Here is a 57,671-nt window from a genome sequence, read left to right as displayed (position 1 = left end):
TGCTTTTCGCCCATAAACAGCCCGCCATCAAAATTGTAGGTTTTATTTTTCTGAATGATTGTCACTTGTTTGTACCTGGGCTTTTCTTTGATTTTTTTAGCGTTGATAAATACCTGATCATTACTTGCATTAATTGCGGTAATTGGATTCGGGTTTAGCTTTATTAAGATGTACCTGCTCCCTTTATTTGTAAAGTAGGTTCTTCCTGTTGGCGAATCAAAAATTAATCTTTCTACGGGATTGACACCATTTAGATAAAAGTACCCCGCACTGTCTGTCTTAACAGATTGATCATTTCCATAGACAACTGTTACATCTGCTAGAGGTTTGCCCACTAGGTTGATAACTTGACCATGAACATTGATGGTGTCGATAAATGTGACAAGGGTATCATCAACTTTTTGCCCTTTTGCACTAAAGAACATAAATAAGAGAAGATAGGAAAGAATTTTCTTTATCATGTAATGATGATGAAATACATCACTCTTTCCACAAACCTAACTTAATAATTCTTTTGCATTTTCCATTGCGGAGGTTCCGGGATTTTTGCCACTCAACATCTCAGCAATTACACCAACTCGTTCTTCTTGCTGCAATCTTCTTATTCCAGTTGTGGTTTTTCCTTTTTCATCATTTTTATAAACAAAATAGTGCGCCTCTCCTTTAGCCGCTATTTGCGGTAAATGCGTAATGGAAATCACTTGCATATCCAATCCCAGATTGGAGATTACTTCACCAACCTTCAAAGCTGTTTCGCCTGATATCCCTGTGTCAATTTCGTCAAAAATAATGGTTGGAAGTGAGGTGTGTTTGGCTAATAAAGCTTTAATGGCTAACATTAATCTCGATAATTCACCTCCTGATGCTACTTTGCTTACAGGCGCAGGGGCCTGACCAGCGTTTGCGGTAAATAATAAGTCGATTTGATCTAAGCCATCTTTACTCAAATCAGTCAGCGTTTGCTGGTTAAGTACCAGTTGAGCATTAGGCATACCCACTTGTTTTAAAGTACTGCTGGTTTGCGCTGTTACCACTTTAATTGCTTTTCTCCGATTACTACTTATGGTGCCCGCCAATTTAGATAACGACGATTCCAGTTCTGCAATATTTTTTTGCAAAGACTCGATATTTTCATCCGATGATAGAAGCGCATTGAGGTTTTGCTCCAGTTGCATTTGAATAGACAAGAGTTCTTCATTATTGCTTACGCGATGCTTTTGCTGCAATGCGTAAAACAAATCAAGCCTTTGATTAATTAACACCAAGCGATCTGCACTATGGATAGTGTTTTCGTCCATAGCAACTACCTCATCAGCAATATCTTTAATTTCTATAATAGACGACTTTAATCGTTCGTATAAGGTATTGATTGCAGGATCAAATTTTTCTATTCCCTGCAGTTGCAATTGTGCTTCTTTCAAAATTTGGAGCGCCGAGGGTTCACCTTCAGAGAGCATTCCTGCTGCGGTAATTAAACCTCTTTTGATGGTTTCGGCGTGGGTGAGCCTTTCCAATTCCTGTTCAAGCGTTTCTTGTTCCTCGGGCTTAATGTTTGCCTGTTCCAATTCATTAAACAGAAATTGCTCGTAATCCTGTTTGCTTTTGGCTTCATTGGCATCGTTTACAAGTTTTTTAAGCCTGACATGTTCTTGTTTTAGCCTTTTATAGTCCTTTCTATAAGTCGATAACAGGCTCTTGTGATCGGCAAGCGAGTCTACGATAAGTAGTTGAAAGTCGGCATCATTAATTTCCCGAGTGGCCTGTTGTGCGTGAATATCAATCAGCTTTTCTCCGATTTGCTTTAAGATAGAAAGATTTACAGGTGTATCATTGATGAAAGATCTGGTTTTGCCATCTATGGAAATCTCTCTACGCAGGATGCTCTCGTTTGAGAAATCCAGATCGTTCTCCTCAAATATTTCTTTCAAATTCTCATCGGCTAACAAGAAATTTCCTTCAATTACACATTTTTTATCTTGGTTAAAAAAGTACTTGCTTTCTGCCCGTTGGCCCAGTATAAGGGAAAGGGCACCCAAAATAATGGATTTTCCTGCACCTGTTTCACCCGTGATAATGTTTAAGCCTTTGTCAAATTCGATATCGAGGCTATCGATTAATGCGTAATTACGAATAGAAAGTTTTTGTAGCATAACTAGAGCGAAAATACTAAAAAGTTATCTTACCTAGGCTTCAAAACAACAACAGCGGAGAAAAATCCCCGCTGTTGCTTGTAGTTAGTTTGGTAAATTATTGATTCTTTTTCTTCGCTTTTTCCATTTTTTGTTTCAGTGCGCTCACTTCCTTGTCGAACTTATTCTTTAACTTTTTATATTCTGCGCTTTGTTTTAAATTGCTGTTCGAATTATCATTCAGGTATAACACGCGGCCATCAGAGCTGCTCAAAAGTTCGCCATTTATACTTAGTAGAGAATCAGCTTTGCGCCTGGATAGGTTTTCAATTGCTATTCCTCGTTTTGCAATTGCTACCTCTTTTAACGCTTTAGCCCTGACGATGTCGATTTGTGCCTGGAATTCTGGCGAAGTAAACTTTTTTTCCATGTCTTCACCAATTTTTCTCCATTTTTCTTGTGCTTCTTCGGAACCAAATTCTTTTGCCATATCTTCACCAAACTTTTTCCACTTCGCTTGCTCCTCTGGTGAATTAAATTTTTTCTCCATGTCTTCACCCATCTTTTTCCATTTAGCTTGTGCTTCGGGGGAGTTAAATTTCTTGGCCATTTCTTCGCCGAATTTCTTCCATTTGGCCTGCTCCTCTGGCGAGTTGAATTTTTTTGCCATTTCTTCACCCATTTTTTTCCATTTTGCCTGCGCCTCAGGCGAATTAAATTGCTGGTCTATTTTAATCCGAAAAAGCGAATCTTTGAATTTGAGGTTAGAATCAAGATTGATGCGCAAAACATTTTTGTTGCCGAACAATTCTTCTTTATAAAAATCCTTGCGCACGCTATCTGGCATGTCCTTTACAGAGTTATACTCTGTACGTTTACCATTAGCATCAATAGTAACAATCTTTATTTTGCGCTTTTTATTGGTGTCTAAATAGATAACGGGTTCAGGGTTGGTTATTTTCAACTCGATTTTGGTGTGCTTTTCTTTAGGGGTATGCTTAATTTGTTTTTTTGTTGCCGGATTGATCCATGCAATAGAAAACAAGCAGGCCACACCAAGGGTTAGGGCAGCCATTTGCTGCTTTGCATTTAGGTAGTTCGTTTTCATATTTGTTATTCTTTTAATTCGCTGATAAAGATTTTGGGTTTTGCCTGTTGCTGCCAGGGCGTATGCAGGGCTATTTTTGTCTTTTAACAATTCTAATTTAAGTAGGGCATGGGCATAATTTAGTGGCTTACCTGTAACCTTTAGTACCAAATCATCGCAGGCATGTTCGCGTTCAATGTGAATGAACCGACCAGCTAACCAAACAAACGGATTGTAAAATAATAGTGTTTCTATGGCTGTTTTGATCAGGTTAAGTAAAAAATCGTTTCTCCGTACATGTGATAGTTCGTGGATTAAGATAGCTTCTACCTGGTCGGTATCTAGTTGGTTAACCAATGCGATTGGGAATAACACAACGGGCTTAAAATAACCAATCACCACCGGCACATTTACAATTGCTGATATATGAAATTGAATGTACTTTTTAATGTTTAGCCTGGCAGATACCCGCTCGAAAATGTGTTGCCATTCTTCGGGTATTACAGTCAGGCTTTCTTTTTTAAAGCGGGATAGCTGTTGGTAACCTCTCAAAATAACAAGCGATTGAAGCAATATCCCAATAACATAAAATACTGCCACAATAGGAAAATATCGCTCTGCTCTGCTACTGAAACTTTCAGGTAGGTTATTAAAGTACTGTTGAAATTGTGCCTGAGTTAATTGCTCATTTACCACCTGTTTGGGTATAGCCAGGTTAATTTTTGTTATTAGATTATAAGCGAAAGCGGCAAACATAAGCAAGATAGCACCGAAAGCGAGATTGTGTTTGTGCTTAGCGGCGAGCTTTGGCAGACTAAACAGGGTAAGGAATAGTATACCATAAACGACAGCACTTTGCCATAGGGAGTTTAAAATACTCCAGCCAAATGCATTAATAAAATGTTGTAATAAAGTTTCCATAATGGTGGTTCAATTGTTATCGAATGCTTTAATTTTATTATTTTTCAGAGATTTTAACCCTGTACTTTCCAGTTTAGAACTAAGGACTACTTTAGGCTGTCTAAGTATTTCTTAATTTCGTCTATTTCGTCTGCACTGGCTCGATGATTACCTAGTGCCTGCATCACCAATCTCGCCGCCGAACCGTTAAATACGTTATCTATCATTTTGGTAACCAATTGTTTTTCTGTCTTATCCTGATTAACAATTGCCCTGTAGATATGCGTTTTCTGATTAGTGTCTCGCTCAACCATACCTTTTTCATGCATAATCTGCATTAATTTTAGGGTGGTAGTGTAGCCTGCATCTTTTTTATTTAGCGTTTCGTGTACTTCTCTTACTGTTGCATGTCCATTTTGCCATAGCACCTGCAAAATTTCCATTTCTCCCTCTGTTGGTTTGATATTATTATTATTCATATGTTACAAGTTGTACGAAATATTTCGTAATCAAATGTACGAAGATATTCGTATTAATGAAATATCTTAACGAAAATTTAACTAATCTACTGGTTAACAGACACTTTAATTTTAAGGCTGCCTATGCAGCGGTTGCAAGATGGGGGTGTTTCTGCTGAGAAATCTTCTGAATTGATAAACCTAATTGCAGCGGATACCGGCCCCGAGGCTAAGGCCTGCAGGCGTATGAGCGTAAAGTAGGGCTTACGCTGATTGGAAAACAAGCATTGCTTTACTATAAATTGGAAATGTTAATTGTGGGATCAGCTTATTACTTTAATCCTTCGTACTTGCCGATGTTGGCAGGATCTATCTCTGCAAGCATATTGTATGCTTTTAATCGCTCTTGCTGGTTCAGTTTGGTAAGTACATTAGTAACTTCCTCGGCCTTAGATGCGAAGTAAACATTAGGGAAAATAGAGCCTAGTTTTTGCTTGTCCATTTGTGCCAAAGCCGGTAGGGCAGCTACAATTTGTGTTAAACCTTTATTGGCATCAGTTAACTGATCCAAACCATTGAGGTGATAGCTGTAGATGAAATTTCTAAGCTCACTGAATATTGGATTAAGTACGTTCTCGTTGAACCAGAAGCGATTACGCAACCCATCGGCGGCTTTCCAACCGGTATTGCCAGATGCCTGCGCCAAATTAATGATGTTTTGTGCCTTCTTATAGTAAGGTGTTCCGCCCATTTTGCCAAAACTGTCTTTATCCATCCCAATAATGGTATAGGCATAGTAAGTTAGTAAGGCACTGATGTTGGAAATAAAATTTTGATCGGAAAAATCTATCGTAGCGCCATCATTGTAGTTGAAATCAAAATTTTTGTCGCTCAAATTTAGCATGGTGCTATTGTAAGAGCTATTGAAAACAGGTCTGCTACTTTGAATCTGTGCTTCTGCCGCGTAATTGGATCCCCCATCCCAGGAGTTGATGGTGATAATGAAGCTACATTCAATGCGTTCTTGTGGCTTGTAGCTTTCGTTGGTAAACTTGTTATTACTTAAGAAATCTCTAATGGTTTTTTGAAGTGCATCTAAAGCAGGTTTATTAATGTTGGAAACCTGCGGAGCCAGTAGGGTTACTCGGGGATTTAGTTCTTGCGCATGCAACTTTCCTAAGCCCAACAAAATTAACAAACAAAAGATTTTCTTCATCATTTCATTTCTTTTAAAATAGCATTGCAGATGTCTTTAGCCACAGCTTTCTTCGATTTGGTTTCGAACACTGTGCGTTCAAATGCTTTGTTAAAAATAGTAATTTTATTGGTATCTGATTTAAATCCAGCACCTTTATCGTTCAATGAATTAAGTATTACTAAGTCGAGGTTCTTTCGTTGTAGCTTTCCTTTGGCATAATTTTCTTCATCATTTGTTTCGAGGGCGAAACCTACCAGCAGCTGGTTTTGTGCTTTTTGTGCGCCTAGTGTAGCCAGGATATCAGTTGTTTTCTCCAGTTCTAGTAGAAAGCTGCTCTGTTGTTTTTTTATTTTCTGGTTGGCCACTACTTTTGGTCGGTAGTCGGCAACTGCAGCACACATTACACAAATATCTGCTTTAGAAAATAAACCTATGCAGGCTTCGTACATATCTTGGGCACTTACCACATCAATCCTGTTAAGGTTTTGTGTTGCTTGCTGCGCAGTTGGACCAGCAATTAGGGTAACATCGGCACCCAATTGCACCAGTTCATCTGCGAGGGCGAAGCCCATTTTGCCAGATGAATGATTGCCTATGAAACGCACAGGATCGATAGCCTCGTAAGTTGGACCCGCAGTTACGATTACCTTTTTACCAAATAAAGGCATCGATTTTTGAAGTACATTTTCGAGAAACGATACAATTTCTTCAGGCTCTGCCATTCTGCCTTCGCCGTGCAGTCCACTCGCCAATTCTCCGTTTCCTGGTGGAATAATTGTATTGCCGTATGCGATAATTTTATTGATGTTTGTTTGCGTAGTTTCGTGTTTCCACATGTCTAAATCCATTGCCGGAGCAGCGTAGACAGGGCACTTCGCAGATAGATATACTGCGGTTAGCAGGTTGTCGCAAATACCAGTGGCCAGCTTGGCGAGGGTATTGGCGCTAATTGGTGCAATGATAATTAAATCTGCCCAAAGGCCTAACTCTACATGGTTACTCCATACCCCTGTTTCTTCTTCGAAATATTGAGTGTAAACGGGGTTTTTAGAAAGCGTAGCTAGGGTGAGTGGCGTAATAAAGTTTGCGCCATCAGGAGTGAGGATAACCTTAACGTTTGCACCAGCTTTGACCAGCAATCGTACTAAAAAAGCCGATTTATAAGCTGCAATGCTACCGCAAACGCCAAGGATTATATTTTTGTTTTTAAGCATTTAAGCAAAGGCAGTTATAGATGCAGCGTAGCGTGTATGCATAAAAAACGCTCTGCACTAACGCCACGCGTTAGGCTAATTATTTTTGTTCTTTAGATGGATTTCTATGGTAAACTTTACCATTCAAAAACTCATCCATGGCAACTAAAACAGGCTTAGGCATGCGCTCATAGTGCTTGCTAATTTCAATCTGCTCACGATTTTCGAAAATCTCCTCTAAATTGTCGTTGCTCGATGCAAATTCTGCTAATTTACCGTGAAGCTCTTCTTTAACGTTGTTCGAAATTTGATTTGCTCTCTTTGCGATCACAACTAAAGATTCGTACAAATTATCAGTTGTTCTGTCTAAATCGTGTACGTTTCTGGTAACTGTAGTATTTGGTACAGCAGGTTTGTTCGTATTCATGTATTAATTATTTTTAATATTTGTGTTATCAGCATCTATTGGTTTCACAGAAACGGTATCTTTAATCTTACCTGTTCTAATCAACATTTGCCTGTATTTTTCCTGATCAGCAGCGTACAATGCAAGTTCTTGTTTCGTAGCTACAATTCCAGCCTCAGCATCTTGCTTTAGTTGTTTAGCTTCTCTCGTAAATGCGCTTTCCGGATGATTCTCAGTGAACTCGGTATATAGTGCAATAGCTTCATTGTAACGATCTTCCTGGCGAATTACATAACTATTTTTTGCATATAGATACTGTGCTTTAATCATTAAAAAATCCATCTCTTCAGCATATTTAATATCCGGATAGTCCCTTTGTGCATTTTTTAATGCAATAACAGCAGCACGGTAGTTGTCTACATTACTCGGACCGGTTGTTAAATACATTTTGGCATTTTCAAAAGCTTTATCTTCTAATTTACCCCTTAAATCAGTAATGTATTTTCCTGCAGCTGCAGCCCGATCGCTAGTGGGATATAAATTTATAAAAAGCTGGAGTGCATCAATTGCCTTGTAAGTGTTTTCCTGATCCAAAGAAAATGCTGGGGATTCCTGGTAGTAGCAGTAGGCGCTCATATACCTTGCTTCCTCTGCATTTTTACTCGCTGGGTAAGTATCTGCAAAACTCTTAAATTGATATCTTGCCGTAGTGTAATCGCCTAACCTGTAAAGTGTATAAGCGTAGTAATAGTTTAGATCTTCAGCTTCGGCACGTCCACGGTACTTTTGAGAAAGATCTTCAAAAAGAACCAATGCTTTACTATAATCCCTCTTATTATATAAACGAAGCGCCTCCTGGTATTTTTTGGCAACGTCGTTACTCGCTCTCAATTTCTCGAAACGACTCTTACAACCCGCAATACCTAAAGCGGCGATAAATATAAAGACAATTAGGTGTTTAACTTTAAACATTCTGCAAAGATAATTAATAATACGATAACATCAATAAAAACAATTAGGCGCTAAACTATGTAAAGCATTCCAGTAGCCATATATAGTTAACAAAATTTAACATTCGCCTTAACCTCTCAAATTACGATGTGAATAAATGGGTTTTTAAAGGTGGCCATATCGAATTAGCTTTGCTGCATAAATGGACATTGAGTCGCTTTCTCAATTTTAGAATTTAAAACCTTTTAGATTTGGCATTTCTAATTCGGTTTCCCAATATGACAGATCAGAGATCGATATCACAATGGTTTATGGATCATCTTCCCACCAGTTTTATATCGGATCTAATAGCTTTATAATCAATGCTTAATCCGTGTAGGGGGCATTAATTTGGCTTATGATGGTTGCAATAACCTGAAGAAAATTACACGAAAAAGATGTGGAAAACTTTTTTGTGGTAAAAAGTGGTAAAAAGTGGTAGAACTCTTTACTTTTACACTAGATAAAAAGTGTAAGCACTACTATGACTCAACTTTTAGGAGAATTTGATTGTAAACTTGACGCAAAGGGCCGCCTTATGGTGCCTGCTGCGCTTAAGAAACAATTGCCTAATGCGGAGGTTGAGGGGCTTATCATCAATCGTGGTTTCGAAAAAAATCTGATTATTTACCCTAGAAGTGTTTGGGATGCTGTAGTTGCTGATTTAGCCAAGCTAAATATCTACGATCAGGAAAATCGGGCATTTGTAAGAGCGTTTACACGGGGCGCTACAGAGCTTTCGCTAGATGCTGCCGGCAGGGTATTATTGCCAAAGTCTTTGTCAGAGTACGCTGGAATAGGTGCTGATGTCGTTTTGGCTTGTCAATTAGATAGAATTGAAGTTTGGGATAAAAAATCGTACGAAGATATTTTTGACGACGTACCAGCGAATTTTGCAAATTTGGCTCAAAAGGTAATGGGTGGCAAGAAGGGAGGTGCTGATGGAGAATAATTACCATGTTCCGGTAATGCTGCAACCTTGTATTGATGGTCTTGCCATTAAGCCTGATGGCGTGTATGTTGACGTTACCTTTGGTGGCGGTGGTCATTCTAAAGAAATCTTAAAACATTTAGGGCCAAAAGGCATTTTGGTTGCTTTCGACCAGGATCCAGATGCGCAGGCGAACATTCCTGATGATAAACGTTTGGTATTTATTGATCAAAACTTCGGGTTTCTGAAGAATAATTTACGCCTGAAAGGTTTTCGTCAGGTAGATGGTATTTTAGCTGATTTGGGAGTCTCTTCCCATCAGTTTGATGTGCCTCAACGCGGATTCTCTATCCGTAAAAATGGCGATCTGGATATGCGAATGGATCAGCACAGGGATTTGACTGCGGCCGAAGTACTGAATACCTACACAGAAGATAAGTTGCATAAAATCTTCGGGATTTATGGTGAGGTTAAAAATGCTAAATCTTTAGCTCGGGCCATTGTTACGGCCCGTTTAGAGCAGCCCTTTACTGATATTGACAGCCTTAAGTTTGCTATCGCTGCTTATATCCCGAAAGGAAAAGAAAATAAATATTTGGCGCAGGTATTTCAGGCCCTACGAATTGAAGTGAATGCTGAAATCCAAGTTTTAGAAGATTTTTTACAGCAAGCTGCTGATGTACTAAAAATTGGTGGCCGTTTAGTAGTAATGTCTTACCACTCGCTGGAGGATCGTCCGGTGAAAAACTTCATGGCGAAAGGTAAATTCCAGGGTGAGGTTGAAAAGGATTTTTTTGGTAACCAGCAAAAGCCATTCGAGTTGGTTACAAGGAAAGCGATAATGGCAAGCGATGAGGAAATTGCGCAGAATAATAGGGCACGGAGTGCAAAGTTAAGAATTGCAGAAAAGATATGAACAGGTTTAGACCGGATATAGAAGAAGAGGAAATTGGACCTGAGCCAGAGTTAAAGGCTACGCCTAAAAAGCCACGTACTGCTGAAGAAAAAATGGATAGCAATTCATTCATTAGCAAGCTGTTTAATGATGGATTGGTATCGAAAGAGGCGGCAACGGATGCCTTGCCTTTTTTGTGTTTCTTGGCTTTTTTGGGAATGGTTTACATTGCTAATAGCCACTTCGCAGTAAATAATGTGCGCCGTATTGATAAGCTAAATAAAGAAGTAAAAGAACTACGTTGGGAATATAAATCGCTTAAAGCTGATCTGATGTTTAAAAGTAAACTAACGGAAGTTGCTAAGAAAGTTGATACCCTAGGGATAAAAGAACTCATTGAACCACCGAAAAAAATAATTGTTAAAAGCGATGAATATTAGAGCAAACATCTTGCTTCGGGTATATCTGGCATTTGGCTTAATTGTGCTTTTTGCTTTCGCTGTACTTATGCGCCTTGGTCAGGTGCAGTTTGTACAAGGGAAAAAGTGGAAAGCAATGGCAGATAGTCTTTCTACACGCTATGTGAGCGTGGAGGCCACTCGTGGTAACATATATTCTAATGATGGGAGCTTATTGGCTACCTCCGTGCCCGAGTATGAGTTACGTATGGATATGTTTGCCGGAGGTATTGCGGAAGATAAGGTTTTCAACGAAAAGGTAGATTCATTAGGCTTTAAATTATCGCAGATATTTCAGGATAAATCTGCTAAAGACTATGCCAGGTACTTAAGAAAAGGTCGGAGAGATAGCGCACGTTATTTATTAATCCACCGGAAAGTTGGTTACGCCGATTTGAAAACCATCCGTACGTTCCCGCTTTATAACGTGGGTAAGTTTAGTGGTGGTTTAATTGCGGTGCAACAGAATAAACGAATTTTGCCATTTCAGGCTTTGGCTGCCCGTACCATTGGTTATAAAAACGAGAATGTAGAAAACGGGGTAGGACTAGAAGGCGCCTATAAAGAATACATCAACGGCGAAACGGGCAAGAGATTAATGCAGCGCATAGCTGGAGGAGTTTACATTCCGGTTAACGAGGAAGCAGAGGTAGCACCGAAAGATGGTGCTGATATTATATCTACTATCGATGTGAATATGCAAGATCTGGCTCAAAGTGCTTTAGAGAAGCAGTTGATTGCCAGTAAAGCAGACCACGGAGCGGTGATAGTAATGGAGGTAGCCACTGGAGAAATCAGAGCTGTAGCTAACTTCTCGAAAGTAGAAGAAGGCGTGTATAAAGAAAAATTCAACTATGCCATTGCAGGTAATCAGGATCCTGGCTCTACATTTAAATTGGCATCTTACATGGCCCTTTTAGAAGATGAGCTTGTAGATACCAATACCCTTGTAGCAACAGGAAACTATAAAATTCCTGGCCACATGATCAAAGATTCACATGGGAGTATTGGCGTGGTAACAGTTAAGAAAGCTTTTGAACAGTCGTCTAATGCAGCTATTGCTTACCTAATTAATAGTAAGTATGGCGCCAACCCTAAAAAGTTTACAGATCACCTATATGATTGGCACCTGAATGAAAAATTGGGTCTTCAAATTCCAGGAGAAGCCAAACCTGTAGTTAAAAATCCATCGAATACCAGTTGGGGAAAAATGACTTTGCCACAAATGGCATATGGCTACGAAATGCAGCTTACTCCATTGAAAATGCTCTCATTTTATAATGCCGTTGCCAACGATGGAAAATATGTTTCTCCCATTTTTGTGAAAGAAATAAGACGACTAGGTAATCCCATAGAACAATTTAGCGCAAGGGTAATCAACAACAAAATCTGTAGTGATGTAACCTTAAGTAAAATCAAGAAGATGTTGGAAGGCGTAGTAACAGAAGGTAGTGGTAAACAGATTGTGTACAATCCGTTATATAAAATTGCCGGAAAGACAGGTACGGCACAAGTTGCTGATGCCAATAAAGGATACCGTGCGAATAAGCAGTATCAGGCATCTTTTGTTGGGTACTTCCCGGCCGACAAGCCCAAATATTCTATGATTGTTGTAATTAACGATCCTAAAGGGGCTTATTACGGAGCGCTTGTTTCCGGACCCGTATTTAGAGAAGTTGCCGATCGGATTTATGCCAGTGATATGCAGATGTATGATGATGTTCCTACCCGTCTAGTTGGCAATACTGGAAATCCGCCTACAAAAGCAGGACAAAGTAAGGCTACACAAAAGGTGTATCGGGCATTTGGCTTTAAGCCACTTTTCGCATCAAAATCTGAGTATTATAATATTGTAGATACCAGTGCGGGGGAAGTGTTCCAGGAAAATAGTGAAAGAAGAGGAGTAATGCCGAATGTAACTGGAATGGGCCTTAAAGATGCACTTTATTTACTTGGAAATGCTGGCTTAAAGACGAAGGTTTTTGGTGCCGGAAAGGTGATTAGCCAATCTATAGCGGCAGGTACCAAGGTGGGTAAAGGCTTAGGCGTTAAGATAGAGTTGAATTAAATATAAGTGACTGATTATAAGTTTGGAATCTATTAGCCGCGATGTAAGCTAGCCAATCTAAAATCTAATCATTTGAACAAAAAAAAGCATGCAATTAGAAAAATTACTTCATGGTGTAACGATTAAAGAATTAGTTGGCAAAACTGATAGGGAGATCAATGCATTACATTTCGATTCGCGTGGAGTAAGTAAAGACGATGTATTTTTCGCTGTAGTTGGTACACAAACAGATGGCCATCAGTATATCCAACAAACTATTGTTCAAGGAGCTTCTGTTATTATTTGCGAAAACTTACCAGAAGTAGATGATTTCACTGTTACCTACATCAAAGTAGACAATACCTCATTGGCTCTGGGGATAATGGCAGGTAACTTTTTTGGGAATCCTTCAGCAGACTTGAAATTGATTGGCATCACGGGAACGAATGGCAAAACAACCATTGCAACCATCTTATTTAAGCTTTTTAAAGATTTAGGATATAAAACAGGGCTTATTTCAACTGTAGAAAATTATATACATGAAACAGCTGTACCGGCAACACATACTACCCCCAACCCAATAGCCCTTAATAAATTGTTGCAGGATATGGTTATCGCTGGTTGCGATTTCTGCTTCATGGAAGTAAGTTCTCATGCTGTATCGCAACATCGAATAGCAGGACTAACTTTCTCTGGTGGCGTTTTTTCAAACATCACACATGATCATCTTGATTTTCATAAAACCTTCGATGGGTATTTAAAAGCTAAGAAGGGCTTCTTTGATATGCTTCCTAAAGCCGCATTTGCACTAACTAATCTTGATGATAAAAATGGGATGGTGATGCTTCAAAACACGAAGGCCTATAAGAAAACTTATGCGCTGAAGCAATTAGCAGATTTTAAAGCCAAGATTGTTGAAAACAGTTTTAGCGGCCTGCACCTTGATATCGATAACGAAGATGTCTATTTTAAGTTGATCGGGTCTTTCAATGCCTACAATCTTTTGGCGGTTTATGGAACGGCTATTCTTTTGGAGCAAGATAAACTGAAAGTACTTACGTTGCTTAGCCGCCTTACAGGAGCTGAAGGCAGATTCGATTATATTTTGTCTGCAGACCAAATTATCGGAATTGTAGATTACGCACATACGCCAGATGCCGTACAGAATGTGCTTGGAACTATAGCTGATATCCGTAAGGGAACCGAACAGGTAATTACGGTGATAGGTTGTGGTGGCGACCGCGATAAAACCAAACGGCCAATTATGGCTCAAGTGGCTTGCGATTGGAGCGATAAAGTAATTTTAACTTCAGATAACCCAAGAACTGAAAATCCTCAAAGTATTATTACCGATATGGAGGCTGGAGTATCGCCAACTAACAAACGTAAAACATTATCCATTTTAGATAGGAAAGAGGCCATCAGAACAGCTTGTCACTTAGCAAAAAGTGGCGATATCATTCTTATAGCCGGAAAGGGACACGAAAAATATCAGGAAGTGAATGGGCAACGAAGTCATTTCGATGATAAGGAAATTTTGATTGAACAATTAAAACCGAACAGCTAATGTTATATCTTTTATTCGAATACCTGCATAAGCATTACGATATTCCGGGATTAAGATTGTTCCAGTACATTACTTTCCGTGCTTCAATTTCGGTTATTCTTTCCTTGATTATCACTACGGTTTACGGTCGTAGATTAATTGATTATCTCCACAAAAAACAAGTTGGTGAAACAGTAAGGAATTTAGGGCTGGAAGGTCAAATGCAAAAGCAGGGAACGCCTACCATGGGAGGTATAATTATCCTTTTAGGCATTTTAATCCCTACATTATTGTTTGCGAACATTTCTAACATCTACGTAATCTTAATGTTGATCACAACGGTATGGATGGGTGCTGTTGGGTTTCTCGACGATTACATCAAGGTATTTAAAAAGAACAAAGAAGGATTGGCCGGTCGGTTCAAGGTAGTCGGACAGGTTGGTTTGGGCTTAATTGTGGGTACCACAATGTATTTTCATCCAAATATTGTGGTTAGGGAAACTGTAAAAGATGATGTCAAAAACCCCTCAAGTGTTCCAATGGTTTTACGCCAGAAGGGCGAGACCTTTTACTATACCCAGGATGTAAAATCGACCAAAACCAACATTCCATTTTATAAAAATAATGAGTTCGACTATGCAAAGGTGCTGAAGTTTTTGGGTGGCGATTATCAAAAATTTGCTTTCATTATTTTTTTAATCTTCACGGTATTTATTATCACGGCCGTTTCTAATGGTGCTAACATTACAGATGGTATCGATGGGTTGGCGACAGGAACATCTGCCGTTATTGGTATTACACTTGGCATCCTAGCTTATGTTTCTGGTAACACTGTTATGGCAGATTACCTCAATATTATGTACATCCCAAATTCAGCAGAGCTGATGATATTTGCCGGGGCTTTCGTGGGTTCGTGTGTAGGTTTTCTCTGGTATAATTCCTATCCGGCTCAAATATTTATGGGCGATACGGGAAGTTTAGCTATCGGCGGAATAATAGCTTCATTCGCATTAATGATTCGTAAAGAATTACTCATTCCAATTTTATGTGGCGTGTTCCTCGTAGAGCTGGTATCGGTAATTATGCAGGTTTCATATTTTAAATACACCAAGCGAAAATTTGGTGAAGGTAGAAGAATCTTTTTGATGTCACCCTTGCATCACCATTACCAAAAAAAGGGCTATCATGAGGCGAAGATCGTTACCCGCTTTTGGGTAATTGGCATTATGCTCGCCATATTAACTATTGTAACCTTAAAATTAAGATAATACCATTCGCAAAGACATTAACATGGACCGTAATCAAAACAATACATCAAGCATTAGTCAGTCAGCAATGGCAGGGCAAAGCCGTGTTGTTATTTTGGGTGCTGGGGAAAGTGGTGTTGGTGCAGCGAAATTGGCTAAGCAGAAAGGTTTTGACGTATTTGTTTCTGATTTTGGAACTATAGCCGACAAATACAAATCTGCTTTGGAAATTTTAGAAATACCTTACGAGTCTGAACAGCATACTAAGGCATTAATATTGAATGCTTCAGAAGTAATTAAAAGTCCTGGCATTCCATCAACAGCGCCGATTGTGAAAAAGTTGGTGGCTCAGGGAACTTCCGTTATATCAGAAATTGAATTTGCAGGCAGGTACACGAATGCGAAAACAATTTGTATTACGGGATCGAATGGCAAATCTACTACAAGCTTACTTACCTACCATTTATTAAAAAATGCTGGTTTAAATGTAGGCTTAGCAGGTAACATAGGTCATAGCTTCGCTGCGCAAGTGGCTGAGGAATCATTTGATTACTATGTGCTTGAGATATCAAGCTTTATGCTGGATGATATGTTTAAATTCAAGGCAGACATTGCTGTATTGTTAAATATTACGCCAGACCATTTAGATCGGTACGATTATAAAATGGAAAATTATGCCGCCTCTAAGATGCGGATTATACAGAATCAAAATGCAAATGATATTTTCATTTACTGTATTGACGATGAAGAAAGCACAAGCGCTATAAAAGCGTTTCCGCCAGTAGCACGAACATATCCTTTTTCCATCATCAAAAAGCTCGAATTAGGCGCTTATCTACAAGAAAATACAATACACATTCTCACTGAACCCAATAAAGAAATAACCATGTCGATTTCAGATTTAGCCTTGCAGGGCAAGCATAACATTTACAATTCTATGGCCTCTGGTATTGTGGCCAAGGTTTTGGAATTGCGGAATGAAACCATCCGCGAGAGTATGGGGAATTTCAAGAATATCGAGCACAGGTTGGAGCATGTTGCAAAGATATCGGGTATCGATTTTATCAATGATAGCAAGGCTACCAATGTAAATTCCACTTGGTATGCATTAGAAAGCATGACTGCAGATGTGGTATTGATTATGGGTGGTGTTGATAAAGGCAATGATTATAACATGCTTAAAGATTTAGTGAAAAGCAAGGTAAAGGCTATCGTTTGTTTGGGTAAAGATAATAAACGGATCCACGATGCATTTGAAGATGATGTAGAAGTAATTGTGAATACGTTTTCTGCAGAAGAGGCTGCACAAATAGCTTTCCATTTAGCCAAACGTGGCGATGCGGTATTACTCTCTCCGGCTTGCGCCAGTTTCGACTTATTTAAAAACTATGAGGACAGGGGAAATCAATTTAAAGCAGCAGTAAGAGAACTATAATACAGGAGGCTTAAGGATGTTAGAAGCACTACTTAATAAAACAAAAGGCGATAGATGGATCTGGTTAATCATCATCCTGCTTTCGCTTATCTCGGTAATGGCGGTTTATAGTGCTACGGGAACGTTGGCTTACAAAAAAGGGGAAGCTGTAGAGAAACTACTGCTGACCAAACACCTCATTTTTGTTTTAATGGGAATCGGGATGATCTACATCGCTCATTTGCTCGATTACCGTTATTATGCGGGTATATCGAAAATTTTGATGATTGTTACCGTACCATTATTAATTTATACTTTAATATTTGGTACCAATCTTAATGATGCATCAAGATGGGTAAAAATTCCAGTAATCGGCTTAACGTTTCAAACCTCCGATTTAGCAAAACTGGCGTTAATTACTTTCCTCGCACGTATGCTTACCAAAAAGCAAGAAAACATTAAAAATGTTAAAGAGTCTTTCTTGCCGATTATGGGTTCAGTTTGTGTGGTATTTGTACTCATTGCACTTGCCAACTTATCTACGGCATTAATGTTATTCGGTGTAAGTATCTTGCTCTTGATCATTGGTCGGATTAGCATTAAACAAATTGCTATCGTTTGCGCAGGTGGTTTTGTGCTTTTACTATTTGTTTTCTTTTTGGGTCCACGGCGCAAAACGTACATGTCGCGGATCAATACTTTTATGCATCCCGAGATGCAACATTCAGATAAAACCTTTCAGGCCGATCAGGCAAAAATTGCGTTAGCGACTGGAGGGGTTTTTGGTAAAGGACCAGGTAATAGTACGCAAAGAAATTTCCTGCCACACCCGTATTCCGATTTTATTTTCGCCATTATTATCGAGGAATGGGGCACACTGGGAGGAATTATCATCATGGTACTTTACCTGGTGCTTTTATATCGATGTATAAAAATAGTGACCCGGGCCCCGAAAGCATTTGGGGCGTTACTTGCTGCAGGATTGAGCTTTAGTTTAACCATTCAGGCATTTGCAAATATGGCGGTAGCAGTAGGTTTGGGTCCGGTAACGGGAGTTCCACTTCCACTGGTAAGTATGGGCGGAACATCAATGATCTTTACCAGTGTGGCCTTCGGAATTATATTAAGTGTAAGCAGAGATGTAGAAGAGAATGCAGGCGCTCTTGCAAAAGAGGATAAAGAAAAAGTAAAAAATAAAGTGATTATTGGAGAGATACCAGCATTTGGATAGCGGAAATAAGAGAATGATGGATTGAGTGTATGATAAATGACAAAGTAATAACCCGATAAATGATGGAATAGTACTTCCCGAAGTTTTAATAACTAAACTTTATAACTGATATGGGAGTAACGAATTCTTCAAAAACTATCTTCTATTAAAGGAAGCAAATGAAATTTTAACAATTGTTGCAAAAGCTAGAAAGCGGTAAGTATTAATAAATAATGATTAAATGAAAGAGTGATTGAATTTGAGAATGTAAAGTTTGCACTAAATATTTACTCAGTCGAAATTCACTCATTCAATAATTAGAAACAAATGAATAATTCCCCAAAAATTATCATATCAGGTGGTGGCACCGGCGGGCATATTTTTCCCGCCGTAGCCATAGCCAATGCGCTTAAGCGCTTGGTGCCAAACTGTGAAATCTTGTTTGTGGGCGCCAATGGTCGTATGGAAATGGAAAAGGTTCCTACTGCCGGATATAAAATAATAGGCCTTAATATCAGTGGCATGCAGAGAGGTTCATTGATGAAGAATCTTGCATTACCCTTTAAGGTTTTTGGTAGTGTGCGAAGAGCATTGCAAATTATTGGAGATTTTAAGCCTGATGTTGTTGTTGGCGTGGGTGGTTATGCTTCAGGACCCATATTATATGCAGCATCGTTAAAAGGCATTCCTTACTTAATACAGGAGCAGAATTCTTATGCAGGTGTAACGAACAAATGGCTGGGTAGAAAAGCATCGAAAATTTGCGTAGCTTTTGATGAGATGAGTCAGTTTTTTCCTGCTGATAAAATTCTGAAAACCGGAAACCCGGTAAGGAAAGAAGTAGTAGATATCAAAGGGAAGCACCATGCTGGTGCAGAACTACTCAAACTAGATCCACTAAAGAAAACCATTATGGTTACCGGTGGAAGTCTTGGTGCGGGAACGCTGAATAAAGCAATAGAAAAACACCTGCCAGAGATTTTAGCGCAGGATGTTCAGGTTGTTTGGCAAACAGGTAAGTTTTATTACAAAGGAGTTATCGAAAGGTTGGGGACAGACTATCATCCAAATGTGCGTATCCTAGAGTTTTTAAATAAAATGGATTTGGCTTATGCAGCCGCAGATGTAATTATTAGTCGGGCCGGCGCAGGAACTATTGCCGAGCTTTGCCTGGTTAAAAAGCCAGTAATTTTGGTGCCTTCGCCTAATGTTGCCGAAGACCACCAAACAAAAAACGCAATGGCTTTGGTTAAAAATGGAGCTGCTTTACTGGTTAAGGATGCTGTTGCGGACGATAATTTAGTAAGAGAGGCATTGGCTTTATTAAACAACCAGGAACAATGTACGATGCTTGCAGACCAAATCGGTAAAATGGCATTGCCAGAGGCTGATGGAGTCATTGCATCTGAAGTGCTAAAATTAATTGAGAATCAATAGAATAATAGATGTTGGCTTCATTGGTATGGAGCTTTCATATTAAAGAATGTAAGATGGAATTAGGCAAGATAAATAGCGTGTTTTTTATCGGTATCGGTGGTATCGGCATGAGTGCGCTTGCTCGATATTTTGCCAAAAGAGGTCAGTTGGTGTGTGGCTACGATAAAACCGAAACTAAACTTACTAAAGCTTTAGAAAATGAAGGCATCTCTATAATATATACAGATGACGAACACGCCATTCCTCAGGCTTTTTTAGCACCTGCCGAAGATATGCTGGTGGTATACACGCCAGCAATTCCAATAAATTCTAATGTATTAAATCATTTTCAAAAAAAAGGTTTTGTACTTAAGAAGCGATCAGAGGTGTTGGGTATTATTAGCAAAGGGATGTATTGCATTGGTATTGCAGGCACACACGGTAAAACGACTACATCGTCAATAGTTGCCCACATTTTAAAGGACACTGGGTTCGATTGCACTGCTTTCCTAGGCGGTATCACCACTAATTACAACAGCAATGTGCTCTTTGGTGCTAATGATGTACTTGTGGTTGAGGCTGATGAGTACGATCGTTCTTTTTTAACTTTGCACCCTGATGTTGCCGTTATTACATCGATGGATGCAGACCACCTTGATATTTACGGCGATAAAGCTCACTTGGAAGAATCATTTCGGTTGTATGCCGCACAACTCAAAGATCAGGGTAAGCTATATGTACATGAAGGTTTGCCATTAAGCGAAGGCATCACTTATGCTGCGAGCAGTACAGCCACAGCAAAAGCAGAAAATTTAAGGGTAGATGGTGCGAAATTTATTTTCGACTTCCACTTGGGGAACCAAACCATAAGCAATATAAGTTTAATGTTGCCAGGTAAACACAATGTAGAAAATGCGACTGTAGCTATCGCTATAGCATTGCAGTTGGGTATCGACGCTCATAAAATTAAAACGGCAGTGGGAAACTTTAAAGGTGTAAAACGTCGTTTTGAATATATAGTAAATAGTCCGGGACAGATATATATAGATGATTATGCACATCATCCCGAAGAGTTAAAAGCTTGCTTTGATGCAGTAAGACAATTATATCCTGAGAAAAAATTAACTGTTATTTTTCAACCTCATCTCTTCTCACGCACGCGTGATTTTGCCGATGAGTTCGCAAAAGTTTTAAGCACAGCTGATGAATTGTTACTTCTGGAAATTTATCCGGCAAGGGAATTGCCTATAGAAGGCATAAATTCGCAGTTTTTGTTGGATAAAATTACGATTGATCAGAAAAGGATATGTGGAAAAGATTTTGTGATTCAATTTGTTGAGGATACAAAACCTGAATTACTTTTAACAGTTGGCGCTGGTGATATAGATACACTCATCGATCCAATTAAAAATATAATGAATAATGCTTAAGAGAATAAATTGGGGTGCAATATTTACGGGTCTTGCCTGGCTAATTAGTCTGGCAGGTGTAGTTGTGCTCTTAAGTTTTATCAACGTAAAAAAGCAGTCTGTTAAATGTTCTGACGTTAAAATCCTGATTCCCGGGGCAGATAACTTTATTGAAAGAGAAGAGATTGATGCAATTCTAAGAGAAGATCAGGGTGTATTGCTTGGGCGTAATTTAGAGAATATAAATATCCACCAGATAGAAAAAAAATTGCAGGCTAATCCTTACATCGCATTTGCGAAAGTATATGTAGATATGGATGGTGTTTTGCATATCGAGGTGAAACAAAGGCAGCCTATTGTACGCATTCTAAATGAAGCCGGGCAAGATTTTTATATCGATAATGAAGGGTTAAAAATGCCGATCTCTGCAAACTTCACTGCTAATGTGTTGGTGGCAACTGGTCATATTAATGAAGTATTTGGAAGTCGTGTAGATACGCTCCGTACCAAACTGGCACACGATCTGTATAAAACGGCTCAATTCATCAAAAAAGATACCTTATGGGATGCACAAATAGAACAAATCGTGGTTGACCAGCAAAATGAAATTGAGCTTGTGCCGAGGGTTGGTAGCCAAAGGATTTTGTTGGGCACAGCAGATTCGCTCGAAAAGAAAATGAATAATTTGCTCATTTTCTATAAAAAAGCCATGCCACAAGTAGGTTGGGAAACTTACAGAACAATTAGCATTAAATATACCAATCAAATTGTTTGTCAAAAACGAGATTCTTCCGAAATCGTGAGAAATCTACGTAAACTTTCTGGGGCGGATAGTGTTAGGATTAGGCAAAAGGTGTCGGATTCTTTAATAAAGGATGTGATTGCAGAAGCGATAGAAAAAGAACCAACTATGGCTGCGCTTAAAGCCGAAACCAAAACAACTGATGCAACAAAAACTACCGCTAAGAAATTAACCAATGCGCAGCCCGAAGCAAAGCGTGAGCAACCTTCAAAGGTGGTAACCACTAAGACAACTGCTCCGACCGCAACGAAGACGGTTGCCACAAACAAATACGATAAAAAGGATAAGCCAAAAGTACCGGCTACAACAGCGAAACTAGCTCCATCTGCAGAACTGCTAAAAAAACAGCGGGAAGCAAGGGAGAAAGAAATTAGAGCCCTAGAAAAACAATATAAAACTCAGCAAAATTAACGAATATGGACAAGGCAAAATTTACCAGTCAGTCTCCCATTGTAGTAGGATTAGATATCGGTACTACAAAAATATGTGTTATCGTTGGTCGTAGAACCCAGCACGGTAAGATCGAAATATTAGGAATAGGAAAGGCAGAATCGGCGGGTGTAACACGTGGTGTAGTTTCTAACATTCAAAAAACAGTGCAAGGGATAGCGCAAGCTGTAGAGATAGCCAGCGGACAATCTAATGTAGAAATACAGGTGGTAAATGTAGGTATTGCCGGGCAGCACATTAAAAGTTTGCAGCACCGCGGAATCTTAACACGGAGAGAACTCAATAATGAAATTGGTAAAAAAGATATCGATAAATTAATAGATGATATGTTTAAATTGGTGATGCCTCCAGGTGAGGAGATCATCCATGTATTGCCGCAGGAATTTACTATCGATAACGAACCTGGTATCAAAGATCCGATCGGTATGGCTGGAGTTCGTTTGGAAGCTAATTTCCATATCATCTCAGGTCAGGTTACGGCTGTAAAAAATATCATCAAATGTGTTAATAATGCAGGCTTGCAAACCCAAGACCTTATACTCGAGCCATTGGCTTCTTCTGAATCGGTGTTGAGCGATGAAGAAAAAGAGGCTGGTATCGCATTGGTTGATATTGGTGGTGGTACAACAGATATTGCCATCTTTCATGAGGGAATTATTCGCCACACAGCAGTTATCCCATTTGGTGGAAACAGTGTAACCGAAGATATAAGGGAAGGCTGTTCGGTGATGCGCAACCAGGCAGAATTGTTAAAAACACGCTTTGGATCTGCACTGGCAGAAGAGAATAAAGAAAATGAGATTATTTGCGTTCCCGGTTTGCGTGGTCGCGAACCCAAAGAAATTTCTGTAAAAAACCTTGCTTATGTTATCCAGGCAAGGATGGAAGAAATTATTGAGCACGTATATTACGAAATTAAGTCTTCCGGCTACGAGAAAAAACTTATTGGCGGTATCGTAATTACTGGAGGTGGCGCTTTATTGAAGCATTTATCTCAAGCGGTTGAATACGTAACTGGATTAGATTGCCGCATAGGCTATCCAAACGAGCATTTATCTAAGTACGAAGACATGCCCAAAGCAATTTACGATGATTTAAAAAGCCCGATGTATGCTACCAGTGTTGGTCTGCTAATTAAAGGAATACAGAAAGCTGAAGAGCTGATAGAGGAAATGAAGCAGCCCGGCGTTTATGTAGATAAGCCTAAGACAGCTAAGGAAAAAGAGAAACGTGGCCCTGGGTTATTTGACAAATTGCTCGCAAAAACCAGGACATTCATCCAGGATGATATGAATGTGAGTGATGAAGATTATCTTAAAAGCTAATCTATTTTTCAACAAAACATGAGTTTTCCACATTCTTAACACTTGTGGAAAACGTCTGTTGAAAAAGTGTTAATATTACGTTGAGTAATGAACAGAATTTAAAAATATTTAAACAACTGATTCATAAATATATGCAGTTCGAAATGTTAAAAGATAAGTCATCAATCATCAAAGTAATTGGTGTTGGAGGCGGTGGCGGCAACGCAGTGAACCATATGTACCTGTCGGGTATTACTGGTGTAGATTTTATTATTTGTAATACAGATGCCCAGGCTTTGGAATCTAGCCCTATACCTAACAAGGTACAATTAGGAGCCAGTTTAACCGAGGGAATGGGTGCTGGTTCTATTCCCGAGGTTGGTAAAAACTCGGCTATAGAAAATATAGATGATATTAAGGCGATGTTGGGCAGTACCACAAAAATGCTTTTCATTACGGCTGGTATGGGTGGTGGTACGGGTACTGGCGCTTCACCTATTATTGCCAAAGCTGCAAAAGAACTAGATATTTTAACAGTTGCCATCATCACTACACCTTTCTCTTTTGAAGGAAAAAGACGTAGGCTTCAGGCAGATGAGGGTATGGAAGAGTTGAAAAAATATGTAGACTCTTACCTCGTAATTTCAAATGATAGGTTAAGAGAGATTTTTGGAAACTTAACCTTAGGGTCGGCTTTTGGACAGGCAGATGATATTTTAACAACTGCTGCCAAAGGAATTGCAGAAATTATTACTGTGCCAGGATATATCAACGTTGATTTTAAAGATGTGCGTACCGTTATGAAAGATAGTGGTGTCGCTATTATGGGGAGTCATTCCGCTGATGGTGAAGACAGAGCGCTTCAGGCAGTAGAAGGTGCTTTAGCATCGCCACTATTAAAAGATAATGAAATTGAAGGTGCCAGATACATCTTGTTGAATATTAGTTCTGGCATTCGCGAAGTAACTATGGATGAAGTATCCATCATTACGGATTATATTCAGGAGAAAGCTGGTTTGTCTGCAGACCTTATCTGGGGAAATTGCACAGATGAATCATTGGAAGATAAATTGTCGGTAACTATTATAGCTACGGGCTTCCAGACTTCAGAAGAACGCGTTCACGAAGAAAGAAACAAGAAAAAAATATCTCTACTTACACCAGAAGAGGCACCTCTTGTACGTCCTGTTGAGCCAGTAAATTCATTTATTCAACCCAAGGTTGAGCCAAACTATGAGCCGGTTCTTAAAGCTAAGGAAGAAGTTTCACAGGCAGATTTGTTTGGTGGTATGTTTAACAAACCCGAGCCACAAAAAGTTCAGGAGCCCCAGAATAATGTAGTTCGCCATACCCTAATAGATGAAGAACCACAAGCAGAAGAGCAAAAGGAAACAGGTTTTGAGTTTGAAGTGAAGTTGGCAGAAACAAATTTTGTTTTCGAAACACCGGCAGCTGTTGAACAGTCAATGCCAGAACCAGAACCAGAAATCGAACTGCCAGTTGCTGGTTTGGATGATGATAAGAGTGACGAATCCATGGAAGAACAACTGAAAAAATCTAAAGAGCGTATTCTTCGCTTAAAGGATTTAAGTATGAAGTTGCGTACAACCAATGGATTGCAGGAGTTAGAAAATGAGCCTGCTTACAAACGTAAGCAAATGCAGTTACAGCAGGTTCAACACTCATCAGAATCGCAAGTTAGTCGCTTCACTTTAAGTAATGATCAGGATGGGGGCACGGAGATTAGACCTAACAATTCTTTCTTGCACGATAACGTTGATTAAACCAAACTAGATATAATTTGAAGCCCCGATAAACCCGGGGCTTTTTTGGCATAAATTTGGTATATCGAAAATGCTTAATTGACACCTAAAAGATTAACACGGTTGATTTTAAGACGAATAAAGCTTAAATTCGCAAAAATTTAATTTTACAAAAACACAATACATTGGACATATTTGAAAAGATAGCGAAACACATGGGGCCACTTGGTCAACACCAGAAATGGTCTCATGGGTATTTCTCATTTCCAAAATTAGAAGGGGAAATTGCACCACACATGCAGTTTAAAGGAAAAGAGCATTTGGTTTGGAGCTTAAACAATTATTTGGGCTTAGCCAATCATCCCGAGGTAAGACAGGCTGATGCCGACGCGGCAGCAGAATTTGGTATGGCATACCCAATGGGCGCCAGAATGATGAGTGGCAACTCTAAGTATCATGAACAATTAGAACAAGAGCTTGCCGAATTCGTTGGTAAACCTGATGCGTTTTTGCTAAACTATGGCTATCAGGGAATGGTGTCAATTATCGATACGCTTGTAGATAGGAATGATGTAATCGTTTATGATGCAGAGTCTCATGCCTGTATTATTGATGGTTTACGGTTGCATATGGGAAAAAGATTTGTCTATCAACACAACGATATCGACAGTGCTCGTAAGCAATTAGAACGTGCCACAAAACTTACAAAAGAGTCTGGTGGTGGTATTTTGTTAATTACCGAGGGCGTGTTCGGAATGAGTGGTGCTCAAGGTAAGCTTAAAGAAATTGTCGACTTAAAAAATGAGTTCGATTTCCGTATTTTAGTTGATGATGCACATGGTTTTGGCACAATGGGCAAAACGGGTGCTGGCACACACGAAGCGCAGGATTGCGTAGAAGGTATTGATGTTTATTTCGGTACGTTCGCAAAATCTATGGCCGGCATCGGAGCCTTTGTAGCTTCTACTGAGGAAATTGCTAATTTTTTAAGATACAACATGCGTTCCCAAACCTTTGCAAAGGCATTACCAATGCCAATGGTAAAAGGGTTGTTAAAACGCCTTGAATTGCTGAAAAGCAAGCCTGAGTTAAAAGATAAGCTATGGGAAATTGCCACGAGTTTGCAGCAAGGTTTGCGTGAACGAGGCTTTGATTTGGGCGTAACTAATTCTGTTGTTACACCTGTTTTCTTAAAAGGAGAACTCACAGATGCTACAGCAATCACATTCGATTTACGCGAAAATTACAGCATTTTTTGTTCGATAGTTGTTTACCCGGTAATACCTAAAGGAATGATCGAGTTGCGCCTAATTCCTACAGCAGTACATACGCCAGCAGATGTGCAACGCACTTTGGATGCTTTTAGTGAGGTTTCGGAAAAGCTTGAGAGTGGTTATTACAAAGAAAATCAATTCGCAACTACCTAATGCGACATTTATAAAAGAAGGCCGGCTACTGCAGAGTGACCGGCCTTTTCGTTTGATACCAATTTTTATTTCGCAAAAGATACGAGGGGCAGCAAGTTATCCTAAGTCTATAGTGCCAAGCAGTAATAGTTTGCCTCAGTGCTTGTATCTGGTATCTCTACGACGATGTATAGGCAAAGTTACAAAGGGCATCTAATAGCATTTTCGATGTTTCGAATGCCAATATGATGACTTAACTATTTGGTATTTAGCGAATTGCAATATTGATTGCGGTGATCAAATGTTCATAATTCATCACTTTGTGAAAAAAAACCAATTTAAAGCTATTTTTTTATCTCCTTAAAAAATTTTTTTATTGCAACAAAGCGTTTAAATTAGAGTTAGATAATTAAAACTCAAACCTTTAAAATTACAGGAGTAATAGAAAATGAAAAAATTCGAAGAAGTGAAAAGTTTGGTGGCAGCTTTAGAAGCTGATGCAGACAAGTTTTATAACAAAGGAAACAGCGCTGCTGGAACGCGTGTACGTAAAGGTATGCAAGACTTAAAAAATTTAGCTCAAGCCATTCGTTTAGAGGTTCAAGAAACCAAAAACAAAGACTAAGCGACCGAAAATATTTGCAAAAAGCCTCGATTATTTATCGGGGCTTTTTGCTTTGAATTTGTTGAAATTTAAACTGGCTCGCTCAGTTTCTCCAACTCGGCAACAATTGCCTGTTCTAAAGAAGATGATGCTTTTATCAGCGGCAAACGCACCTGATCTTCACATATACCGAGGTGTTTTAAAGCGGCTTTAATTCCTGCCGGATTCCCCTCCGCGAAAGCTAAACTTGTAAATTCAATCAGGCTTAAATGGGCCGGTGTCGCTGCTTTAAAATCTCCAGCTAAGCACTGCCGTACCATATCTGAAAAAATCTTCGGTAAAGCATTTGCCACAACCGAAATAATTCCCGAAGCACCCAAGGCAATCATAGGCAAGGTAATGGGATCATCTCCAGAGATTAATAAAAAATCTTCAGGCTTATCTCTCATAATTTGATTGAACTGATCGAAACTTCCGGAGGCCTCTTTGGTAGCAATGATGTTCTTAAAACCGTGCGCTAACCTGCAAGTTGTTTCCGGACTCATGTTGCTCATGGTTCTGCCAGGAACGTTATAAAGAATCAAATCTAATGGTGAAACTTCTGCTAAGTATTTATAGTGTTGATAGATTCCTTCCTGCGTTGGCTTGTTATAATATGGACTTACCGATAATATAGCGCTATAACCCGTAGTATTAAAGTTTTTTATCTCCTCCGCCACGGCCATGGTATTGTTGCCGCCAATACCAGCAACAAGAGGTAATCTATTGTCGTTAATTTCAGCAGTATAGGCCCATACCTTCTTCTTCTCTTCCTTGGTCATTGTAGCGGTTTCGCCGGTTGTACCTAAGGAGACGAGGTAATCAATCCCGCCCTCGATCAGGTGATTAATCAGGTTTTTTAAACCATTGTAATCAACAGATCCATCTTTGTTGAACGGTGTAACCAACGCTACACCAGTACCCTGAAATTTGTTCATTTTTAACTATTATAATTGATATTTTGAATGCCAATGCAACCTGTGCCAGATACGGCTCTCCGCTTTAGCTATCCTTTTCTTTATTTATCATCTCTAAAAGCGAATCATCGCTGATGATGGGAATATTTAATTTGGTAGCTTTTTCCAGCTTGGATGGCCCCATGTTATCACCAGCTACCAAATAATTTAATTTCCCCGAAATCCCGCTTAAAATTTTTCCGCCATTTGCCTCTATCATTTCCTTCAGCTCATCACGGCTATAGGTTTCAAAAACGCCCGAAATTACGAATGTTTTTCCAATAAGCCTATCACTTGCCAGCTCAATTACTTTTTCTTCAATTTCGAAGCTCAAACCTGCAATTTTTAGCAACTCAATCTGCTTTATATGCTCTTTATTTGCGAAGTATTCAACAATACTCTCAGCAATGCGTTGCCCAATTTCATCTATAGCGATAAGCTCCTCTATGGTAGCGCTTGCCAGAGCATCAATATTCTTCATACCTATGGCTAATTTCTTAGCCACTGTTTCGCCCACGTAACGAATCCCTAAACCAAAAAGCACCTTCTCAAAAGGCATCTCTTTCGATTTTTCAATGCCTGCAAGCATATTATCTATGGATCGTTGTCCGAAACGTTCCATACCTTTCAAGGCGGTTTCATTTCGGTAAAGTGTATAGATATCGCTGATATGGTTAAGCAAGCCATTCCTGTGAAACGTTTCAATGGTTTCATCACCTAAACCATCAATATTCATTGCTCTGCGAGATATAAAATGCTGCATTTTTCCAACAATCTGCGGCGGACAGCCTTCATCATTAGGACAATAATGAACTGCCTCGCCTTCTTTCCTAACCAAAGGAGTTCCGCACTCGGGGCAATTACGTAGGTAATCTACTTTTCTGGCATTTTCTTGCCGCTTAGCCGGATTAACTTTAATGATTTTGGGAATAATCTCACCGCCTTTTTCTACGAATACAGTATCGCCAATATGAAGATCTAGTCGATCAATCTCATTTGCATTGTGTAAGGTTGCCCTTTTAACGGTAGTACCTGCCAACAAAACGGGTTTCAAATTTGCAACGGGTGTTACAGCACCGGTTCTGCCAACCTGGTAGGTAACTTTTTCGAGCACGGTTTCAACCTCCGCTGCTTTATATTTGTAAGATATTGCCCAACGCGGTGATTTTGCGGTAAAACCAAGCTCTTGTTGCTGCGCATAGCTATTTACTTTAATTACGATTCCATCGATGTCGTAACTCAGGTTGTGGCGTTCGTTTTCCCAGTAATGAATAAAATCTAAAACCTCATCTATATTATTTACCAGGCGGTTATGCTCACATACATGGAAACCCCAAGAATTTACAGCTTGTAAACTATCCCAATGATTTCTAAAATCATTTTTATCAGTGTAAAGGAAATAGATGAAGCCATCTAGCGGGCGCTTGGCTACCTCTTTGCTGTCTTGCATTTTTATCGTACCCGATGCGAAATTCCTTGGATTGGCGTAAGGAATTTCGCCAAGCTCTTCTCTTGCCGCATTAAGCTTTAAGAAAGCGGCTTTATGCATAAATATTTCTCCCCTGATCTCAAAATTCGATGGTGCTTGAGTTGATTTAATTTGATGAGGAATGGTGTGTATGGTTTTCACATTGCTGGTTACGTCATCTCCTTTAGTTCCATCGCCACGCGTAACTGCACGAAGCAGCTTTCCGTTATCGTAGGTTAGGCTAATAGACAAGCCGTCGAATTTAAGCTCGCATACATATTCAAATTGGTTGCCTATAGCCTTCCGGATCCGCTCGTCGAAATCGCGAAGGTCTTGCTCATTATAGGTATTCCCAAGTGAAAGCATGGGATATTTATGCGGTACCGTTACAAAGTTTTTGGTGATATCTCCACCAACACGTAAGGTTGGTGAATTGGGATCAGCTAAATCTGGATTTTGTTTTTCCAGATCGGCCAGGTGTTTTAGTTTTTTATCAAACTCATAATCGCCAATGGTTGGCATCGCCAATACATAATAGTTGTAGTTGTGTTGGGTTAACTCTAAAACCAGGGCATCCATTTCTTCTTTTATTGCAGATAGCGACATAGCACAAATATAAAAAAAAGGATGTGTGTGCACTATGTTCGATCATCAAAAAGATAGGGCAAAGAAGCTGATTGCTCTTTTGAGCCACAACCACGAGATTATCTTATTTTTTGCTCAATCTCTAAAAAAATATCCATGAATTTTTCTTCCAGCGATGGTTTGAAAATGCTCAATTGAAAAGTTAATGCCTGGAGTTGCATTTCGTTTAAGGTTTCAGGCCAAATTCGCATGCAAATCCTGTTTAGGGCATAGCTTATATTTTCAATTTTTTGATAACTTGAAAGATATTTGCTGCTGATGAATTTCTCCATAAACAAATCGAATATCCGTGTATCCGCCCATCCGCAACGTTGCAGAAATGACCTGAGGGTTTGCTTTTCCACTTCAACTAATTGCTCATAAAACTTATTTACCTGGATAAGGTTATGCTCAATAAGCAAATGATCTAGCAATAACTCCAACCCAATGTGGGCTAAAAAAGAAGGGCGGACAGCAGTGTCTTGCGCTATTGGTTTAATTAGCGATTTCAAAACTGCAGTTTGTTCCAGGAAAAATTGGCTCGAATGGAAATGAAGATCTACCATAAGGTGTCGTTTCCATCCGCTTAAAATTTGTTGCTCTTCTGGGTAATTTTCAAATAGGAATTCGTTTTTCTGTGGGTAGAAGTTACCTGTTTTCGATGCATTTTTGACCAGATCTGGCAGAACTGTTCCCATTACCACATTGGCATCTGTCGTAAATCTATCAAAATAATAATGGGATAAAAAGTTCATCGTGCAAGGTAAGGTTTTCTTTTCTAACTGATATAAATCCAACAAAAATTGCTTTTCTATTTGGTATTGCTTTGTAAATTAATTATTTATAAATTTAATTACCAAACGCAGAAACTATGCCTTCTTCAAAAACTTATCGGATTCTATCTCTAGATGGAGGTGGATCTTGGGCCATTATGCAAGTGAAATGTCTGCGTAAATTGTTTGCTGAAACTTTTAATTTGCCAGATCCTACCGGGCACGAAGTACTGAGTCATTTCGATTTAGTAGCAGCAAATAGTGGGGGCAGTTTAGTGGCTGCAGCAATGGCAGAAAATCTTCGTTTATCCGAAATCGAAAGAATTTTCGAAGATGAAAAGCTCAGGAGTAAGGTGTTCTCTAAATTAGGTTTTTGGGAAAAAAGTATCTTGGCTAGTGCGGCACGAATTTTTAAGATTGGCGCAAAATATGCAACCAAAAGGAAGCATAAAGCGCTAAAAGAAATTCTTCCTGGCATTGCCATCATTGATTTGATGGATGTGCCTGCACATGTTGCAGTAGCCGGAAAAATCAAAACGCAGTTTTTAATTATTGGTTACGATTACTATCGGAACAGGGCAGAAATGTTTAGAACAGACTGCGATAGTTTGGCAAGCACATCGGTTATAGAACGGAAACTGGCTAACCTTCCACAGCAAGCCGCTACGCAGTCAGATTGCCTCGTGAGTCTTGTTGATGCCATACACGCATCCAGCACTGCTCCGGTAAATTATTTTAATGAACCCGCCATGTTTAAGGTCAACAATAAAATGAAATATTACTGGGACGGCGGTGTTACCGGAAATAACAATCCAGTATTGACAGCCATTACCGAAATGCTCTGCAATAAAGATCAATATCAGATAGATGAAGTACAGGTGCTTTCTATTGGAACGGGCACAGTTTCGCAATTGCAACATGATGAGCCTATACCGGTTCAATATCCTGAGCTAAGGGCCAAATATGAAGAACCTGGGTTGATTAAGGATATCCAAAAAATGGGAACGAGTATCTTAAATGATCCACCTGATACTGCTGCTTTTATTGCCTATATGATTCTTAATCCAACTATGACAGCCAAACCGAAGAATTTTATCAGAATGAATCCAGTTTTAAGGCCAATACTAATAAAGGATGGGCACGCTAAACGGTGGGATCTCCCAGCAGGAATAAGCAAGGAGGAATTTGTGGCTTTAAATGCGCTTGATATGGATGCTGTTGAAGACAGGGAGGTTGCCTTAATAAAAAAAATGTGCGCAAATTGGTTGAACAATTCTGGCATTCCAAATCAGGCAATTCGTAGTGATGCCAGTATGAATTGTCTCATTGGACATGCAGATTTCAACACCGCAAAGGCAGATTTTAAAACATGGTTTAGCTAAACAACTAATTTGCATTAAAGTAAGTGAAAATTTTATCTTTGCACGCACAACTATTAAAGTGCTTGTATAATGACGAATTTTGTTGAAGAGTTAAGGTGGCGTGGCATGCTGCATGATATTATGCCGAATACCGAGGAAAAGTTAAACGAAGGCATGACCGCTGGTTATATCGGATTTGACCCCACGGCAGATTCGTTGCATGTTGGGCATTTGACACAAATCATGACATTGATTCACTTCCAAAATGCCGGGCATAAACCATTTGCTTTAGTAGGTGGTGCTACAGGTATGGTTGGAGATCCTTCCGGAAAATCTGATGAGCGCAATTTGCAAACCCCCGAAATGATTGAGCATAATTTAAAAGGAATGAAAAAGCAATTGGCTAAATTTCTAAAGTTTGAAGAGGGCGGTAACGGGGCTGTAATGGTGAACAATGCAGATTGGTTTAGAGATATGAACCTGTTTACATTTATCAGAGATGTAGGAAAACATATTACCGTGAACTATATGATGGCGAAAGATAGCGTTAAACGTCGATTGGAAGGCGATTCAGGTTTATCTTTCACCGAATTTTGCTACCAATTGATTCAGGGCTATGATTTTTACCATTTATGGAAAAATGAAAATTGCTTAGTGCAAATGGGTGGTTCAGACCAGTGGGGGAATATTGTTACGGGTACTGAACTTATTAGAAGAAAGGATGCCGGAACTGCTTATGCCATTACCACGCAACTAATTAAAAAAGCAGACGGTACTAAATTTGGCAAAACGGAAAGCGGTGCAGTTTGGTTAGATCCAGAGAAAACTTCGCCATACAAGTTTTACCAGTTTTGGCTAAACGCATCAGATGATGATGTTAAAAAGTGGATAAGAATCTTCACACTAAAAAACAAGGAACAAATTGAAAGCCTGGAAGCTGAACATGATGCGGCACCTCACTTGCGAATCCTGCAAAAAGCACTTGCAGAAGATATCACCATTAAAACACATTCTGTAGAGGCTTTAGAAACAGCCATTAAAACGTCTGAATTCTTATTTGGAAATGGTTCGCTTGAATTCTTAAGAACACTTTCATCTACCCAAGTATTGGAAATGTTCGAAGGGATTCCCCAGTTTAACATTTTAAAATCTGAATTGGCACACGGGATTGATCTTGCTACACTCCTGGTAGAAAAGGCAGCAGTTTTTCCATCAAAAGGAGATTTTAAGAAACTTGTTCAAGGTGGCGGAGTAGCCCTAAACAAAGACAAAATAGCCGATGCCAATCAGGTTATCAATAATGAAAAGCTAATCAACGATAAGTTTATTGTCGTTCAAAAAGGGAAAAAGAATTACTTCCTGCTTATTGCAGAATAGATAGATACAAAATGCCCGATGAGAAATCGGGCATTTTTGCTTAATATCAACTTCGTTGCTTAAACGTGGATGTTAACCAAAATCTAGCTTAGATGCTTTGAAAGGTTGCCTAAGCAAACACATATTTTTTATTGTACCAGCAGGTTACAACCCCTGATATCTGCATGATCAAATCGGCCTAGAACCTCGAAACTTCCATCTGCTGCAATTCGTCCAAGATCTTGTGTGGCAATGAAGGCACAAGAATTAATATTCGCCAGGTCGATTACATTAATACCGCCTGTTCTGCCTTCGGGAATAAGGGTAAGCGGATCATTCGTGTCTCGTATTAAAACTTTCATCCAGTTAGGGCATTTAAAAACGCCATGTCCAAGTGAATAAGCTTGAGAAAGTAATTCAGTCATGCCATATTCGCTGTGGATGGTGGGTACGCCAAAACCTTTTGTTAGTTGCTCATGAAGTTCTTCACGCACCATTTCTTTCCTACGGCCTTTCATGCCACCAGTTTCCATTACCACTAGTTGCGGAAAATCGAGATCAAAAGTTTCAACGAAGTCCAATAAAGCATAGGTAACGCCAATCAAAACAGTTGGTTGTTTGGTGTCCCTTAGGTGAATCAGGCTTTCAAAAAGTTCATCATGATTCTCTAGAAAATACCCACTTTTTGGTTGCTGGCTTTTTTCAATGAGATCGTTAACCATGTAAATAAGTGAAGAGCCGGAACGTTGCTGGTAGGAGGGAAGCAGCGCCAAAAAATTGTAAGCAGATACTTTTCCATAGAAATCCTCGAAAGCCTGCAGATAACTTTTTTCGTAAAGTGATACATTGGTAACATAATGGTGGCTTTGAACAATTCCGGTAGTGCCAGAGCTACTAAAAGTTACCTCTACCATTTCATTATTGCTAAGCACTCGGTGCGTTTTGAAGAAACTGATAGGCAGGAAGGGGATATGTTCTAACTCGGTAACGGCATCAACATTGATTCTTAAATGAGAAATATATTCTCGGTATACGGTACAATGCCTGGCTTGATGGCGAAATACGGAAATTGCTTTGGCTTTAAATTCTTCCGAACTGTTCGTGGTAAATAGGTCTTGAGGTAATATATTCACTTTGCAAAAATACAAAGCTTAATGCTATTTCGCTTCAGTTTTTTTCGCCAACATGGCCATTCTAAATTGATAGCCACAATAGCCGGAAATACCGGCCACAAGTCCGCTTAAAATGCCGGTGATTAGCAATAGTGCCCACCATAAATTCACCTTGAACATCACGGCCACCCTGCCGGCTAAGAGGTTATCGTTTGGCAAACTTTTAAAAAGCGCATAGCCAATCCATAATAATAATATGGCGAAGAACGACTGCCAGAAAGCTATTTTTCCGGTTTTGCCAATAATGCCGCAAGTAGCAAATGAGATCACAATAATTACCCACCAAGGTGCAACCATTTGTAGTAAGAAACAGATAATTAGGATAACGATAAATACCATTTTAGCTATTTTGAAATTTTTAAACGAGTGATAATTTTTCCAGATTGATCATCGGGATTCTGCATGAAAAACAGGTCGTAGAGCTGACCATTCGCCCATGTGTCCAGCATATTGTCGTAAAACCTACTGCCAGGATTGCCCGATTGTCCCCCGGGATAAACACCATGGCCTTTAGGGGTTTTACCAAGTTCTACAACCATTCGCCAGGAAGGTCCATTCGTTTCACTTAAGGCATTTATTGTGCTTTTAGCGCCACCTATTTGTAGTACCTTCGATCCAAACCCTGGTATTTTTGCCAAATGTGGTACATTGCTTTGTTTTACATTGCTCCATCTCCAATCTTTATTAATAGGACCAAACCTGCGTTCCAGACTGTCGCAACTGTACTTAAACGATTCGTTAACTAAATCTGCTAAAGTTTCTTTTTTTGGTGTATTAACATTGTCGTACCATTGCGCCTTGGGTTCTGTTAAAATCATTTGAATGGTTCGGTCTCTGGAAGGGTAACGCATCGGAACGCCTTTGATAACAAATTCATCATTCCAGATATTGTAAGCCAGGCGTTTTGTCCAGATCTCAAAGACGCTTGCCGCAATTTCGTTGGCATCATATCGTTTATTCCATTTGCTTAGGTAGCTTAAGGCTTCTTTCTGCGTAGCGTTCAGTTGCTCGGAATTTAGCATCGGTAAAACCGCAGGCAATAAGTTTTGTGCCATAATGCTATAATTATCGGTTTGCATTAGCCTAATGCTGTCTAATGTTGCCATTGTCATCGCTCCCAAACGGTCATTAATTCTTTTTCCTCTTTCGTAAGGGGCAAATTCCCAATTGATATAATATGGATAAGAAGGATCAGTAGAAGACTGGTTCGCCGAACTTACAAAGCCTCTTTCAGGGTTTTTTACTGTTGGATTTTGGTCTGCAGGAATCCAGCCTTGCCAGTCGTTAACAGGTTCCGATCCGTCTAGAATAAATTTTCCCTGATCTTTCCATTTTAAGGGGAATTTGCCATTAGGGGTGATGGCGATATCATTATCTACACTTGCAAAAACAAAGTTTTGTGCTGGCGCAGTATAGAAGGTGAGGGCTTTTCTATAATCCTCATAATTTTTTCCCCGGTTGAGAAGATAAAAGGTCATTAATTCGTTCGATCGATCATGTGCAATCCACCTCAGTGCATCGCCTACAGGCACATTGTCTGCCTTACTATATTTTGGTTTCTGAAAATACACTACCGGACCATGGTGTGTATAAAAAACGGTATCTAATTCTTCTTTGCTTCCGCGAATTTTAATTGTTTCTACCCGTTTAACCGTATTGTTCCATTTATTGTTGTACCAATATTGGTTATGGCTATCATCTTTAAACTTAATCTGATAAAAATCCAATACGTCGGCCGCTACATTGGTAACTCCCCAGGCAATCTTCTGATTAAAACCTATTACTATACCGGGGGCGCCCGGCAATGAAACGCCATATGAATTGATGCCTGGCGCATGCAGTTGAATTTGATACCAAATAGAAGGTAAGGTAAGTTCCAAATGCGGGTCGTTGGCTAAAATGGGGTAGCCAGATTTTGTTTTGCTTCCCGATAATGCCCAATTATTGCTGCCAATTCCTTCTACTTTTTCTTTAGTTTTAACATTACCTGTAAGCGCCCTGGTAAAACTCTCGGGAGTTTTAGGGATAGGTAAAGGCTTAAAGTCCCAGCTTGTTCCTACCGGAATGATCGGATCCTCTTTGAAAGGGTAATCTGGAAAAAGGTTTTTTGTAACCTCTGGCCCGAATGTTTTAAGGATATTCGTCATGTAAAATTCGTCTGATCCCATGGCCAGAACAGCCGACATTTGTTTAAGCAATAGCGCACATTTAATTGGTGTCCACTCTTCTGGTTTGAAATCGAGAATTTTATATTCTAGGGGATAATTCGCTCTTGAAAGTGTTTTGATATAAGCATTTATGCCCTCGGTATAAGCCAAAATCATCTCCTTCGATTTTGGATCTTGCATCATGCCTTTCAAAGAATTTTCTGCCCCGTATACCATCCCCATTCTTCTTTGGTAGCGATCTACTTCAATTGCTTTTTCACCTACCACCTCACTTATTCTGCCAGCAGCAAAGCGGGTTTGAAAATCCATCTGCCATAGGCGATGCATTGCCGTAACATATCCCTGTGCGAGGTATAAATCATGGTCGTTCTGCGCAAACACGTGTGGGATCATTCTGTCATCGAACACAATTTCGATCTCGGCCTGTGCGCCTTTAATTTTCGTTTTATGGTTGAACATAAAATGATTATTCTCGGCGTTTTGCCAGAAGCCCCTAAACGGATTCAAGAATTTTAACACTGGCGGCGTATCACCAAATTTTGTATTAAAAATGAAAGCTAAGGCTACAGGAATGATGAGACAGAATAGCGCTTTTAATTTATTCATAATGGTTAGTTGGGAAATCACAAGGTACCTAACACGTACATTGTTGATTCTTAATCATTGCAAAATACGATAAACTCCATAGCATTCAAAATTATATATCGCTAAAAATTATTATGCTAACATAATTTGTTTAATTCAAAAAAAGCATTTAAGTTTATGTAACTAATAATACAAACAACCAAATACATTCAATTTATGAGCAGAATTTTTACACAGATCCTTTGTGTATTGTTTTTTGTGTGCGGATTCACTTTCGCGTCACATGCACAAAACGTTACGGTTAGTGGAACCGTGAAGGACCGGCAATCTAAAGAAGGACTTGCTGGCGTTAGCTTAACTATCAAGGGCCAATCTGGTGGTACGGCATCGGCCGCAAATGGTTCCTTCAGCTTCTCAACTTCGGCAAAATTGCCCTTTACATTGGTGGCATCGTATGTTGGTTATGGCTCAGTGGAACAACAGATCACAAATAGTACTTCAGGGATCAATATAGAAATGGAAACTGCAGTAGTTTTAGGTGGTGACGTTGTTGTTTCAGCTTCGCGTACGCCAGAGCGTATTCTCGAATCGCCGGTGTCTATCGAGCGCATGAGTGCCGCATCTATCCGCGAAATTGCAGCGCCTTCTTTTTACGATGCCCTTAACAATATGAAAGGTGTAGAAAGCAGCATGCAAAGTTTAACTTTTAAATCAATTAATACCAGGGGATTTAATTCAAATGGAAATACCCGTTTTAATCAATATATCGATGGAATGGACAACCAGGCACCTGGTTTAAATTTTTCTGTAGGTAATATCGTAGGAATTACTGAATTGGATGTAGATAATGTTGAACTTCTACCGGGAGCTTCTTCAGCTTTATACGGTGCGGGTGGTATCAACGGTACGTTGCTAATGACATCGAAAGATCCTTTTAAATACCAAGGTGCAAGCTTTCAGTATAAAACTGGAGTTAATCATGTAAATGATGATAATTCAGGTGTTCAGCCATTCAATCAGTTAGATGTGCGTGTTGCAAAATCCTGGAACAATAAATTTGGGGCAAAGGCTGCATTCTCTTTTCTGCAAGCCAAAGACTGGTTCGGGAATAACTATTCCAACTTCGATCGCGTATCAAGAATGGTGAAAGCAGGCGATCGAAATAGCGACACCAACTATGACGGCGTTAATGTGTATGGCGACGAGGTGAGTCAGAACATGAGAAACGTAGCACTAAATGTGCAAAATGCAACCATTGCTGGAATTAATGCAGGTTCTGGTGGTTTAATTCCTAACATCAAATCATTAATAGATAACGCTTTTGGTCCGGCAATTCCGAACGCAGCACAACAAGCTGGTTTCTTAGCTGGTTTGCCTGCAGCGCTACGTCCGGCAGTACAAAATTACTTTCCTTTTTATGTTGGCTTAAAAGCTAACCTTATTCCCGATCAAAACATCTCTAGAACAGGTTATAACGAAGAAAACCTGGTTGATTATGATACGAAGTCGCTAAAGGCATCTGGAGCTTTGTATTATAACTTTTCAAGCACCGTTCAGGCAGTTGCACAAGCAAACTGGGGTACAGGTACATCGGTTTATACCGGTTCCGACCGCTATTCGCTACGCAACTTCAATATTGGCCAGTATAAGCTTGAGTTAAAAGGCCAAGATTTTTATTTGAAAGCCTACACTACGCAAGAGCGTTCAGGCGATTCTTATATTTCATCTATTCTTGGTAGTTACATCAACGAGGTTTCTAAAGCATCTACCACATGGTTTCCACAATACATCGGGAATTACGTTGGTGCCAGAGCAGCGGGTCAGGGCGATGCAGCAGCCCATGCAATTGCTCGTAATGCCGCCAACCAAGGACGTTTCGAGCCTGGTACGCCGCAATTCGAAACTGCTAAAAATACCATCATGAATACTACCCTTAGCACTTCAGATGCATCAAAGGGTATTTATGGTGCTAAGTTCGACGACAAGTCCAATCTTTATCACTATGAAGGGATGTATAATTTTACAAATGCTTTCAACAATGTGATTGAGTTCCAGGTTGGTGCTTCGTACCGCTTGTACGACTTAAATTCTGGAGGTACAATTTTCAACGATTTAACGGAATCTATAGATATCGACGAATACGGTGCCTTTGCACAGGTAGGTAAGAAATTGTTTAACGATAAGTTAAAGCTTACGTTTGCAGGACGATATGACAAGAGTCAAAACTTTGAAGGACGTTTTACGCCTAGAATTACCGGAGTTTTTACCGTAGCGAAGAATAACAATATCAGAGCTTCTTACCAAACAGGTTATCGCAATCCTACTACCCAAAATCAATACATCGATTTATCTGTAGGTGGTGGTTCACAAAGACTTATAGGTGGATTACCGGAAATTATGTTCGGTAAATACAAACTTGATGCAAACAAAGCATTTACTGATGTGAGTTATAGAGCCTTTTTGGCATCAGTAGCTGCGGGTACTACTAACCCTGCATTGTTGCAGCAGTATACATTCGATGCCAAAGGTGTGCGCCCGGAAAGTGTTCAGTCTTACGAATTGGGTTATAGAGGACTAATCACACCGAAATTATTGATAGATGCCTACGGTTATTACAACATTTATAAGGATTTCATTACCGCTGTAGATGTGTATCAAAATGTGGGTACACAGGCCAGTCCAACTTTTGTTAAATTCGGTGTTCCCGTTAATGCAACCGGAGAAGTAACTTCTTACGGTGCTGCACTAGGTCTGGATTATTTAATAAACAAGTGGACAGTGAGTGGAAACGTATCCTATAACCAAATAGGCGATCTACCTGCAAATTACATCAACGATTTTAATACACCAAAGGTGCGTTTCAATCTTGGATTGGGCAACAGGGAAATTATTAAGAATTTTGGTTTCAACGTTTCTTATCGTTGGCAAGATAGATTCTTCTGGAATTCATCTTTCAGCTCTGGCGAAGTGCCTGCATACAGTTCACTTGATGCACAGGTTAGTTTAAAAATTCCATCAGTAAAATCTGTTCTAAAATTGGGGGGATCAAATGTGATGAACAAATACTATATCACATCATATGGCAATCCTGCTGCAGGAGCAATCTATTATCTGGCTTTCTCTTTCAATCCGTAGTTAAACATATACGCTCGGCATTACCCTCGGTACCTAAAGTATCGGGGTTTTTTTATGATTTAACCTTTCCCTTTTATAAAATATTTGTAATATAGTACTTTCTTAAGCACATCCCAGTTTAAGAGCTATCATAGATTTAATTTTTGAATAATAAAGGATGGAAGAAACAAACGACAAAGCTGACCAAATCGATGATTTGATTGAGAAGGAACAAGAAATACAGCATTTAAATAATCCAGTAGATATATCAGTAAAACCTATTGTAAAGCAATACTTAGGTTCTGTTGAAAAAGTAAAGAAAGAGGGTAATCGTTTTTATTTTTCAGACGGAGATGCCAAAGTTGAGGTGAGGGTGGTAAGTGATGATATTATTAGAGTCCGACTGGCGCCTCATGGCGTTTTTCTCGACGATTTTTCATATGCCGTACCCGAAGTTGATCAAAAGGTTTCAGTATTTAAGATGCAGGAGCATGAAGACCATTATACAGTGTCTACACATGCAGTTACCTGCAAAATAGAAAAGGCAAACTTTCATATATCGTTTTCTGATAACATCACAAATTTGGTGATGGTAGATGAGGCTAACTCTATGCACTGGGAGGAAAATGTTGATTTCGGTGGATACTACATATATGCTACCAAGAAGTGCAATCCGGAAGAAAATTTTTTCGGCTTAGGTGATAAATCTGGTAATTTCAACCTCCGCGGGCGACGTTTCGAAAACTGGAATACAGACGCCTATTCTTTCGGCTGGAACCAAGACCCGCTGTACAGGACCATTCCATTTTACATCGGCTTGCATAATCAGGTTGCTTATGGAATATTTTTCGACAATACTTTCAAATCGTATTTCGATTTTGGTGCTGAGGATGCGGGCAAAACAAGTTTTTGGGCTGATGGAGGCGAACTTCAATACTATTACATTCATGGTCCTCATATTATGGATGTAGTTAAGCGGTACGCAAGCTTAACTGGAACACATCCTATGCCTCCGAAATGGACGCTAGGATATCAGCAATGCCGTTGGAGCTATTATCCGGAAACAAAAGTTAAAGAAATTGCAAAACAATTTAGAGATCGGAAAATTCCATGCGATGCCATTTACCTGGATATCGATTATATGGATGGTTACCGATGCTTTACCTGGAATAAGAAGTATTTTCCCGATCCACGCCGGATGATTAAAGAACTTTCTGATGATGGTTTCAAAACCGTTGTGATGATTGACCCAGGAATTAAGGTTGATGATGATTATTGGGTTTTTAAAGAAGGAAAAGATAATAAATACTTCTGCAGGCGCAGTGACGATTACTTTATGGAAGGACACGTTTGGCCCGGCCGGTGCCAGTTTCCAGATTTTACCAACCCAAAAGTAAGGAAATGGTGGGGTAAATTGTATGAGGAACTGGTGGATATGGGTGTAGCAGGTTTCTGGAATGATATGAATGAGCCTGCCGTTTTCGGCTCGGGAACGTTTCCAAACGATGTACGCCATAATTATGATGGCTATCGCGGTTCGCATCGTAAGGCGCACAACGTTTATGGAATGCAAATGGTACGCTCTACGTATGAAGGCCTCAAAAAATTAATGCGCAATAAGCGCCCGTTTACCATTACGCGTGCGGGTTATTCGGGTATGCAACGTTATGCAAGCGTGTGGACAGGCGACAACATCGCTACATGGGAACACCTCAAAATTGGTAACATCCAGTGTCAACGTTTATCGGTATCTGGAGTGCCTTTTTGCGGTACCGATATTGGAGGCTTTAGCGGTGAGCCAGATGGCGAATTGTTTACCAGGTGGATCCAGTTAGGAACATTTTCTCCGTTTATGCGGGCACACTCTGCTGGCGATACCGCAGAACGTGAACCATGGAGTTTTGGTACTTTCTTCGAAGATATCAACCGTAAATTTATCGAACTTAGATACCGCTTACTCCCTTATTTATATTCTGTTTTTTGGGAACACCACCGTTACGGCTTTCCGATTTTGAGGCCCTTAGTGATGCTCGAACAAGAAAACATCAGCAACAGTTTCCGTCAGGATGAATTTTGTTATGGTGATAAACTATTGATTTGTCCGGTTTTGGAACAAGGTGCGATCTCTAGAAAAGTATATCTTCCGAAAGGCTCATGGTATAATTTCTGGACTAATGAAGTACTCGAAGGTGGAGCCGAATACACCGTTGAAGCTAAAATAGATGCCATGCCAATATTCGTGAGGGCGGGTTCGGTAATTCCAGAGTATCCAGTAATGCAATATGTAGATGAAAAATCAATAACAGAAGTGGTGTTAAATATTTATCATAGTGATTATGAAGTCAACTCATATATGTATGAAGATCATGGCGATACCTTTGCGTTTGAACAGGATATCTATCTGGAAAAGAAGTTCACCGTAAAAGGCGACGGGCAAGCATTGAAAATTGTTCAGCGAATTGAAGGTTTATATACTCCAAATTATGAGTTCTACGCCTGCAATATTATGGGCGTAGGTTTTCAGGTTAAGAAAATTATTGTAGACAATAAAGAGATAACCGATTATTATACCGACGATAAAAATATATTACACTTTAAAAGCCTCAAAAACTTTTCAGAGATTCATATTTTAAGTCTCTAAATCTTTAAGCCCCAAATGTTGTTTAGCGTTTGGGGCTAAACATATCTAGCCAACACCAATATGTCAGCAAAAAAAGTTCCTGCGAAAAAACCAGTAGCAACAACTGTAGATAAGACTAAGCCAGTTTGGGTACACAGCTTATTTACCGATTACGATATCGATCTTTTCTTAGTAGGGAAACATTTTAGAATGTACGAGAAGATGGGTGCCCATTTGCTTAGCCTGGAAAAAACCAGCGGAACTTATTTCGCCGTTTGGGCGCCGAATGCAAGTGCTGTTGGTGTTTCCGGTAACTTTAATAACTGGGCGCATGGCACGCATAGTTTGTACAAAAGACTCGATAGGTCTGGTATTTGGGAGGGCTTTATCCCCGGTATAGCAAAAGGCGAGGTTTACAAATATGCCGTTAAAGGTTTCGATGGATCCGAACACTTGAAAGGCGATCCTTATGCCACTAAGTGGGAGCACCCACCGCAAACTGCTTCAGTAGTTTGGGATACCGATTATAGCTGGAAAGATAAGCGTTGGCTAGCTAAACGCACTAAGTTAAATGCACTGAATCAGCCAATTTCTGTTTACGAATTGCATTTGGGCTCTTGGGAGCGCGATCCAGACAATCCGGAGCGTGTACTAAATGCCAGAGAAGTAGCCAGTAGATTAGTACCTTATGTTAAAGAAATGGGTTTTACTCATGTAGAACTTATGCCTGTGATGGAGTTTCCTTACTTTCCAAGTTGGGGTTACCAGGTTACCGGTTATTTTGGGGCAAGCTCCAGGTATGGAAGTCCGCAGGATTTGATGTACCTGATAGAATCATTGCACAGCGCTGATATCGCAGTGATTTTAGATTGGGTTCCATCACATTTTCCAGGCGATCGACATGGACTTTACGAGTTCGATGGCACACACCTTTACGAACATGCTGACATGCGCAAGGGATTTCATCCCGACTGGAAATCTTACATTTTCAATTACGACCGTAAAGAGGTGCGCTCTTTTTTAATTAGCAACGCCTTGTTTTGGCTAGACAGATACCATGCAGATGGATTAAGAGTAGATGCCGTAGCCTCTATGCTCTATTTTAATTTTTCCAGAGCGGATGGCGATGCAGCAACCAATGAGTATGGTGGAGCCGAGAATCTGGGAGCCATACAGTTTTTGCAAGATCTAAATGTAGCGGTTTATGGTAATTTCGAAGGTGTACAAACCATTGCCGAAGAAAGCAGCACCTATCCTGGAGTTACACATCCGGTACATGAAGGTGGGCTTGGTTTTGGTATGAAATGGATGATGGGATGGATGAACGACACCTTGAAATATTTCAAAGTAGATACTCTGGGTAGAAAACACCATCACAATCAGTTAAGCTTTAGCATGACCTATGCTTTTACCGAAAATTTCATGCTTCCTTTCTCACATGATGAAGTGGTGCATGGAAAATCGCCGATGCTATATAAAATGCCTGGTGATGACTGGCAGAAATTTGCCAACCTCAGGGCCTTATATGGTTACATGTTCACCCATCCTGGAGCTAAGCTTTTGTTTATGGGTAATGAATTTGGCGCTACAAATGAATGGAATTTCACCCAATCGCTAGACTGGCATTTGCTCCAGTATCCCCCGCACAAGGGTATGCAGGAAACCGTTAAGGCATTAAATTTTTTATATCGGAAAGAGCCAGCGCTTTATCATTTCAATTTTAGCTATGAGGGCTTTGAATGGATCGATGCAGATAATGCAAATGAATCGGTTTTTGTTTTTATGCGAAAAGGCCCTAAAGCCAAAGATACTTTAGTGATTGCCATTAACTTAACACCTGTAGTAAGGGAACACTACCGCATTGGAGTACCATTTAAAACCAAATGGGAAGAAATTTTTAATACTGATGACATCTTATACTACGGAAGTGGTATAAATAATAAGGGAGGCGTGATTCCGAGTCAGCCAGGACATCATAACCAGATGTATGCGATAGACATTACTTTACCACCTTTAGCGGTAACCATCTTTAAAAGTAAGCGATAAATAAGAAAAGCCTTCCATTGCTGGGAGGCTTTCTTAAACTTTGGAGTGGAAGCATCCAAAGTGGCTTCAAAGATACAATATCAACTGGGTTTGACAACAAATATTTCGAATTAATATTTTAGGTTACTTTGCCTCATTTGCTATCTAATAAATGGACATTTTAAACTTGGTTTAATATCGATCCTGAATCTTTTTACCTTGTTTTCCTTTCCATTTCTGTAAAATAAAAGCGTCTTATAGCTCAGGATTTCCTCAGATTGGCTAATATTCCGATTAGTTGTTTATTTATTTGTCTTGCGTCGAACAATAAGCACTTCTTATTGTTAACCCTTAATAAGTACCAAAAGCATGCAGGCATCTATAACCTTTCCACGTTATCAAGAAATTGAACCATCTTTAAGGGTTGCATTAGCTGAAGAAGATAGTTTTTTCGCTCGGCTTAAGGCTAAGGATTGCGAGGCATTTAAAATTATTTATCAAGAGTACGCACCAGCGTTGTTCGGAAATATTTTAAGAAAAGTTGATAATAAAGATCAGGCTTGTGTTATTCTGGAGCAAACCTATATTGATGCATGGAATGCGGTTTCGAATTACGATGGAACTAAGCTCAGGATTTTCACCTGGTTAAATCAGCTCGCCAACAAACGAATGAAAACTGCTTCAACGCAGGGAATTGCATAACCTCTTCTTACATCTTCACCTTTCTTGTTTGATTTTACGCTGGCTTGATTAAATCTTGTGAAGGTGGCATATGTAAACCTAAATCCACAGTGGGTTCACGCTATTTTACGATTGGCTATCTTCTTCACGGTTTTTATAAGTTCTACCGCTACATTAATTTACACTATTTCCCGGAGATGCACACAATGGCGAACATATCGCATAAGTTGTTGGTATTGTTTATAGGCCTAACTATATTTGATTCAAGTTAGAATTAAATCACCGGGACGATTTAGATTAAAACTGAAAGCTTTCCTCCACAGGAAAGCTTTTTTTATGCATGGTCTACCGCTGCTGTTCAACAGCGCAGTATAAGGTTTAATGCAAATAGGAGCAAACCTTAAATCTATTTTATGTATGATGAAATGAGATTCAATTTGCCAACCAATTTCCGATCATGACGTTTACCTTGAAAATAAGACAGGAGATGCTCCATTCAGACGTATAAAATAACAGATAGCGACGATACCCCAGTAGATCTTGATGGAATGGAACAACGTAATACAATCAAAAATGCGGGAGAACCTAATGCGACTGGTGCCGAGGTGTTTGAAATGGTGGATGTGCTGATAAATCGGAGGAACAAGTTAAAGGTAGTGGAATGGCACTCGGGTAGTAAATCCACCTGATGTAATGGTACTGAATACGTAAAGAACTGGTAACTTTGATCAAATTAATATAAGATACTAAAGCGGGTTTGACTCAACGCATCGTCCGCTTTCTAGTAAATGTTTATGATGGTAAGTTTTTGCTGATAAACTCTTTTGAGTAATTTTTAATCAGCTCTCTTACTCTTTCGAACTCCTGTTGAACTTCAATATCCGTCCCTGTGGCTTTTGCAGGGTCAGGAAAATTTTCATGAAATCTTAATGCATTAGTTGGGAAGAACGGACAGTTCTCTTTTGCATTATCACATACAGTAATAACAAAGTCAAAACTTAGATTAGTATATTCATCGATATTATTAGATGTATGGTTGGATATGTCAATTCCATCGTTTTTCATCGTTTCAATCGCTTTAGGATTAACCCCATGTGTTTCAATTCCTGCACTGTAAACATCGGCTCTACCACCTGCAAATTGCTTTAAATAACCTTCTGCGATTTGACTTCTGCAACTGTTTCCCGTGCAGAGTACTAAAATTTTCTTTTTCATTTTTAATAATATTTTTGTTTTAGATATAGGCTTACCTTTACTAATAGTATCAATACTGGAACTTCTACCAGTGGACCGATAACACCTACAAAAGCTTGTGGAGAATGAATACCAAACACGGAAATTGCAACTGCAATAGCTAATTCGAAATTATTTCCAGTTGCTGTAAAAGCTATCGATGCATTTTTATCATAAGGGATGTTTTGATATTTACCGATTAAAAAACTGATTAAAAACATGATGATAAAGTATATGATTAGAGGCACGGCAACCTTTATTACATCCATAGGTAATTCTAAAATCTTGTTACCTTTTAAACTGAACATTAATACTATCGTAAATAATAATGCATATAAAGTAATTGGAGATATAGTAGGAATGAACTTTCTATTGTACCACTCCCTTCCTTTGAATTTTGTGAGGATATAGCGGCTTAGAAAGCCACCTAAAAAAGGAATTCCAAGATATAGCATTACACTTTCCGTTACGTCATGCATCGGAACTTCTACATCAAATTTTGCAAAACCTAACTTATCTGGTAAAACGTTTATAAACAACCAAACGAGAAAACTGTAAGATAGTACTTGAAAAATGCTATTTAACGCAACTAACAACGCCCCATATTCTCTATTCCCTTTAGCCAAGTCATTCCATACGATAACCATCGCAATACAGCGAGCAAGACCAATTAGAATTAGCCCTATCATATAGTTTGGTTCATTATGGAGAAATATTATTGCCAAGGCAAACATTAGTATTGGTCCGATAATCCAGTTCAATACTAATGAAATAGTTATTACTCTTTTATCTTTAAATGCTTTTGGTAGCAATGAATAATCTACTTTGGCGAGTGGTGGATACATCATTAAAATTAAACCTATTGCTAACGGGATATTGGTTGTACCGAAAGATAATGAGTTAGTTAAGTTGGTAATATTGGGAATTAGAAAACCCAAAGCTACGCCAGTGCCCATAGCTAAGAATATCCATAACGTTAAGTATCTATCCAGGAATTTTAATTTAGGCTGCATAATGTTTCTATTATTAACAGCATCCAGATTCTGGGGAACAGCATGAATTGCTATTGCTTGCTAAATTAATTATTGAGGTTTTTTGAGGGATTCCACAAGCTCCCTGTGCCAAACAAGCAGTAGTCTTATTTTTTAGGATGAACGTTTCGCCATTAAAGCCCAAATCATATTTACCAATTGTTTCATTCTGGTACTCTACTTCAATGTCGTTATCATCAATCCCTAATTTTTGTTCTGAAAGATTGATAATACTTAAAAGCTTGTTTGGTTTTAATCGATGTTCGTAGTCGTCTGCGTTCCATAGCTGAAAACTTACAACCGTTTCATCACGAACTACACCACCGCAATCAATAAACTTTTTAGTTATAGTACCAACTTCCGTTACGTGGAAATATTCTGGAACGAAAGAGCCGTTTTCCAACTGAAATTCTACATTTTCCAAGGTTGGCAGGATTTGTTTAACTTCTGATAATTTCATGCTTATTTGTTTATAGTTAAAATGCAATATTACGATATAGGTATTCAAAAAAAATGTCTAACAACATCTTTTTTCATTTACTGTTAAAACAATGTTCGAGAAGTAAGATTTAAGGATGCTGAAAACGTTTTCATCGATGCAATAGCAAATCGAATTTCCTTCAATGTTGCCCTTAATCAATCCGGCATTTTTTAGTTCTTTTAAATGCTGGGAAACCGTTGGTTGAGACAATGGAAGTTCATTAACTATATCTCCACAAATACAAGCATTTACCTCCAATAGATATTCTATTATTGCAACTCTGGCAGGATGACCCAGTGCTTTCATTATGGTAGCAATCTGGTTTTGCTTTTCTGTAAAGTGTTCTGTTTTCGATGCTCCCATTATAAGAATCTTTATATTGCAATATTACGATATAGGTTTTATTAATGCAAATTATTACGTGTTAAGTTTTCGTAAAAGCGAACGAGTGTGGCAAAATAACCATTCATTACCATATAAAAACATGTGTATAACCTCATTAAATTTATTGGATACAATGATTATTTTTGTCTAATAAGTATCGGAGTGAGATTACAGCGCTTAGATAGAATAAATACGATATCTTTTGGTAGAGCAGTATTCAATCATTTGGGTGTTAGTTTCGCTGGCGATGGCGGAGGCTTTGTCCAGACCTTATCACATAAACTCAGTCAGCTATTGGTTGAGATTACCGATAACAAAAAAAATCATAGTAATTAGAGTTCGATAAAGAACGTGTTATACAATGGATTGACCATTTGAAATTGCTAACGGATTATTATAAGGATGCATTCAGTATATACATGTTTTCAGTTCTCTGAGAAGAAACAATTTATTAGTCAATTGCAGACAAATATTGTGAAGACAACTGTCCAAGATCAATTATTGAAATTAGACTCAAAAAAATCAGATATTGGAACGGTGCAAAGTCCCAACGAAATTGCTGCGGAAGAAGCCTTAATCATGTATAAATTGAATAAAAGAGGTAAAAAATTAGAAGCCATTGAGAACCTTCTGAATGAAATCAATAGCTCTATAGTGTTTTTATCTGAATCTATTTGCAGCAAATTTCTTTACAAAAACCTTTTTAAATCCCAGTAGAGTGTATAAAAGAAAAGAGATACTCCATCCAGACGTATCTCTTTTTTCTAACCAAATATAAACCTGTTATGAGCCAGGCTTTGTCTTAAATCCTATATTAAAAAATCAAATTTCTAACAGGATGTTTTTTCTTTTTCATTCATAACAAACATCGTTCCGTTTATTACTCTACAAATATAGGAAAAAATTTGATAGTGTAAAAAATACACTAAGATTTTTTTGCATATTTTTTTTGTCATTTTTTAATTACAATCAGTTTTTTATCTATTTAACTGATTTAAAACCATGAAAGCCCAAATATACCACTAAAATGTGTTAAATAAATGTTAAATATTGGTGCTTTAAAGCAAAATGGACCATTAAAAGTTCGTGTTAATCAATTTTAGGATTTTAAATCTATTATTTATGGTAAATATCTTGCAATTATTTGTTATTAATTAATATTAGAGCAATTATTTCCATGTATCTTTCAAAATCACATTCATTCAAAAGCTTTTTTTGGTTTATGAAATGTTTTAAATCAAAAAGAGCGAGAATGCAACTGCATTTCGCTCTTTTTTCTTATAGAAAATCGTTAGTTTTCTGCTTAATTATTTTAAGCTTCCATAATATTCAACAAATTTCGCAAGTGCAGATGAATATCCCCACTCATTATCGTACCATGAAACAACTTTTACAAAGTTATCGTTCAAAGAAATACCCGCTTTTGCATCAAATATAGAAGCATGATCGTCGCCGATGAAGTCAGATGAGACCACTTCATCTTCAGTGTAAGCTAAAACGCCTTTCAATTCGCCTTCAGAAGCTGCTTTCATTGCTGCTTTAATTTCTTCGTAAGTAGCCGGTTTTTCCAAACGAGCAGTTAAATCTACTACGGAAACATCAGCAACAGGAACGCGGAAAGACATACCTGTTAATTTACCTTTTAATTCTGGAAGTACCATACCTACTGCTTTTGCCGCACCTGTAGATGATGGAATGATGTTAGAGAAACCACCACGGCCACCTCTCCAGTCTTTTGCAGATGGACCATCAACCGTTTTCTGCGTTGCAGTTACCGCGTGGATCGTACTCATTAAACCTTCAACAATACCAAAGTTATCATTTAATACTTTAGCAATTGGCGCAAGGCAATTGGTGGTGCATGAAGCATTAGATACGATTGTTTGGTCTGCTGTTAGTTTATCGTGGTTTACACCCATAACATAAGTTGGGATATCGCTATCTTTTGCCGGTGCAGAGAATACAACTTTTTTAGCACCAGCTGCAATGTGTTTTTCAGCATCAGCACGGGTTAAAAATAAACCAGTAGATTCAATTACCACTTCAACACCTACTGCATCCCATTTCAAATCTGCAGGGTTTCTTTCAGCTGTAACGCGAATAGTTTTGCCATTAACAACTAAATTACCATCTACCACTTCGATAGTGCCATCGAATTTACCGTGGGTGGTATCGTATTTTAACATATAAGCCATATAATCTGGCTCGATCAAATCGTTGATGGCTACAATATCCAATCCTCTTTTTAATGCGGCCCTGAAAACCAGGCGGCCGATACGGCCAAAGCCGTTTATTCCTATTTTGCTCATTGTTTTGTTAATTAGTGTAATGTTTTAATAAATTAAGTATAGGTTCTTTAATAATGGTTTCAATTTTAATGTTATGTCTTGCTGCAACAATCCTCAATTGCGTTTCAAGTTCGCTGGCAACTTTTCCAACAAAATGTACGGGTTCATCAGGATGTTGATTTGTCATCGGCAATACATATGTAATAAAGTATTCCTCCAATCCGTCATCAATCATCTTTGAAATATATGGATGTTGATTGTTTTGTGTGATAAAATCAAAGAAAGACGTTAAAAAAATATTTGCCTGAGGCTTTCTGTAAATTCGTTCTAAAATTTGAGGGCGGTCTATATTATAATTTCTTATAAACTTGTTTTCTAAATCTTCCGGTAGCTTTTTGCTTAGAAAATGCTTTAGCAATAATTTGCCGAAATAGTTAGAGGACCCCTCATCGCCAAGAATGTATCCTAAACCAAAGTTATTGTCAATTGGCTTTTTTCCATCGAAATAGGCGCAGTGAGACCCGCTTCCTAACATGCCAACAATACCTGGCTTATCGTAGCAAGCTGCTTTCGCTGCACCAAACAAATCATTATCTACAAATACTTTGCTATATCTGAAAAATGATGATAGTGTACTCGCCAATTCTTCTTTCCGGTCTGCGGATGATGCCCCGGCTGCAAAGAAATAAATTTTCTTGATATTCTCTGCATGATTAACCAGAACTATTTTCTTGTTCAGGATTTGCAGTATCGTTTTCGGATCTACAAATGTTGGATTAATACCTGTTGTGTTACAGTGCGCAACGATTTTACCATTTCGGGTGATCTTCCAAAATGCCGTCCTTGATCCACTATATACAACTGCTATCATATTATATCGATAAAACTTCAGTCATTTCCATCAAATCTGGCTCTAGTTTAAAACTATGGGCAGACAAAGCTTCTGTAATGGTGGTGAGTTTAATGGCATTACCGTGTAAGCCTACCATTTGCTCAGTTTCTCCGGCAATTAAAGCATTAACAGCAGCAAAACCCAATCTGCTACCTAAAATCCGGTCGAAGCTGCTCGGGCTGCCGCCGCGTTGCAAATGGCCTAATATTGTAACCTTAGTATCGTAATGATCAAATGTCTCCTTTACTTTCCTGGCAATGTCATAGGCGCCGCCTTGTTTGTGCCCTTCGGCAACAATAACAATGCTCGATGATTTTTTTGTTGCTGCACCAAGTGCCAGTTTGTTAATCAATTCGTTAACATCAGTTTCTTTTTCTGGTAACAGAACTGCCTCGGCTCCGCTTGCAATAGAACTTCTTAAAGCAATGCAACCGGAGTCTCTTCCCATTACTTCAATAAAAAACAGCCTGTCGTGGGCGTCTGCAGTATCTCTAATTTTATCAATCGCTTCTATAACAGTGTTGATGGCAGTATCGTAACCCAGCGTAAAGTCCGATCCGGCTAGATCATTATCAATGGTACCCGGAATACCAATTACCTTAACGCCAAAAGTTTCAGAGAAACGTTTAGCGCCAGTAAAAGTTCCATCACCACCAATTACGACCAAACCATCTATATCGTTCTTTTTGAGGTTTTTATAAGCGATCTGTTGCCCTTCATCCGTTTTAAATTCTAGGCACCGTGCAGTTTTTAATATGGTGCCACCCAAATGTAAAATATTGCTTACAGATCGGGCATCCATCGGTTTAATGTTGTCGGTAATCAATCCCTGGTAACCTTGCATTACGCCAAACATATTAATGCCATGGTAAATGCCGGTACGTACAACTGCTCTGATTGCTGCATTCATTCCTGGGGCATCGCCACCAGAAGTAAGTACAGCTATATTTTTGATATTTGGCTTCATCTATGATACGAATATAGTGTGTAATTTTTACACTAAGTAATTTTTTTTATTTTTTTTACTTAATATTGAAAGTCATACCTTTATCTGCTCAAAATAATTAAATTTTACCTTGGAACAAATTTTACCTCATTTAGATTCAGTATTCTCAATAGATTGCGTTTTATTTGGATTTGATGGTAAGGAACTAAAAATCTTACTGATCGAAAGGAATGAAGAACCATTTAAGGATTGGTGGGCACTGCCCGGCAATATTGTGGGCGCAGACGAAAGCCTGGATCAATCTGCCTCTCGAATTTTGTATGAGCTTACCGGTCTTCGTGGAATCTACATGGAGCAGTACTATGCCTTTGGCGATCCAAACCGACATCCACAAGGTAGGGTAATTACCTTAGCATATTATGCGCTTATTCGCTTGGGTGGCGATAAGGAGCTGCGTCCTATTAGCACTTACGCTAAAAGAGCAAACTGGTTACCCATTACCGATCTACCCAAACTTGCTTTCGATCACCAGAAAATTTATGATAAAGGGTTAGAAAAAATCAAAAGGCGAATTAAGCATCAGCCTATTGCTTTCGAACTACTCCCAGAAAAGTTTACATTAACCCAACTGCAGCATGTTTACGAGTTGGTTTTAGGAAAAAAGCTTGATAAGCGAAACTTCAGAAAAAAAATTGTAAGCTTCGGCGTTTTGAAAGAATTAGATGAAAAGCAAAAAGGTGTTTCTTATCGGGCAGCCACACTTTATCGTTTCGATAAACGAAAATACGCCAAGCTTTTTGGTAAAGAAATCTCATTCTAGCTGATATACCTTAAAATAGAAAACCCTTGATTTGCAACAATCAAGGGTTTTCTTATTTGGAAAAGGTATGGTTAACTATCCTTTTTTTGCTATTTCTAAGTGGTAATGCACCAAGTCGTCTATTGGCGAACGGATGATTTTACCAACCCCCATTTCATAACGATCAGCAACAATACTTAAGATGTCGCGGAAACTATAACCTACAGAGCCTACACAATTTAATTTGTGGTCTTTATAATTAGGGTAGTGGATTACCAATGCTTCGAAAAATGCAGTGAAAGCATAGTCGATGGTGCTAAAAGCGTAATCTTCGTAGCTGTCTTTAAAATCGTATAAAAATTTACTAAAACTTGCGCAGAAACGGTTTGGAAGAGGTTTGTTGTAGATATTGTCGAATATGTCTTCGTTAGTAAGGGCATAATTATCATAAAAGGCTTCACGCAATCCTTTAGGCATATAGCCTTTCATGTAATCACTCAAGATCCGTTTTCCAATGAAAGATCCACTGCCTTCATCGCCCAGAAAATAACCTAATGAGTCGATATTTAGGGTTATTTCTTTTCCGTCGTACAGGCATGAGTTGGTTCCTGTTCCTAAAATAGCGGCAAATCCTGGTTCGTCTCCAAGAAGCGCCCTGCAAGAGGCAAGTAAATCATGACCAACAAAGATCTCGGCTTGGGTAAATACCTGTTTCATGGCATCTGCCACAATTTTCACATTACCAGGGGTAGAACATCCAGCGCCATAATAATAAACAGCGGTTAATTTTTCTCTTTCCAAGTGGTCTGGAAGAGATTCATTTAAAGACTTTACAATATATTCTCCTTTCGAAAAATATGGATTGTAACCCTCGGTATTAAAGTAAATTTTTCTGCCGGCCTCGTTAATCAAGCACCAATTTGTTTTGGTAGATCCGCCGTCTGCAATTACTATCATTTTATTTATTTTTGGTTTTAGCACGATAAAAGTATAAAAACTCTTATATTTTGTATCTTTTTTTTTAATAATTTTTTAACAATTTGTTGTTACTGTAAACTAAGTGTGTAAAAAATACACTATATAGATGCTTTAATAGCCTTAAAACCTTAAAATTACAGATGCAAAAAGCAACAACTCTTTTTCTGTTTGTCAGAAATATTTTACAAATTTTATAGCATGAACAACAACTTTTTAGATTTTAGAAGCGATACCGTTACCAAGCCAACTGATGGAATGCTAGCTGCCATGATGGATGCTAAAATAGGTGATGATGTTTTCGGGGAAGATGAAACCGTTAACGAATTGGAGGAAAAACTCTGTAGAACCTTTAATATGGATGCCGGATTATTTTGTCCTTCGGGAACCATGACCAACCAGATTGCCATTAAGTGTTTCACCCAGCCCATGGATGAAGTGATCTGCGACCAAACTGCACATGTTTACCGCTACGAGATTGGGGGAATTGCTTACCATTCGGGTGCATCCGTGCGGTTATTACATGGCGATAGAGGGATTTTGACGCCAGAAATCATAGAACCAGAGATTAATGAAGATAATATCCACTATCCAAACTCAAGCCTGGTAGTTTTAGAAAACACTGTTAACAAAGGTGGCGGAAAGTGCTATACACTTTCTCAGATTGCGCCTATCCATCATTTATGCAATATTAAAAAGCTTAAACTACATTTAGATGGTGCCAGAATTTTCAATGCTTTAGTAGCCACTGGAGACCAGGCACAGGATTATGGAAAGTATTTTGATGGCATTTCAGTTTGTTTGTCTAAAGGACTGGGCGCTCCGGTAGGTTCGGTGCTTTTGGGAACTTCAGATATGATCAAAAAAGCCAGAAAAATCAGGAAAGCTTTTGGTGGGGGGATGCGACAAGCTGGTTTCCTGGCCGCGGCCGGAATCTATGCGCTCGATCATCATGTGAATCGTTTAAAAGATGATCATCTCCACGCAAAAGCAATAGCCGAAGCGCTGCTTCGCACAAACTATGTTCGTGGAGTAATGGCTGTTGAGACCAATATTGTGATATTTGAAGTAGCGACCGGGACAGCCGATAAAATCGTAAGTCAACTCAGAAATAGAGGATTGCTTTGCAACACCACTAGTGCCAGCACTGTGAGGTTAGTTACCCATTTAGGTTTAACGCCATCTATGATTGACCATGCAATCGAAATAATATTACATTTGTAAAAAGTTGTATATCCCGTCTAACCAATGTCAAATCAATTAACAGCAAGCCAGAAAACGATAACTAAGATTTTAATTGCTAATCGTGGTGAAATTGCCCTGCGTATTATGCGTTCGGCGAAAGAGATGGGCATCAAAACGGTAGCCGTATTTTCTGAAGCGGATAGAAATGCTTTGCATGTACGCTATGCAGATGAAGCAATACTTATCGGCCCTGCGCCATCCAATCAGAGTTATTTGGTAGGCGAAAATATCATAGCGGCCTGTAAAAAAACTAATGCCGAGGCAATCCATCCTGGCTATGGATTTTTATCGGAAAATGCTGCGTTTGCGCAAATGGTTGCCGATGCAGGATTGATTTTGATTGGTCCTTCTGCCGCTGCAATGGAAACTATGGGAAATAAACTATCGGCAAAGGCTGCGGCTTTAAAATATCAGATCCCGATGGTTCCAGGTACCGAAGAGGCGATTTCTAATGTTGGGGAAGCCAAAAAGCGGGCAGTAGAAGTGGGTTTTCCTATTTTAATTAAGGCGGCCGCGGGCGGCGGTGGAAAGGGTATGCGTGTTGTTGAGCGGGTTGAAGATTTCGAAGAACAGATGGACCTTGCAGTAAGTGAAGCCACCTCAGCTTTTGGTGATGGAGCAGTTTTTATTGAGCGGTATGTAACTTCGCCAAGGCATATCGAAATCCAGGTTTTAGGGGATAGCCACGGCAATATTGTACACCTTTTCGAGCGGGAATGCTCAGTACAGCGCCGACACCAGAAAGTGGTGGAAGAAGCACCATCATCTATCTTAACACCAGAAATTAGAGCAAAAATGGGTCGATGCGCTGTAGATGTTGCCCGTTCTGTAAATTACACAGGCGCCGGAACAGTAGAGTTTATCCTTGATGAAAACCTGGATTTCTTCTTTCTTGAAATGAACACCCGCCTACAGGTAGAACATCCTGTAACAGAATTAATTACTGGGATCGACCTGGTAAAGGAACAAATAAAAATTGCAGCTGGCGAAGCCATCGGTTTTAAGCAGGATGATTTGAAAATCGGTGGTCATGCGGTAGAGCTTCGGGTATATGCAGAGGATCCGGCCAATAATTTCTTACCAGATATCGGAACCTTGCAAACCTATAAAACACCAAAAGGAAATGGTGTAAGGGTAGATGATGGCTTTGAACAAGGAATGGAGATTCCAATTTACTACGATCCTATGATTG

The 57,671-nt window shown here is 39.1% G+C and carries 47 protein-coding genes (2 of these 47 running past the window's edge); 25 read left to right on the top strand and 22 right to left on the bottom strand.

Annotation, left to right across the window (positions count from 1 at the left end; genetic code table 11):
• The 8 genes from OQ268_RS13730 to OQ268_RS13695 form a co-directional block, all read right to left on the bottom strand.
• Positions 1–461, bottom strand: the 5' portion of a protein-coding gene (locus OQ268_RS13730) for an energy transducer TonB (protein ID WP_265856826.1). It extends 292 nt beyond the left edge of the window; 461 of the gene's 753 nt are visible here — the first part of the coding sequence; the start codon lies at positions 459–461; its stop codon lies off the left edge, out of view.
• A gap of 36 nt (positions 462–497) precedes the next feature.
• Positions 498–2,150 carry a DNA repair protein RecN gene (gene recN / locus OQ268_RS13725; RefSeq protein ID WP_265856825.1) on the bottom strand — a complete coding sequence of 551 codons (1,653 nt, stop codon included), beginning with the start codon at positions 2,148–2,150 and terminating at the stop codon, positions 498–500.
• 97 nt (positions 2,151–2,247) lie between these two features.
• Positions 2,248–4,137, bottom strand: coding sequence for a M56 family metallopeptidase (locus tag OQ268_RS13720; protein ID WP_265856823.1), 1,890 nt, complete (start codon positions 4,135–4,137; stop codon positions 2,248–2,250).
• 86 nt (positions 4,138–4,223) lie between these two features.
• Complete coding sequence (locus OQ268_RS13715) at positions 4,224–4,595, bottom strand: BlaI/MecI/CopY family transcriptional regulator (RefSeq protein WP_265856821.1); 372 nt, start codon at positions 4,593–4,595, stop codon at positions 4,224–4,226.
• 310 nt (positions 4,596–4,905) lie between these two features.
• Positions 4,906–5,790 carry a type IX secretion system protein PorD gene (gene porD / locus OQ268_RS13710; RefSeq protein ID WP_456153994.1) on the bottom strand — a complete coding sequence of 295 codons (885 nt, stop codon included), beginning with the start codon at positions 5,788–5,790 and terminating at the stop codon, positions 4,906–4,908.
• On the bottom strand, positions 5,790–6,986 hold the full coding sequence (coaBC, locus tag OQ268_RS13705; protein WP_265856817.1) for a bifunctional phosphopantothenoylcysteine decarboxylase/phosphopantothenate--cysteine ligase CoaBC: 1,197 nt from the start codon (positions 6,984–6,986) through the stop codon (positions 5,790–5,792). The genes porD and coaBC overlap by 1 nt, the downstream gene beginning before the upstream one ends.
• Before the next feature lie 79 nt (positions 6,987–7,065).
• Entirely contained in the window at positions 7,066–7,392 is a 327-nt protein-coding gene (locus OQ268_RS13700; RefSeq protein ID WP_265856816.1) for a DNA-directed RNA polymerase subunit omega, read from the bottom strand.
• Positions 7,393–7,395: 3 nt separating this feature from the next.
• A complete protein-coding gene (locus tag OQ268_RS13695; RefSeq protein WP_265856814.1) occupies positions 7,396–8,343 on the bottom strand; it encodes an outer membrane protein assembly factor BamD in 948 nt (315 codons plus the stop codon).
• Between the two features lie 502 nt (positions 8,344–8,845).
• Between OQ268_RS13695 and mraZ the strand changes: the two genes are divergently transcribed.
• The 15 genes from mraZ to OQ268_RS13620 all read left to right on the top strand — a co-directional run bounded on the left by mraZ (position 8,846) and on the right by OQ268_RS13620 (position 27,284).
• The gene (mraZ, locus tag OQ268_RS13690; RefSeq protein ID WP_265856812.1) at positions 8,846–9,313 is read left to right on the top strand and encodes a division/cell wall cluster transcriptional repressor MraZ; all 468 of its coding nucleotides are present in this window, start codon (positions 8,846–8,848) and stop codon (positions 9,311–9,313) included.
• The gene (gene rsmH / locus OQ268_RS13685; protein ID WP_265856881.1) at positions 9,303–10,208 is read left to right on the top strand and encodes a 16S rRNA (cytosine(1402)-N(4))-methyltransferase RsmH; all 906 of its coding nucleotides are present in this window, start codon (positions 9,303–9,305) and stop codon (positions 10,206–10,208) included. Before mraZ ends, rsmH begins: the two co-directional genes overlap by 11 nt.
• Positions 10,205–10,627, top strand: coding sequence for an FtsL-like putative cell division protein (locus OQ268_RS13680; protein ID WP_265856810.1), 423 nt, complete (start codon positions 10,205–10,207; stop codon positions 10,625–10,627). The genes rsmH and OQ268_RS13680 overlap by 4 nt, the downstream gene beginning before the upstream one ends.
• Positions 10,617–12,713: a penicillin-binding protein gene (locus OQ268_RS13675; protein WP_265856808.1), complete on the top strand. Its 2,097-nt coding sequence runs from the start codon at positions 10,617–10,619 to the stop codon at positions 12,711–12,713. Before OQ268_RS13680 ends, OQ268_RS13675 begins: the two co-directional genes overlap by 11 nt.
• An 88-nt stretch (positions 12,714–12,801) precedes the next feature.
• Positions 12,802–14,259 carry a UDP-N-acetylmuramoyl-L-alanyl-D-glutamate--2,6-diaminopimelate ligase gene (locus OQ268_RS13670; protein WP_265856806.1) on the top strand — a complete coding sequence of 486 codons (1,458 nt, stop codon included), beginning with the start codon at positions 12,802–12,804 and terminating at the stop codon, positions 14,257–14,259.
• A complete protein-coding gene (gene mraY, locus OQ268_RS13665) occupies positions 14,259–15,506 on the top strand; it encodes a phospho-N-acetylmuramoyl-pentapeptide-transferase (protein ID WP_265856804.1) in 1,248 nt (415 codons plus the stop codon). Before OQ268_RS13670 ends, mraY begins: the two co-directional genes overlap by 1 nt.
• A gap of 22 nt (positions 15,507–15,528) precedes the next feature.
• Positions 15,529–16,920 (top strand): UDP-N-acetylmuramoyl-L-alanine--D-glutamate ligase, encoded by a 1,392-nt coding sequence (gene murD / locus OQ268_RS13660; protein WP_265856802.1) that lies wholly within the window; start codon positions 15,529–15,531, stop codon positions 16,918–16,920.
• A 16-nt stretch (positions 16,921–16,936) separates the two neighbouring features.
• Positions 16,937–18,130: an FtsW/RodA/SpoVE family cell cycle protein gene (locus OQ268_RS13655; RefSeq protein ID WP_265856800.1), complete on the top strand. Its 1,194-nt coding sequence runs from the start codon at positions 16,937–16,939 to the stop codon at positions 18,128–18,130.
• Between the two features lie 306 nt (positions 18,131–18,436).
• Positions 18,437–19,546: an undecaprenyldiphospho-muramoylpentapeptide beta-N-acetylglucosaminyltransferase gene (gene murG, locus OQ268_RS13650; protein ID WP_265856799.1), complete on the top strand. Its 1,110-nt coding sequence runs from the start codon at positions 18,437–18,439 to the stop codon at positions 19,544–19,546.
• A 53-nt stretch (positions 19,547–19,599) separates the two neighbouring features.
• Positions 19,600–20,955 (top strand): UDP-N-acetylmuramate--L-alanine ligase, encoded by a 1,356-nt coding sequence (gene murC, locus OQ268_RS13645; protein WP_265856797.1) that lies wholly within the window; start codon positions 19,600–19,602, stop codon positions 20,953–20,955.
• Positions 20,948–22,147, top strand: a complete 1,200-nt coding sequence (locus OQ268_RS13640) for a cell division protein FtsQ/DivIB (protein WP_265856795.1) — start codon at positions 20,948–20,950, stop codon at positions 22,145–22,147. The genes murC and OQ268_RS13640 overlap by 8 nt, the downstream gene beginning before the upstream one ends.
• Before the next feature lie 5 nt (positions 22,148–22,152).
• Positions 22,153–23,511: a cell division protein FtsA gene (gene ftsA, locus OQ268_RS13635; RefSeq protein WP_265856793.1), complete on the top strand. Its 1,359-nt coding sequence runs from the start codon at positions 22,153–22,155 to the stop codon at positions 23,509–23,511.
• Between the two features lie 131 nt (positions 23,512–23,642).
• The gene (ftsZ, locus tag OQ268_RS13630) at positions 23,643–25,274 is read left to right on the top strand and encodes a cell division protein FtsZ (RefSeq protein ID WP_265856791.1); all 1,632 of its coding nucleotides are present in this window, start codon (positions 23,643–23,645) and stop codon (positions 25,272–25,274) included.
• Between the two features lie 164 nt (positions 25,275–25,438).
• Positions 25,439–26,680 (top strand): aminotransferase class I/II-fold pyridoxal phosphate-dependent enzyme, encoded by a 1,242-nt coding sequence (locus OQ268_RS13625; protein WP_265856789.1) that lies wholly within the window; start codon positions 25,439–25,441, stop codon positions 26,678–26,680.
• A gap of 427 nt (positions 26,681–27,107) precedes the next feature.
• A complete protein-coding gene (locus OQ268_RS13620) occupies positions 27,108–27,284 on the top strand; it encodes a histone H1 (protein ID WP_121950775.1) in 177 nt (58 codons plus the stop codon).
• 68 nt (positions 27,285–27,352) lie between these two features.
• Here the strand turns inward: OQ268_RS13620 and dapA are convergent, their stop codons facing one another.
• From dapA to OQ268_RS13605, 3 genes are all read right to left on the bottom strand, one after another.
• On the bottom strand, positions 27,353–28,240 hold the full coding sequence (gene dapA, locus OQ268_RS13615; RefSeq protein ID WP_265856786.1) for a 4-hydroxy-tetrahydrodipicolinate synthase: 888 nt from the start codon (positions 28,238–28,240) through the stop codon (positions 27,353–27,355).
• Between the two features lie 64 nt (positions 28,241–28,304).
• Positions 28,305–30,332, bottom strand: coding sequence for an NAD-dependent DNA ligase LigA (ligA, locus tag OQ268_RS13610; RefSeq protein WP_265856785.1), 2,028 nt, complete (start codon positions 30,330–30,332; stop codon positions 28,305–28,307).
• 98 nt (positions 30,333–30,430) lie between these two features.
• Positions 30,431–31,105, bottom strand: a complete 675-nt coding sequence (locus OQ268_RS13605; protein WP_265856784.1) for an ACP phosphodiesterase — start codon at positions 31,103–31,105, stop codon at positions 30,431–30,433.
• A gap of 116 nt (positions 31,106–31,221) precedes the next feature.
• Here OQ268_RS13605 and OQ268_RS13600 point away from each other — a divergent pair, with 116 nt between their 5' ends.
• Entirely contained in the window at positions 31,222–32,505 is a 1,284-nt protein-coding gene (locus OQ268_RS13600; protein WP_265856783.1) for a patatin-like phospholipase family protein, read from the top strand.
• A 69-nt stretch (positions 32,506–32,574) separates the two neighbouring features.
• Positions 32,575–33,861 carry a tyrosine--tRNA ligase gene (gene tyrS, locus OQ268_RS13595; protein ID WP_265856781.1) on the top strand — a complete coding sequence of 429 codons (1,287 nt, stop codon included), beginning with the start codon at positions 32,575–32,577 and terminating at the stop codon, positions 33,859–33,861.
• Between the two features lie 128 nt (positions 33,862–33,989).
• Here the strand turns inward: tyrS and OQ268_RS13590 are convergent, their stop codons facing one another.
• The 3 genes from OQ268_RS13590 to OQ268_RS13580 are packed head-to-tail and all read right to left on the bottom strand — an operon-like array spanning position 33,990 to position 37,786.
• Entirely contained in the window at positions 33,990–34,973 is a 984-nt protein-coding gene (locus tag OQ268_RS13590; RefSeq protein ID WP_322974011.1) for a LuxE/PaaK family acyltransferase, read from the bottom strand.
• A 24-nt stretch (positions 34,974–34,997) separates the two neighbouring features.
• On the bottom strand, positions 34,998–35,351 hold the full coding sequence (locus tag OQ268_RS13585; RefSeq protein WP_265856779.1) for a hypothetical protein: 354 nt from the start codon (positions 35,349–35,351) through the stop codon (positions 34,998–35,000).
• A gap of 5 nt (positions 35,352–35,356) precedes the next feature.
• Complete coding sequence (locus OQ268_RS13580) at positions 35,357–37,786, bottom strand: penicillin acylase family protein (protein WP_265856777.1); 2,430 nt, start codon at positions 37,784–37,786, stop codon at positions 35,357–35,359.
• A gap of 195 nt (positions 37,787–37,981) precedes the next feature.
• Here OQ268_RS13580 and OQ268_RS13575 point away from each other — a divergent pair, with 195 nt between their 5' ends.
• The 4 genes from OQ268_RS13575 to OQ268_RS13560 all read left to right on the top strand — a co-directional run bounded on the left by OQ268_RS13575 (position 37,982) and on the right by OQ268_RS13560 (position 46,226).
• On the top strand, positions 37,982–40,900 hold the full coding sequence (locus OQ268_RS13575; RefSeq protein WP_265856775.1) for a TonB-dependent receptor: 2,919 nt from the start codon (positions 37,982–37,984) through the stop codon (positions 40,898–40,900).
• A gap of 157 nt (positions 40,901–41,057) precedes the next feature.
• The gene (locus OQ268_RS13570; protein WP_265856773.1) at positions 41,058–43,520 is read left to right on the top strand and encodes a glycoside hydrolase family 31 protein; all 2,463 of its coding nucleotides are present in this window, start codon (positions 41,058–41,060) and stop codon (positions 43,518–43,520) included.
• A gap of 60 nt (positions 43,521–43,580) precedes the next feature.
• Positions 43,581–45,545, top strand: a complete 1,965-nt coding sequence (gene glgB / locus OQ268_RS13565) for a 1,4-alpha-glucan branching protein GlgB (protein ID WP_265856771.1) — start codon at positions 43,581–43,583, stop codon at positions 45,543–45,545.
• Positions 45,546–45,893: 348 nt separating this feature from the next.
• A complete protein-coding gene (locus OQ268_RS13560) occupies positions 45,894–46,226 on the top strand; it encodes a hypothetical protein (protein WP_265856769.1) in 333 nt (110 codons plus the stop codon).
• Positions 46,227–46,997: 771 nt separating this feature from the next.
• Here the strand turns inward: OQ268_RS13560 and OQ268_RS13555 are convergent.
• From OQ268_RS13555 to OQ268_RS13540, 4 genes are read right to left on the bottom strand one after another with little or no spacing between them, the layout of a single operon-like run.
• Positions 46,998–47,420: an arsenate reductase ArsC gene (locus OQ268_RS13555; RefSeq protein ID WP_265856767.1), complete on the bottom strand. Its 423-nt coding sequence runs from the start codon at positions 47,418–47,420 to the stop codon at positions 46,998–47,000.
• A 2-nt stretch (positions 47,421–47,422) separates the two neighbouring features.
• Entirely contained in the window at positions 47,423–48,451 is a 1,029-nt protein-coding gene (gene arsB, locus OQ268_RS13550) for an ACR3 family arsenite efflux transporter (RefSeq protein WP_265856766.1), read from the bottom strand.
• A 13-nt stretch (positions 48,452–48,464) separates the two neighbouring features.
• Entirely contained in the window at positions 48,465–48,929 is a 465-nt protein-coding gene (locus tag OQ268_RS13545) for a DUF6428 family protein (RefSeq protein ID WP_265856764.1), read from the bottom strand.
• A 57-nt stretch (positions 48,930–48,986) separates the two neighbouring features.
• On the bottom strand, positions 48,987–49,313 hold the full coding sequence (locus OQ268_RS13540) for an ArsR/SmtB family transcription factor (protein WP_265856763.1): 327 nt from the start codon (positions 49,311–49,313) through the stop codon (positions 48,987–48,989).
• Between the two features lie 183 nt (positions 49,314–49,496).
• Between OQ268_RS13540 and OQ268_RS13535 the strand changes: the two genes are divergently transcribed.
• A complete protein-coding gene (locus OQ268_RS13535) occupies positions 49,497–49,670 on the top strand; it encodes a hypothetical protein (RefSeq protein WP_265856762.1) in 174 nt (57 codons plus the stop codon).
• Positions 49,671–50,641: 971 nt separating this feature from the next.
• On the opposite strand, the gene gap is transcribed toward OQ268_RS13535, so the two are convergent.
• The 3 genes from gap to pfkA are packed head-to-tail and all read right to left on the bottom strand — an operon-like array spanning position 50,642 to position 53,481.
• Positions 50,642–51,643, bottom strand: coding sequence for a type I glyceraldehyde-3-phosphate dehydrogenase (gene gap / locus OQ268_RS13530; RefSeq protein ID WP_265856761.1), 1,002 nt, complete (start codon positions 51,641–51,643; stop codon positions 50,642–50,644).
• Positions 51,644–51,650: 7 nt separating this feature from the next.
• Positions 51,651–52,493, bottom strand: coding sequence for a hypothetical protein (locus OQ268_RS13525; protein WP_265856759.1), 843 nt, complete (start codon positions 52,491–52,493; stop codon positions 51,651–51,653).
• A 1-nt stretch (position 52,494) separates the two neighbouring features.
• Entirely contained in the window at positions 52,495–53,481 is a 987-nt protein-coding gene (gene pfkA / locus OQ268_RS13520) for a 6-phosphofructokinase (protein ID WP_265856757.1), read from the bottom strand.
• Positions 53,482–53,590: 109 nt separating this feature from the next.
• On the opposite strand from pfkA, the gene OQ268_RS13515 reads away from it, so the two are divergent.
• Positions 53,591–54,280, top strand: a complete 690-nt coding sequence (locus tag OQ268_RS13515; RefSeq protein WP_056851726.1) for an NUDIX hydrolase — start codon at positions 53,591–53,593, stop codon at positions 54,278–54,280.
• A gap of 75 nt (positions 54,281–54,355) precedes the next feature.
• Here OQ268_RS13515 and OQ268_RS13510 read toward each other — a convergent pair whose 3' ends face one another.
• The gene (locus tag OQ268_RS13510; RefSeq protein WP_265856754.1) at positions 54,356–55,216 is read right to left on the bottom strand and encodes an N-acetylglucosamine kinase; all 861 of its coding nucleotides are present in this window, start codon (positions 55,214–55,216) and stop codon (positions 54,356–54,358) included.
• Between the two features lie 219 nt (positions 55,217–55,435).
• On the opposite strand from OQ268_RS13510, the gene OQ268_RS13505 reads away from it, so the two are divergent.
• Positions 55,436–56,458, top strand: coding sequence for a threonine aldolase family protein (locus OQ268_RS13505; RefSeq protein WP_265856752.1), 1,023 nt, complete (start codon positions 55,436–55,438; stop codon positions 56,456–56,458).
• A gap of 24 nt (positions 56,459–56,482) precedes the next feature.
• On the top strand, positions 56,483–57,671 hold the 5' portion of the coding sequence (gene accC / locus OQ268_RS13500) for an acetyl-CoA carboxylase biotin carboxylase subunit (protein WP_265856751.1). It continues 329 nt past the right edge of the window; the window shows 1,189 of its 1,518 coding nt (coding positions 1–1,189); it begins with the start codon at positions 56,483–56,485; its stop codon lies off the right edge, out of view.

Source organism: Pedobacter sandarakinus (assembly GCF_026240095.1).
GTDB lineage: Bacteria > Bacteroidota > Bacteroidia > Sphingobacteriales > Sphingobacteriaceae > Pedobacter > Pedobacter sandarakinus.
The sequence above is the reverse complement of the archived record's forward strand: the minus strand, read 5'-3'. Positions and strand labels throughout refer to the sequence as shown.

Bases quoted from the DNA above. Each gene is read 5' to 3' on its own strand.
- recN (WP_265856825.1), bottom strand. From the start codon at position 2,150: ATGCTACAAAAACTTTCTATTCGTAATTACGCATTAATCGATAGCCTC.
- OQ268_RS13720 (WP_265856823.1), bottom strand. From the start codon at position 4,137: ATGGAAACTTTATTACAACATTTTATTAATGCATTTGGCTGGAGTATT.
- OQ268_RS13715 (WP_265856821.1), bottom strand. From the start codon at position 4,595: ATGAATAATAATAATATCAAACCAACAGAGGGAGAAATGGAAATTTTG.
- porD (WP_456153994.1), bottom strand. From the start codon at position 5,790: ATGAAGAAAATCTTTTGTTTGTTAATTTTGTTGGGCTTAGGAAAGTTG.
- coaBC (WP_265856817.1), bottom strand. From the start codon at position 6,986: ATGCTTAAAAACAAAAATATAATCCTTGGCGTTTGCGGTAGCATTGCA.
- OQ268_RS13700 (WP_265856816.1), bottom strand. From the start codon at position 7,392: ATGAATACGAACAAACCTGCTGTACCAAATACTACAGTTACCAGAAAC.
- OQ268_RS13695 (WP_265856814.1), bottom strand. From the start codon at position 8,343: ATGTTTAAAGTTAAACACCTAATTGTCTTTATATTTATCGCCGCTTTA.
- mraZ (WP_265856812.1), top strand. From the start codon at position 8,846: ATGACTCAACTTTTAGGAGAATTTGATTGTAAACTTGACGCAAAGGGC.
- rsmH (WP_265856881.1), top strand. From the start codon at position 9,303: ATGGAGAATAATTACCATGTTCCGGTAATGCTGCAACCTTGTATTGAT.
- OQ268_RS13680 (WP_265856810.1), top strand. From the start codon at position 10,205: ATGAACAGGTTTAGACCGGATATAGAAGAAGAGGAAATTGGACCTGAG.
- OQ268_RS13675 (WP_265856808.1), top strand. From the start codon at position 10,617: ATGAATATTAGAGCAAACATCTTGCTTCGGGTATATCTGGCATTTGGC.
- OQ268_RS13670 (WP_265856806.1), top strand. From the start codon at position 12,802: ATGCAATTAGAAAAATTACTTCATGGTGTAACGATTAAAGAATTAGTT.
- mraY (WP_265856804.1), top strand. From the start codon at position 14,259: ATGTTATATCTTTTATTCGAATACCTGCATAAGCATTACGATATTCCG.
- murD (WP_265856802.1), top strand. From the start codon at position 15,529: ATGGACCGTAATCAAAACAATACATCAAGCATTAGTCAGTCAGCAATG.
- OQ268_RS13655 (WP_265856800.1), top strand. From the start codon at position 16,937: ATGTTAGAAGCACTACTTAATAAAACAAAAGGCGATAGATGGATCTGG.
- murG (WP_265856799.1), top strand. From the start codon at position 18,437: ATGAATAATTCCCCAAAAATTATCATATCAGGTGGTGGCACCGGCGGG.
- murC (WP_265856797.1), top strand. From the start codon at position 19,600: ATGGAATTAGGCAAGATAAATAGCGTGTTTTTTATCGGTATCGGTGGT.
- OQ268_RS13640 (WP_265856795.1), top strand. From the start codon at position 20,948: ATGCTTAAGAGAATAAATTGGGGTGCAATATTTACGGGTCTTGCCTGG.
- ftsA (WP_265856793.1), top strand. From the start codon at position 22,153: ATGGACAAGGCAAAATTTACCAGTCAGTCTCCCATTGTAGTAGGATTA.
- ftsZ (WP_265856791.1), top strand. From the start codon at position 23,643: ATGCAGTTCGAAATGTTAAAAGATAAGTCATCAATCATCAAAGTAATT.
- OQ268_RS13620 (WP_121950775.1), top strand. From the start codon at position 27,108: ATGAAAAAATTCGAAGAAGTGAAAAGTTTGGTGGCAGCTTTAGAAGCT.
- dapA (WP_265856786.1), bottom strand. From the start codon at position 28,240: ATGAACAAATTTCAGGGTACTGGTGTAGCGTTGGTTACACCGTTCAAC.
- ligA (WP_265856785.1), bottom strand. From the start codon at position 30,332: ATGTCGCTATCTGCAATAAAAGAAGAAATGGATGCCCTGGTTTTAGAG.
- OQ268_RS13605 (WP_265856784.1), bottom strand. From the start codon at position 31,105: ATGAACTTTTTATCCCATTATTATTTTGATAGATTTACGACAGATGCC.
- OQ268_RS13600 (WP_265856783.1), top strand. From the start codon at position 31,222: ATGCCTTCTTCAAAAACTTATCGGATTCTATCTCTAGATGGAGGTGGA.
- tyrS (WP_265856781.1), top strand. From the start codon at position 32,575: ATGACGAATTTTGTTGAAGAGTTAAGGTGGCGTGGCATGCTGCATGAT.
- OQ268_RS13585 (WP_265856779.1), bottom strand. From the start codon at position 35,351: ATGGTATTTATCGTTATCCTAATTATCTGTTTCTTACTACAAATGGTT.
- OQ268_RS13580 (WP_265856777.1), bottom strand. From the start codon at position 37,786: ATGAATAAATTAAAAGCGCTATTCTGTCTCATCATTCCTGTAGCCTTA.
- OQ268_RS13575 (WP_265856775.1), top strand. From the start codon at position 37,982: ATGAGCAGAATTTTTACACAGATCCTTTGTGTATTGTTTTTTGTGTGC.
- OQ268_RS13570 (WP_265856773.1), top strand. From the start codon at position 41,058: ATGGAAGAAACAAACGACAAAGCTGACCAAATCGATGATTTGATTGAG.
- glgB (WP_265856771.1), top strand. From the start codon at position 43,581: ATGTCAGCAAAAAAAGTTCCTGCGAAAAAACCAGTAGCAACAACTGTA.
- OQ268_RS13560 (WP_265856769.1), top strand. From the start codon at position 45,894: ATGCAGGCATCTATAACCTTTCCACGTTATCAAGAAATTGAACCATCT.
- OQ268_RS13555 (WP_265856767.1), bottom strand. From the start codon at position 47,420: ATGAAAAAGAAAATTTTAGTACTCTGCACGGGAAACAGTTGCAGAAGT.
- arsB (WP_265856766.1), bottom strand. From the start codon at position 48,451: ATGCAGCCTAAATTAAAATTCCTGGATAGATACTTAACGTTATGGATA.
- OQ268_RS13545 (WP_265856764.1), bottom strand. From the start codon at position 48,929: ATGAAATTATCAGAAGTTAAACAAATCCTGCCAACCTTGGAAAATGTA.
- OQ268_RS13540 (WP_265856763.1), bottom strand. From the start codon at position 49,313: ATGGGAGCATCGAAAACAGAACACTTTACAGAAAAGCAAAACCAGATT.
- gap (WP_265856761.1), bottom strand. From the start codon at position 51,643: ATGAGCAAAATAGGAATAAACGGCTTTGGCCGTATCGGCCGCCTGGTT.
- OQ268_RS13525 (WP_265856759.1), bottom strand. From the start codon at position 52,493: ATGATAGCAGTTGTATATAGTGGATCAAGGACGGCATTTTGGAAGATC.
- pfkA (WP_265856757.1), bottom strand. From the start codon at position 53,481: ATGAAGCCAAATATCAAAAATATAGCTGTACTTACTTCTGGTGGCGAT.
- OQ268_RS13510 (WP_265856754.1), bottom strand. From the start codon at position 55,216: ATGATAGTAATTGCAGACGGCGGATCTACCAAAACAAATTGGTGCTTG.
- OQ268_RS13505 (WP_265856752.1), top strand. From the start codon at position 55,436: ATGAACAACAACTTTTTAGATTTTAGAAGCGATACCGTTACCAAGCCA.